General features: G+C 39.7%; 55 protein-coding genes, 2 tRNA genes and 2 rRNA genes (2 of these 59 running past the window's edge). 38 read left to right on the forward strand and 21 right to left on the reverse strand.

The window, feature by feature from the left end; all coding sequences use genetic code 11:
* The 9 genes from IPZ59_RS08530 to IPZ59_RS08570 all read left to right on the forward strand — a co-directional run.
* Positions 1 to 1573, forward strand: a 23S ribosomal RNA gene (locus tag IPZ59_RS08530); it begins 1309 nt to the left of the window's first position.
* 165 nt (positions 1574 to 1738) lie between these two features.
* A 5S ribosomal RNA gene (gene rrf / locus IPZ59_RS08535) occupies positions 1739 to 1850 on the forward strand.
* A gap of 1011 nt (positions 1851 to 2861) precedes the next feature.
* Positions 2862 to 4013, forward strand: a complete 1152-nt coding sequence (locus tag IPZ59_RS08540) for a hypothetical protein (RefSeq protein WP_236139440.1) — start codon at positions 2862 to 2864, stop codon at positions 4011 to 4013.
* Positions 4014 to 4066: 53 nt separating this feature from the next.
* Entirely contained in the window at positions 4067 to 4222 is a 156-nt protein-coding gene (locus tag IPZ59_RS08545) for a hypothetical protein (RefSeq protein WP_236139441.1), read from the forward strand.
* A 139-nt stretch (positions 4223 to 4361) separates the two neighbouring features.
* Positions 4362 to 5597 carry a dihydroorotase gene (locus IPZ59_RS08550; RefSeq protein ID WP_236139442.1) on the forward strand — a complete coding sequence of 412 codons (1236 nt, stop codon included), beginning with the start codon at positions 4362 to 4364 and terminating at the stop codon, positions 5595 to 5597.
* Complete coding sequence (locus IPZ59_RS08555) at positions 5597 to 6109, forward strand: DUF4199 domain-containing protein (protein WP_236139443.1); 513 nt, start codon at positions 5597 to 5599, stop codon at positions 6107 to 6109. The genes IPZ59_RS08550 and IPZ59_RS08555 overlap by 1 nt, the downstream gene beginning before the upstream one ends.
* Before the next feature lie 6 nt (positions 6110 to 6115).
* Complete coding sequence (locus IPZ59_RS08560) at positions 6116 to 6631, forward strand: DUF4199 domain-containing protein (protein WP_236139444.1); 516 nt, start codon at positions 6116 to 6118, stop codon at positions 6629 to 6631.
* 8 nt (positions 6632 to 6639) lie between these two features.
* On the forward strand, positions 6640 to 7605 hold the full coding sequence (locus tag IPZ59_RS08565; RefSeq protein WP_236139445.1) for a glycosyltransferase family 2 protein: 966 nt from the start codon (positions 6640 to 6642) through the stop codon (positions 7603 to 7605).
* Entirely contained in the window at positions 7605 to 8558 is a 954-nt protein-coding gene (locus IPZ59_RS08570) for a glycosyltransferase (protein WP_236139446.1), read from the forward strand. The genes IPZ59_RS08565 and IPZ59_RS08570 overlap by 1 nt, the downstream gene beginning before the upstream one ends.
* On the opposite strand, the gene IPZ59_RS08575 is transcribed toward IPZ59_RS08570, so the two are convergent.
* On the reverse strand, positions 8553 to 9317 hold the full coding sequence (locus IPZ59_RS08575) for a class I SAM-dependent methyltransferase (protein ID WP_236139447.1): 765 nt from the start codon (positions 9315 to 9317) through the stop codon (positions 8553 to 8555). The two genes, IPZ59_RS08570 and IPZ59_RS08575, sit on opposite strands and share 6 nt — an antisense overlap.
* Positions 9318 to 9446: 129 nt before the next feature.
* Here IPZ59_RS08575 and IPZ59_RS08580 point away from each other — a divergent pair, with 129 nt between their 5' ends.
* A complete protein-coding gene (locus IPZ59_RS08580; RefSeq protein ID WP_236139448.1) occupies positions 9447 to 10916 on the forward strand; it encodes a TolC family protein in 1470 nt (489 codons plus the stop codon).
* A 259-nt stretch (positions 10917 to 11175) separates the two neighbouring features.
* On the opposite strand, the gene IPZ59_RS08585 is transcribed toward IPZ59_RS08580, so the two are convergent.
* Positions 11176 to 12534, reverse strand: coding sequence for a DEAD/DEAH box helicase (locus IPZ59_RS08585; RefSeq protein ID WP_236139449.1), 1359 nt, complete (start codon positions 12532 to 12534; stop codon positions 11176 to 11178).
* 94 nt (positions 12535 to 12628) lie between these two features.
* On the opposite strand from IPZ59_RS08585, the gene IPZ59_RS08590 reads away from it, so the two are divergent.
* From IPZ59_RS08590 to IPZ59_RS08615, 6 genes are all read left to right on the forward strand, one after another.
* Entirely contained in the window at positions 12629 to 13972 is a 1344-nt protein-coding gene (locus IPZ59_RS08590) for a dihydroorotase (RefSeq protein ID WP_236139790.1), read from the forward strand.
* A 77-nt stretch (positions 13973 to 14049) separates the two neighbouring features.
* A tRNA-His gene (locus tag IPZ59_RS08595) sits at positions 14050 to 14125 on the forward strand.
* A gap of 355 nt (positions 14126 to 14480) precedes the next feature.
* Positions 14481 to 16397 carry an amylo-alpha-1,6-glucosidase gene (locus IPZ59_RS08600; protein WP_236139450.1) on the forward strand — a complete coding sequence of 639 codons (1917 nt, stop codon included), beginning with the start codon at positions 14481 to 14483 and terminating at the stop codon, positions 16395 to 16397.
* A 12-nt stretch (positions 16398 to 16409) separates the two neighbouring features.
* The gene (locus IPZ59_RS08605; protein ID WP_236139451.1) at positions 16410 to 17699 is read left to right on the forward strand and encodes a glycosyltransferase family 4 protein; all 1290 of its coding nucleotides are present in this window, start codon (positions 16410 to 16412) and stop codon (positions 17697 to 17699) included.
* Positions 17696 to 18910: a glycoside hydrolase family 57 protein gene (locus IPZ59_RS08610; RefSeq protein WP_236139452.1), complete on the forward strand. Its 1215-nt coding sequence runs from the start codon at positions 17696 to 17698 to the stop codon at positions 18908 to 18910. The genes IPZ59_RS08605 and IPZ59_RS08610 overlap by 4 nt, the downstream gene beginning before the upstream one ends.
* 84 nt (positions 18911 to 18994) lie before the next feature.
* Positions 18995 to 19504, forward strand: a complete 510-nt coding sequence (locus IPZ59_RS08615) for a RidA family protein (RefSeq protein WP_236139453.1) — start codon at positions 18995 to 18997, stop codon at positions 19502 to 19504.
* 601 nt (positions 19505 to 20105) lie between these two features.
* Here IPZ59_RS08615 and IPZ59_RS08620 read toward each other — a convergent pair.
* Positions 20106 to 20444 carry a HepT-like ribonuclease domain-containing protein gene (locus tag IPZ59_RS08620; protein WP_236139454.1) on the reverse strand — a complete coding sequence of 113 codons (339 nt, stop codon included), beginning with the start codon at positions 20442 to 20444 and terminating at the stop codon, positions 20106 to 20108.
* Entirely contained in the window at positions 20434 to 20730 is a 297-nt protein-coding gene (locus IPZ59_RS08625) for a nucleotidyltransferase family protein (RefSeq protein WP_236139455.1), read from the reverse strand. The genes IPZ59_RS08620 and IPZ59_RS08625 overlap by 11 nt, the downstream gene beginning before the upstream one ends.
* A gap of 332 nt (positions 20731 to 21062) precedes the next feature.
* On the opposite strand from IPZ59_RS08625, the gene IPZ59_RS08630 reads away from it, so the two are divergent.
* Positions 21063 to 21446 (forward strand): hypothetical protein, encoded by a 384-nt coding sequence (locus tag IPZ59_RS08630; RefSeq protein ID WP_236139456.1) that lies wholly within the window; start codon positions 21063 to 21065, stop codon positions 21444 to 21446.
* A 115-nt stretch (positions 21447 to 21561) separates the two neighbouring features.
* Here IPZ59_RS08630 and IPZ59_RS08635 read toward each other — a convergent pair whose 3' ends face one another.
* Positions 21562 to 22242: a DUF2461 domain-containing protein gene (locus tag IPZ59_RS08635; RefSeq protein ID WP_236139457.1), complete on the reverse strand. Its 681-nt coding sequence runs from the start codon at positions 22240 to 22242 to the stop codon at positions 21562 to 21564.
* A gap of 43 nt (positions 22243 to 22285) precedes the next feature.
* Positions 22286 to 23587, reverse strand: coding sequence for a UDP-N-acetylmuramoyl-tripeptide--D-alanyl-D-alanine ligase (locus IPZ59_RS08640; protein WP_236139458.1), 1302 nt, complete (start codon positions 23585 to 23587; stop codon positions 22286 to 22288).
* A gap of 90 nt (positions 23588 to 23677) precedes the next feature.
* On the opposite strand from IPZ59_RS08640, the gene IPZ59_RS08645 reads away from it, so the two are divergent.
* The 6 genes from IPZ59_RS08645 (at position 23678) to IPZ59_RS08670 (ending at position 31620) form a co-directional block, all read left to right on the forward strand.
* Positions 23678 to 25789 (forward strand): T9SS type A sorting domain-containing protein, encoded by a 2112-nt coding sequence (locus tag IPZ59_RS08645; protein ID WP_236139459.1) that lies wholly within the window; start codon positions 23678 to 23680, stop codon positions 25787 to 25789.
* Positions 25790 to 26504: 715 nt separating this feature from the next.
* Entirely contained in the window at positions 26505 to 26768 is a 264-nt protein-coding gene (locus IPZ59_RS08650; protein WP_236139460.1) for a hypothetical protein, read from the forward strand.
* Between the two features lie 74 nt (positions 26769 to 26842).
* Positions 26843 to 28006 (forward strand): 6-bladed beta-propeller, encoded by a 1164-nt coding sequence (locus IPZ59_RS08655; protein ID WP_236139461.1) that lies wholly within the window; start codon positions 26843 to 26845, stop codon positions 28004 to 28006.
* Positions 28003 to 28623, forward strand: a complete 621-nt coding sequence (locus tag IPZ59_RS08660) for a hypothetical protein (protein ID WP_236139462.1) — start codon at positions 28003 to 28005, stop codon at positions 28621 to 28623. The genes IPZ59_RS08655 and IPZ59_RS08660 overlap by 4 nt, the downstream gene beginning before the upstream one ends.
* Before the next feature lie 250 nt (positions 28624 to 28873).
* A complete protein-coding gene (locus IPZ59_RS08665) occupies positions 28874 to 29920 on the forward strand; it encodes a peroxiredoxin family protein (protein ID WP_236139463.1) in 1047 nt (348 codons plus the stop codon).
* 671 nt (positions 29921 to 30591) lie between these two features.
* On the forward strand, positions 30592 to 31620 hold the full coding sequence (locus tag IPZ59_RS08670; protein WP_236139464.1) for a hypothetical protein: 1029 nt from the start codon (positions 30592 to 30594) through the stop codon (positions 31618 to 31620).
* A gap of 193 nt (positions 31621 to 31813) precedes the next feature.
* Here IPZ59_RS08670 and IPZ59_RS08675 read toward each other — a convergent pair whose 3' ends face one another.
* Both IPZ59_RS08675 and IPZ59_RS08680 read right to left on the reverse strand, forming a co-directional pair.
* On the reverse strand, positions 31814 to 32485 hold the full coding sequence (locus IPZ59_RS08675) for a response regulator (protein ID WP_236139465.1): 672 nt from the start codon (positions 32483 to 32485) through the stop codon (positions 31814 to 31816).
* A 52-nt stretch (positions 32486 to 32537) separates the two neighbouring features.
* A complete protein-coding gene (locus IPZ59_RS08680) occupies positions 32538 to 34490 on the reverse strand; it encodes a tetratricopeptide repeat-containing sensor histidine kinase (RefSeq protein ID WP_236139466.1) in 1953 nt (650 codons plus the stop codon).
* A gap of 425 nt (positions 34491 to 34915) precedes the next feature.
* On the opposite strand from IPZ59_RS08680, the gene IPZ59_RS08685 reads away from it, so the two are divergent.
* The 5 genes from IPZ59_RS08685 to IPZ59_RS08705 all read left to right on the forward strand — a co-directional run bounded on the left by IPZ59_RS08685 (position 34916) and on the right by IPZ59_RS08705 (position 38967).
* Positions 34916 to 35206: a hypothetical protein gene (locus IPZ59_RS08685; protein ID WP_236139467.1), complete on the forward strand. Its 291-nt coding sequence runs from the start codon at positions 34916 to 34918 to the stop codon at positions 35204 to 35206.
* Between the two features lie 76 nt (positions 35207 to 35282).
* Positions 35283 to 36485, forward strand: coding sequence for a 6-bladed beta-propeller (locus tag IPZ59_RS08690; protein WP_236139468.1), 1203 nt, complete (start codon positions 35283 to 35285; stop codon positions 36483 to 36485).
* On the forward strand, positions 36482 to 36943 hold the full coding sequence (locus IPZ59_RS08695) for a hypothetical protein (protein ID WP_236139469.1): 462 nt from the start codon (positions 36482 to 36484) through the stop codon (positions 36941 to 36943). The genes IPZ59_RS08690 and IPZ59_RS08695 overlap by 4 nt, the downstream gene beginning before the upstream one ends.
* A gap of 6 nt (positions 36944 to 36949) precedes the next feature.
* On the forward strand, positions 36950 to 38395 hold the full coding sequence (locus IPZ59_RS08700; protein ID WP_236139470.1) for a carboxypeptidase-like regulatory domain-containing protein: 1446 nt from the start codon (positions 36950 to 36952) through the stop codon (positions 38393 to 38395).
* Positions 38396 to 38502: 107 nt separating this feature from the next.
* Positions 38503 to 38967, forward strand: a complete 465-nt coding sequence (locus IPZ59_RS08705) for a hypothetical protein (RefSeq protein ID WP_236139471.1) — start codon at positions 38503 to 38505, stop codon at positions 38965 to 38967.
* A gap of 19 nt (positions 38968 to 38986) precedes the next feature.
* On the opposite strand, the gene panB is transcribed toward IPZ59_RS08705, so the two are convergent.
* From panB to IPZ59_RS08730, 5 genes are all read right to left on the reverse strand, one after another.
* A complete protein-coding gene (panB, locus tag IPZ59_RS08710; RefSeq protein ID WP_236139472.1) occupies positions 38987 to 39808 on the reverse strand; it encodes a 3-methyl-2-oxobutanoate hydroxymethyltransferase in 822 nt (273 codons plus the stop codon).
* 6 nt (positions 39809 to 39814) lie between these two features.
* Positions 39815 to 40318, reverse strand: a complete 504-nt coding sequence (locus IPZ59_RS08715) for a phosphoribosyltransferase family protein (protein WP_236139473.1) — start codon at positions 40316 to 40318, stop codon at positions 39815 to 39817.
* A gap of 72 nt (positions 40319 to 40390) precedes the next feature.
* Positions 40391 to 41314, reverse strand: a complete 924-nt coding sequence (rsgA, locus tag IPZ59_RS08720; protein WP_236139474.1) for a ribosome small subunit-dependent GTPase A — start codon at positions 41312 to 41314, stop codon at positions 40391 to 40393.
* A gap of 6 nt (positions 41315 to 41320) precedes the next feature.
* Complete coding sequence (locus IPZ59_RS08725; protein WP_236139475.1) at positions 41321 to 42325, reverse strand: Stealth CR1 domain-containing protein; 1005 nt, start codon at positions 42323 to 42325, stop codon at positions 41321 to 41323.
* Positions 42325 to 43185 (reverse strand): glycosyltransferase family 2 protein, encoded by an 861-nt coding sequence (locus IPZ59_RS08730; protein WP_236139476.1) that lies wholly within the window; start codon positions 43183 to 43185, stop codon positions 42325 to 42327. The genes IPZ59_RS08725 and IPZ59_RS08730 overlap by 1 nt, the downstream gene beginning before the upstream one ends.
* A gap of 160 nt (positions 43186 to 43345) precedes the next feature.
* On the opposite strand from IPZ59_RS08730, the gene IPZ59_RS08735 reads away from it, so the two are divergent.
* On the forward strand, positions 43346 to 44143 hold the full coding sequence (locus tag IPZ59_RS08735) for an FkbM family methyltransferase (protein ID WP_236139477.1): 798 nt from the start codon (positions 43346 to 43348) through the stop codon (positions 44141 to 44143).
* Positions 44144 to 44192: 49 nt separating this feature from the next.
* On the opposite strand, the gene IPZ59_RS08740 is transcribed toward IPZ59_RS08735, so the two are convergent.
* Positions 44193 to 44822, reverse strand: a complete 630-nt coding sequence (locus IPZ59_RS08740; protein ID WP_236139478.1) for a peroxiredoxin — start codon at positions 44820 to 44822, stop codon at positions 44193 to 44195.
* Positions 44823 to 45309: 487 nt separating this feature from the next.
* Between IPZ59_RS08740 and IPZ59_RS08745 the strand changes: the two genes are divergently transcribed.
* Both IPZ59_RS08745 and IPZ59_RS08750 read left to right on the forward strand, forming a co-directional pair.
* A complete protein-coding gene (locus IPZ59_RS08745) occupies positions 45310 to 45819 on the forward strand; it encodes a low molecular weight protein-tyrosine-phosphatase (RefSeq protein WP_317208047.1) in 510 nt (169 codons plus the stop codon).
* Positions 45806 to 46690: a fructosamine kinase family protein gene (locus tag IPZ59_RS08750; protein WP_236139479.1), complete on the forward strand. Its 885-nt coding sequence runs from the start codon at positions 45806 to 45808 to the stop codon at positions 46688 to 46690. The genes IPZ59_RS08745 and IPZ59_RS08750 overlap by 14 nt, the downstream gene beginning before the upstream one ends.
* On the opposite strand, the gene IPZ59_RS08755 is transcribed toward IPZ59_RS08750, so the two are convergent.
* Entirely contained in the window at positions 46682 to 47959 is a 1278-nt protein-coding gene (locus IPZ59_RS08755; protein WP_236139480.1) for an aspartate kinase, read from the reverse strand. The genes IPZ59_RS08750 and IPZ59_RS08755 overlap by 9 nt on opposite strands.
* 58 nt (positions 47960 to 48017) lie before the next feature.
* Here IPZ59_RS08755 and fbp point away from each other — a divergent pair, with 58 nt between their 5' ends.
* Positions 48018 to 49058, forward strand: a complete 1041-nt coding sequence (fbp, locus tag IPZ59_RS08760; protein WP_236139481.1) for a class 1 fructose-bisphosphatase — start codon at positions 48018 to 48020, stop codon at positions 49056 to 49058.
* 63 nt (positions 49059 to 49121) lie between these two features.
* Here fbp and IPZ59_RS08765 read toward each other — a convergent pair whose 3' ends face one another.
* From IPZ59_RS08765 to yihA, 3 genes are all read right to left on the reverse strand, one after another.
* The gene (locus tag IPZ59_RS08765) at positions 49122 to 49421 is read right to left on the reverse strand and encodes a hypothetical protein (protein WP_236139482.1); all 300 of its coding nucleotides are present in this window, start codon (positions 49419 to 49421) and stop codon (positions 49122 to 49124) included.
* A gap of 32 nt (positions 49422 to 49453) precedes the next feature.
* Positions 49454 to 49888, reverse strand: a complete 435-nt coding sequence (locus IPZ59_RS08770; protein ID WP_236139483.1) for a DUF5606 family protein — start codon at positions 49886 to 49888, stop codon at positions 49454 to 49456.
* A gap of 76 nt (positions 49889 to 49964) precedes the next feature.
* Entirely contained in the window at positions 49965 to 50570 is a 606-nt protein-coding gene (yihA, locus tag IPZ59_RS08775; RefSeq protein WP_236139484.1) for a ribosome biogenesis GTP-binding protein YihA/YsxC, read from the reverse strand.
* A gap of 143 nt (positions 50571 to 50713) precedes the next feature.
* Here yihA and ubiE point away from each other — a divergent pair, with 143 nt between their 5' ends.
* Together ubiE and porT are read left to right on the forward strand one after the other, a co-directional pair.
* Positions 50714 to 51436, forward strand: coding sequence for a bifunctional demethylmenaquinone methyltransferase/2-methoxy-6-polyprenyl-1,4-benzoquinol methylase UbiE (ubiE, locus tag IPZ59_RS08780; RefSeq protein ID WP_236139485.1), 723 nt, complete (start codon positions 50714 to 50716; stop codon positions 51434 to 51436).
* Entirely contained in the window at positions 51385 to 52185 is an 801-nt protein-coding gene (porT, locus tag IPZ59_RS08785) for a type IX secretion/gliding motility protein PorT/SprT (protein ID WP_236139486.1), read from the forward strand. Before ubiE ends, porT begins: the two co-directional genes overlap by 52 nt.
* Positions 52186 to 52750: 565 nt before the next feature.
* Here porT and IPZ59_RS08790 read toward each other — a convergent pair.
* From IPZ59_RS08790 to IPZ59_RS08800, 3 genes are all read right to left on the reverse strand, one after another.
* Positions 52751 to 52834 (reverse strand) — tRNA-Leu (locus IPZ59_RS08790).
* Positions 52835 to 52991: 157 nt separating this feature from the next.
* Positions 52992 to 53288, reverse strand: a complete 297-nt coding sequence (locus IPZ59_RS08795) for a putative quinol monooxygenase (protein WP_236139487.1) — start codon at positions 53286 to 53288, stop codon at positions 52992 to 52994.
* 1 nt (position 53289) lies between these two features.
* Entirely contained in the window at positions 53290 to 54063 is a 774-nt protein-coding gene (locus IPZ59_RS08800) for an SAM hydrolase/SAM-dependent halogenase family protein (protein ID WP_236139488.1), read from the reverse strand.
* A 104-nt stretch (positions 54064 to 54167) separates the two neighbouring features.
* Between IPZ59_RS08800 and IPZ59_RS08805 the strand changes: the two genes are divergently transcribed.
* The 4 genes from IPZ59_RS08805 to IPZ59_RS08820 all read left to right on the forward strand — a co-directional run.
* On the forward strand, positions 54168 to 55169 hold the full coding sequence (locus tag IPZ59_RS08805; protein ID WP_236139489.1) for a PhoH family protein: 1002 nt from the start codon (positions 54168 to 54170) through the stop codon (positions 55167 to 55169).
* Positions 55126 to 55563, forward strand: coding sequence for a GNAT family N-acetyltransferase (locus IPZ59_RS08810; RefSeq protein ID WP_236139490.1), 438 nt, complete (start codon positions 55126 to 55128; stop codon positions 55561 to 55563). Before IPZ59_RS08805 ends, IPZ59_RS08810 begins: the two co-directional genes overlap by 44 nt.
* A gap of 25 nt (positions 55564 to 55588) precedes the next feature.
* Positions 55589 to 56110 carry a DUF3575 domain-containing protein gene (locus tag IPZ59_RS08815; protein WP_236139491.1) on the forward strand — a complete coding sequence of 174 codons (522 nt, stop codon included), beginning with the start codon at positions 55589 to 55591 and terminating at the stop codon, positions 56108 to 56110.
* 84 nt (positions 56111 to 56194) lie between these two features.
* Positions 56195 to 57671: the 5' portion of a ComEC/Rec2 family competence protein gene (locus tag IPZ59_RS08820; RefSeq protein WP_236139492.1), read on the forward strand. Its footprint extends 479 nt past the window's final position; the window shows 1477 of its 1956 coding nt (coding positions 1–1477); the start codon lies at positions 56195 to 56197; the stop codon falls past the right edge of the window.

Consider the following 57671-nt stretch of genomic DNA (forward strand, 5'->3'; position numbering starts at 1 on the left):
AGAAACCCGCACACCGATAGACCAAGGTTTCCTGATCAACGTTAATCGGATCAGGGTTAGTCGGGTCCTAAGGATAACCCGAGTGGGGATTCCGATGGCAAATGGGTTGATATTCCCATACTGTATATACAGGTGATGGAGTGACGGAGTGATGAAAGATCCGCGCGGTGACGGAATACCGCGTTAAAGCGAGTAGGTATTGGTTTTGTGTAAATGCGCAAGATTAGCCGAACGTGATAGTACCGGGAGTCTACGGACGACTGGATAGTGATCCTAAGTGCTTCCAAGAAAACTTCTAGCGTTAAGCGTATATGCACCCGTACCGCAAACCGACACAGGTGGTCAAGGAGAGAATCCTGAGGTGCTCGAGTGAGTCATGGCTAAGGAACTCGGCAAAATGGCCCTGTAACTTCGGGAGAAGGGGCGCCTACCCAAGCGATTGGGAGGCCGCAGTGAAAAGGCCCAGGCGACTGTTTAGCAAAAACACATGGCTTTGCGAACTCGAAAGAGTATGTATAAGGCCTGACACCTGCCCGGTGCCGGAAGGTTAGAGGGGATGTTATCGCAAGAGAAGCATTGAATTGAAGCCCCGGTAAACGGCGGCCGTAACTATAACGGTCCTAAGGTAGCGAAATTCCTTGTCGGGTAAGTTCCGACCTGCACGAATGGTGTAACGATCTGGGCGCTGTCTCAGCCATGAGCTCGGTGAAATTGTAGTCACGGTGAAGATGCCGTGTACCCGCAACGGGACGGAAAGACCCCATGAACCTTTACTGCAGCTTAGCATTGGTATCGGGTAAACGATGTGTAGGATAGGCGGGAGACTGTGAATTGGCGTCGCCAGGCGTTGAGGAGTCGCTGTTGAAATACCGCCCTTTGTTTGCCTGGTATCTAATCCCGAGTTTTCGGGAGACATTGCTTGGTGGGTAGTTTGACTGGGGTGGTCGCCTCCAAAAGGATAACGGAGGCTTCCAAAGGTTCCCTCAGCACGCTTGGTAACCGTGCGTGGAGTGCAATAGCATAAGGGAGCTTGACTGTGAGGCCTACAAGCCGAGCAGGGTGGAAACACGGGTATAGTGATCCGGCGGTACTGTATGGAAAGGCCGTCGCTCAAAGGATAAAAGGTACTCTGGGGATAACAGGCTGATCTCCCCCAAGAGCTCATATCGACGGGGAGGTTTGGCACCTCGATGTCGGCTCGTCACATCCTGGGGCTGGAGAAGGTCCCAAGGGTTGGGCTGTTCGCCCATTAAAGTGGCACGCGAGCTGGGTTCAGAACGTCGTGAGACAGTTCGGTCCCTATCTGTTGCGGGCGTGGGAAGTTTGAGGAGCTCTGACCTTAGTACGAGAGGACCGGGTTGGACTGACCGCTGGTGTACCGGTTGTGGTGCCAACTGCACTGCCGGGTAGCTACGTCGGGAAGGGATAAGCGCTGAAAGCATCTAAGTGCGAAACCCCCTCCAAGATGAGACTTCCAAACAGGGCCGTCAGAGACGATGACGTTGATAGGCTGCAGGTGTAAAGTCAGAGATGACATAGCCGAGCAGTACTAATTGCCCGAAAACTTACTTTCTCGAATGCTGTTGCATTCTCTGCGAAACATGATCAGGAGAGCCAAGAGTCAAGAACCAAGAATCAAGACCGGGTTACTCCAGAGAACAAAGATATTACAGATTGAAGGCAGAAATACAGGATGGGTTAATCTCATGTCTAGTGTCTTATGTCTCACATCTAAAGATTAGGCGGCCTAGCGCAGGGGTCCCACCTCTTCCCATCCCGAACAGAGAAGTTAAGCCCTGCAGCGCCGATGGTACTGGGGTTACACCCGGGAGAGTAGGTCGCCGCCACATTATTGAACCCTCAGGAGAAATCTTGGGGGTTTTGTGTTTGTAGGCTGTTAGGACAGATTTTTAGGGATAGCAACTGATATATGCTTGCGCGATATAAATGGATATATGCCTCCTACCTTTGGTAGGCAGGACCGGCGATATAAAGGGGCAGGAAGTAGAGGAGATTGTTTTTTTTGTATTACTTTACATCGTAGCGTGGCGTTCTTTGCGCTTTATCGTTGCGTCCGTTGCGTGAACCATTGCTGGGACCTTTTAACCGCAGAGAACCCAGAGTCTTTCGCAGGGGTCGCGGAGGGAGAAACGAGAGATTTTTAGGGATAGCAACTGATATATGCTGACGCGATATAAATGGATATATGCCTCCTACCTTTGGTAGACAGGATCGGCGATATAAAGGGGCAGGAAGTAGAGGAGATAGTTTTTTGTGTATTACTTTACATCGTAGCGTGGTGTTCGTTGCGCTTTATCGTTGCGTCCGTTGCGAGAACCATTGCTGGGATCTTTTAACCGCAGAGGATCCAGAGTCTTTCGCAGGGGTTGCAGAGGGAGAAACGAGAGATTTTTAGGGATAGCAACTGATATATGCTAACGCGATATAAATGGATATATGCCTGCGGAGATATAAAGGGGCAGGAAGTAGAGGAGATAGTTTTTTGTGTATTACTTTACATGGTAGCGTGGCGTTCGTTGCGCTTTATCGTTGCGCCCGTTGCGTGAACCAACAACTACGACGATTAGGGCATAAACTTGATTTATGGTTTTTTCAAACAGGATTTTTCTACCCGCTTTTGCCTTACACTATCTCTTAGCAGTGATAGATATGATCCCGCTAGGATCGGATTTGTTATTCACTATTTCAATTGATTTTTTCGCAGGCCAAGGGCTCATGCAAAGAAGGTTCAAAAGACCTTGGGTATTTGAATACGAACTCATCAATCACTTCGTGAACTAATCTAAAACCTCCTTGTGTTTGGTTTTATTAACCTAATTCCTTAAGTTTAAAAAAAAACTATGAGACAATTGCTATTTTTGCTTACAGTAAGTTTTGGTATCCTGGCCTGTAAGGGTAATGAATCCGAATCCTCTGGAAACGTTTCTTTTGAACTATCCATCATCGATTCTATTCGAATAGATTATCTGGGAATGGCCAACTTGATGGATGTTCATCCTGAATCCAAAAGGATCTTATTGATGAGTAGCCAAACACGTGAGTTTCTTTTAGCAGATTTTAATGGAAATATTCTTCAATCTTTCTCGAAGTCAGGTGATATGCCAGACAGCTATGGAGTTTTTCCTTTAGGAGCAGGTAAATTTGATCCCGATGGTACTTCCTTCACAGTCATCTCTAATCAAGGAGTATATACCTATTCTTTGGATGGTAAGCTTTTGATAGGGGGAAAACATCAGGAAAATGAAATGCCTAGCTTTGCTGGTAGGGCTTCAGCAGATCAAGAGTTTTATTGGTTGAAAAATAAAATTTTAACAGTTGGTGCTGGTCGAGGAGTATATCCAAGAAATACACCCGAATTTTACAATGCTTACACTTCTCTTGCTTGGTTTGATACCCTTGAACGCAAAGTAGTCTCTTTTTTGCCCTTGGATGAAAATAGTTTATTTAAAAATGGTAAAGGCCATGATATCGCACATATGATTCCTCGGATGACTGTTTCGAATGATCAAATTTACGTAATCCAGGGTATTGAACCTGCCATGAAAATATATGCATCAGAGCCACCGTACACACTGATCCGGAAAATTAATTTTGATGTGCCTGATTATTTTGTCAATGAAGGCGAAGAAATGAAGTCCGTGGATCCACGAATGATTAATCCAGATGTATATTCTGGGATTTTTGAAAATCTTAAAGCAACCGATGACTATGTTTTGACCAGCTTTTTCCCCGGAATTCCGGAAACACAAAGAGCCCCTTATGAAGGACTGCCATGGATGGAGATGATGTCTGCTATGAGGAAAGATTTTCCTCCAAGGATGTTGGTGCTCTCAAAAGATGGTGAGGTTGTAGATGAATTTGTTTTACCTGCCAATCTTCGGGACAAACAATGGCTAATCAGAGATGGGCAATTGTGGTTTTTCAAGCCAACTAACTTAGATAAAGAGGAAGACTTTCTGACCATCTACCAGGTGAAACTTTCTAAAAATTAATTTTTACTGATCGAGATAAGCGTAATAGTGTAATTTTATTCATTTGTGCATTAATGGTATTTTCCTGTAAGCAAGATCCTTCAACTGCTGATGACTCAAAGGAGGTTGAGGTTGTAGTGGTAGATTCTTTGGTGACGGATTTATTGGAAACTGAAAATGACTATCAATCTTACCCCATCTATGAGCTTCGAGAGAAGTTTCAAAAGTAATGTAGGTTCCTGGTTTCGTGTAAATAGTTACTTCCAGTTAGTCTTAAGAATGTCTCAAGAAGTATTTATCCTAGGGTATATTCACAATATATTTTTCATTTTATGAATTATATTGCAGATTTGCACAAAGGAAAAAAGCATGACTCTAGCACTTACCTCGCTTCGGCTACTAACCCCGAAAGGAATTCTCTCTCCAAAGGATTATATCATTCAAGATGGTATGTTTGTAGAATTGAGAGAAGAAACTCCGGAAGGTATTGAAACTATTGATTGTTCCAATTTCTTAGGGTCTAAGGGTTGGATAGATTTACGATGCATGTCTGGGGAACCAGGAGAAGAATACAAAGAGTCATTGGATACATTGGGCAGGGTTTTAGAGGTGAGTGGCTTTGCAAAAGCGGTGGTTCTTCCCAACAATCATCCTGTCACCCAAACAAAAAATGAAGTTGAATTTCTGAAATCTAAGGCCAAACATTGGTTGACGGAGTTGATACTACATGCCAGCGTGACCAAAGATGCCAAAGGGGAGGATTTTACTGACATACTTGATTTGCATGCCCAAGGGGTACTGATTTTTGGAGATGGCATCAAGCCCCTTTCCAATCCTGATCGCTTGATGAAAACCTTACAGTATCTGCAAAAATTTGATGGGATTCTCTTCGACCATAGCTATGACCCCTTGATTGCCCTATTTGGTCAGATGCATGAGGGAGCTATTTCTACACAATTAGGCTTTAAAGGATTACCAAATCTAGCCGAAGATATCTCGATACAAAGAAATTTAGAGATTCTACGATACACGGGTGGTAGACTTCATTTTCAAACAATCAACACTGCCAAGGCCGTCGAATTGATTAGGCAAGCGAAAAAAGAAGGCTTACAGGTGACTGCAGATATATCGATTTATCAATTGATATTTTCTGATACTGATTTGATGAGTTTTGACTCCAACTTCAAAGTGGTTCCTCCACTGAGAGGGAAAGAGGATCGGGAAGCTTTGATCGAAGGGTTGAAAGACGGGACCATTGATGCACTTGTATCTAACCATCAGCCTCAGGATTTGGATTCCAAGCAAGTAGAGTTTGACTATGCGCATCCAGGAATGATAGGTTTACAGACTTTTTTACCTGCATTGGTTCGTTTGTCAGCTGAATTATCTTGGGAGTTGTTGATTGAAAAGATTACTACTGGCCCTGCAAGGGTTTTGGGTCTACCTGATGTCATGGATACATTGACGATATTTGATCCAGCAGAAACATGGGACTTTAATGCCCGGAGTAATGAAAGTTTATCATTCAATCATCCTTGGTGGAACACAACATTACAAGGAAAAGTCAAGTATATGTTGAGTAAAGGGGTTTTTAATAAAATTTAATGAATAGATACCTAGAGTCCACGTACAAGTTTGCCTTGATTGGAGGTGGCTTTTGTTTGATAGCATTTATTCTATTTGGAAGCGTAGGCTACGATGCTGCTAACTTTTCCATGTTATTAGGGTATATAATTACTCCGGTTTTTTTATTCATCGGTATTCGCTTATTTAAAAAAGGATATAACCAGGGATTTTTGAGTTTTGCTCATGGGATGACTGTTGGCTTTTTGATTTACATGGGGATTGCATTGGTGTCAGGTTTGGGTATTTTGGTTTTTTTATTGCTGAATCCGGAGGCTTTTGAGGCCTTGAAGGCCTTGAAATTGCAAGTCTTAGAAGTAAACGAGGAGATGATCAAAAGTCAGGTGGGGGAGGAGTCTTTTGCCATAACCTTGGTAAATGTGCAAAATATGAAGCCTTTGGATATTGCGATCAATGATTTTCTTTGGAAAATTGTTCCAGGGCTGTTTTTTACTATTATAATTTCGATAATTTTAAGAAAAAATAAAATTTAACGTCTTATGGAAGAAAAACTAACAATCGGTGACGTCGTAAAAAAATGGGGACTCATTTACGGCCTTTTAGGATTAATTGTAGCGATCCTTTCAATTATATTCGAACTACATACTTTAGGTACAACGGCTACGGTACTTTCATCGGTCTTAAATATTTCAATTGCTTTTTCAATTTATTTTTTAGCAACAAAAGAGTTTAGAACTGATAATAATGATTTTTTGGAATTTGGTCAAGGCTTTAAAATTGTTGCATTAATTGGATTATTAGGAGGAGTAATTAGAGCAATAGGATACTACGTTTATATAACAATCATTGATACTGGATTCATAGATTGGTATAAAGAACAGCAACTTGATGCACAAGAAAAAGCTGGGGTTGACATTGATAATCTTCCTGGTTTTGTATCATTTTTTATGAGTGCAGAATTCTTAGCATTAGCCACTATCCTAGGGGCAATTTTTGGATTTTTAATTTTGGGCTTAATCGCTGTTTCGGTAAACAAAAAAACTGAGGACTACTAATTATTCACATGCACATCGATATATCTGTCATCATTCCTGTTTTCAATGAAGAGGAATCACTTCCTGAGTTATACAATTGGTTGCAGCGGGTGATGACAGATCATTCTTTTGCATATGAGGTGCTGTTTATTGACGATGGGAGCAATGATGGTTCTTGGGAGGTTATTCAAAAACTAGCCTCACTTGATTCTCAAGTCAAGGCCATTTCTTTTGCAAGAAATTTCGGAAAATCTGCGGCACTCGATATGGGCTTTGCAGTTGCCCAAGGGGATGTTGTAATCACAATGGACGCAGATCTTCAAGATAGCCCGGACGAAATACCAGCGCTCTATGAGATGATTCAAAAAGAAGGCTTTGAAATTGTATCAGGGTGGAAGAAAAAGCGTCTCGATCCGATCAGTAAAACAATTCCATCGCGATTTTTTAATGGAGTGACCCGTGGGATTTCGGGTATTAAACTTCATGATTTTAATTGTGGCTTAAAAGCCTACAATAAAAAAGTAGTGAAAAATATCCATATCTATGGAGAAATGCACCGCTATATTCCATTAATTGCCAAATGGCAAGGTTTTACTAAAATTGGAGAAAAAGTAGTTGAACACCGTCCAAGAAAATATGGGGTGACTAAATTTGGTTGGGAGCGTTTTATCAATGGATTCCTAGATCTTATCTCCGTATCCTTCGTACATCGGTATAAGAAGAAACCCATGCATTTTTTCGGTACCTTAGGTACGGTTTCCTTCCTTTCCGGATTTTTCATTACCCTTTGGTTAATTGGAAAAAAAATCCATGGACTTGCTAATGAATTACCTGTACGAGAAATCACCGCACAACCATTATTCTTTTTGGCTTTGGTAGCTTTGATAGTTGGTGTTCAACTGTTTTTGACGGGCTTCTTAGCGGAATTAATGGCTTCCAATAATAGCAGAAAAGCAGATTATACTATTGAGTCCAAGCTTAATTTCAAAGACTGATGTTTTTCTCCATTGTCATACCGGTGTATAATCGGCCTGATGAAATCCGGGAATTGCTGGAAAGTCTGCGTGCACAGGAGGCGACCAATTTTGAAGTCATTGTCATGGATGACGGTTCGGAAAATACCTGCGAACCCATTGTCAAATCCTTTGAAAAGGACCTTCAAATTACCTATCAATGGATTGAAAATATAGGACAAGGGTTTGCGAGGAATAGAGGAGCAGCCCTTGCTAAGGGTGATTATCTCATCTTTTTCGATTCTGATTGTATCATTCCGCCAGACTATTTGGTAACGGTTGAAGCGGCTATTCAAGGGCGGGCATTGGATGCTTTTGGAGGGCCTGATGCCGCACATAAAAATTTCTCTGTACTTCAAAAAGCTATGGATTATGCTATGACCTCTTTTTGGACTACAGGAGGTATCCGAGGAAAGTTACAGGATCCAAGCAAATACCAAGCAAGGGGATACAATATGGGCTTTTCAAGGGAAGTTTTTGAAAAAACGAAAGGCTTTATTGATCCCAATCAAGGTGAGGATATTGAGCTAAGTATTCGTATCAAAAAAGCAGGATTTAAGCTGGAGTTGATTGCAGATGCTTTTGTATATCATAAGCGAAAAGCTGGTGTAATAGCATTTGTAAGGCAGGGATTCAGCTTTGGGAGAAACCGTGTGAATGTTTCCACCTATCACCCAGAGGCTATAAAGTTGGTTCATTTGCTTCCACTGGCTTTTCTGTTGTTTTGTTTGTCCATGCCAATGATAGCATGGCTGTTTCCTATGTTATTTTATCTACAGCTATTTGTCTTTATAGCTTGGTTAGGTTTGATTTTTTACGGTGCTACTATCCAATATGATACTCCTTTGGTGGGATTACTTGCGCTGCCCTTATCCATTGCCCAGTTATCAGCTTATGCTGTAGGATTAGCTTGGGCATGGCTTCGCAAATCATGAACCTTTCTTACAGTAGAAAATAATTTCTTGGGGAGGAAGGGCATGTCTTTCTACCAGTTTTGGGTCCAATTGCTGGACAAACAAATTTTCTGCTACATTCAATCCAGATTGACTCAACCGTTTGGCATAGTCTTTCCCATATTTTCGGACATGGTCCCGTTGTCCAAATAATCGTTCTCTTTCCGCTGGATCTGAAATAGTTTTGTCTTCGATGGTTGTCGGTAGATCATACACAGGGCTTTGGATAATTCCCCAGCCTTCCGGCTTGAGTACTCGATTAATTTCTTTGCAAGCAAGGATATCGTCATCCACATGCTCCATAACATGGTTACAAAAAATAACATCGAAGGTATTATCCTCAAAAGGAATTTGGTGCACATCCATTTTCACAGTTGCCAAAGGAGACTCAATATCACCTGTGATGTATTCCAAATTGGGCAAGGCTTGCATGCGCTTGATGAAACATAGTTCTGGAGCAATGTGCAAAACTTTTAATGGAGTTGAGAAAAAATTGGTTTCTTGTTGCAAAAACAGCCACATCAGTCGGTGTCTTTCTAACGCTAGACAATTGGGGCAAAGGGCGTTTTCTCTTGCTTTTCTTCCATAAGGAAGAAACTTCCGGAATTGAGAATCACAAACATTACAAGTAACTTTATTTCCTGTATAAAAAATAGCAAGTACTCTTAAGAAAAAGTGAGAGACTAGCTGTAGGTATTTTCTAGGGATGTATCGGATTACAAAACTGATTATTGACTTCATGGGGCTAAATTACTGCTTAAATTTTGCACATTTTTCATGCTTTTAGAATTTTTAAGACTAATTCGTTCGGTAATTAAGAAAAAATGCGATATTGTAACCTTAATCTGCTAATCAACTATTTGAGAAGATATGAAAAAACTCTTTACGTTCAGCATCATTGTTTTTTTGTGGGGTTTTAGTCCCGTTAGTGCGCAAGATAATATCAAGTACAGGTTGGACGAGGTAGTGGCTCGTGCCAAAGCCCTTTCCCCAGAATCTTTACGGATACAGACCCAGCGTGAAAACATGTATTGGAGGTATCGATTTTTCCGTTCTAATTACAATCCCCAATTGCGTTTAAATGGTATTCTGCCAAGTTTTAGACAGGAATTTACTGCCATTACTCAGCCAGATGGTGATATTCAGTTTTTGAATATCCGGCAAAATTTTATGGATCTGGGTCTTGGTCTGCAACAGGTAGTGGCTCCTACTGGAGGTTTATTATCTGTAAATACTTCTACCAATCGCTTTGATAATTTTGAGAGCTTGGGAGGTACCTCCACCCGTTGGCAGGGTGTTCCTGTCAATGTACGCTTGGATCAGCCGATTTTTGCCTACAATCGCTTCAAATGGGATAAGAAAATTGAACCTTTGGTTTTTGAAGAGAGTAAGCGAGAGTATGTGGAAGATATGGAGCGGCTAAGTGCATTCACCACCTCCTTGTTTTTTGATCTTTTAGATGCGCAGGTTAATTATGACATTGCTTTAGCCAACTTAACAAATAATGAGGAAATCCTACGGATTGAGCGTGCACGCTATGAAATGGGAGTGACTTTTGAAGATAAATTATTGCAAACAGAATTGAATTTCCTTACAGCCAAGCAGGAAGCAGCACAGGCACGAGTCAATATGGAAACCAGTGCATTGGCCTTGAAAAGTAATCTAGGGTTCAGTGAAAGCGCTGATCTTTTGCTCGAAATGCCGGAGTCTATCAATGATTTTATGGTAGATGTCAATTTGGCGTTGGAATATGCTTACCAGAATCGAGCACAAGCTTTGGGCTTTGATCGAAGAAGAACGGAAGCAGATGCACAATTAGCGCAAGCTAGAGGGGAACAATTTCAGGTGAATTTATCCGCTAGTTACGGTTATAACAATGCGGCAATGACTTGGAGAGAAATCTATACGAATCCCAATACACAAGCATTGGTGAATTTGGCAGTTTCGGTTCCTATCTTGGACTGGGGGAGAAATAAAGCTCGGATGTCTTTGGCTCAGGCTAACAAAAATTTAGTAGAGTATACAGTGGAGCAGGAGTTGATCAATTTCGAACAGGAAATTTTCACTAAAGTAAAAAACTTTGAAGTCTTGAAGGAGCGATTAAGTATCTCCAAAACCGCTTCTTCTGTTGCTCAGCGTAGGTACGAATCTGCTTTGAAGCGTTATCAAACAGGGAATGTTTCCTTGACAGATCTGGATATTGCCCAGCGGGACAAGGACAGTAATCAACGGGCTTATATCAGAGCACTCAGAGAGTATTGGTTAGCTTATTACGAATTAAGACAGTTGACGCTCTTTGACTTTGAGAGTGGGGTCTTGCTGTATGAACCAGGGGTGTAAGGGGGAGTGAACCGTTGACAGTGGACAGCTGGCTCTGGACCTCCCAATACTGGTGTCGACTTCGCTCAGCCTCCTGCGTCACTTAATTTAAAACTTACTAAAGTTTTCCAAGTATAGGTTCGTGTAATCAAAAAGAGTTATCGTATTTCAACCACAATCGAACCGTTGACAGTGGACAGCTAGCCGTGGACTTTCCACCACTGGCTTCGACTTCGCTCAGTGATCGATGACTTAATCAACTAATTACTACTCACTCAATTCATCCTTTCTTCTTATAGTTCCCTTGAGTTTTCAGTTGATTTCTGTTTCTTTTGGCCTTTGAGTTTTTATTGCCTCTAGGGGCTTTCGCTTGAGGGTTGGGTTTTGGACGAGCTTTTTTATCATGGAAAGCACCTTTGTAGTCTGGATTGTCTCTCTTTTTCTGTCCGTCGATTTCCCGAGCATAGGCTTGTTTTTCTTCAAATGGAGTTTCAGGAACTTTGACTTCACCTGGGATTTGGACGATAGGAACTTCCATTCGGATGATTTCCTCGATTTTTTGAAAGTGAAATTCTTCTGCTGGGTTGACAAAAGTGATGGCAAAACCATCATTTTCTGCACGGCCTGTTCTTCCGATTCTATGGACATAATCCTCGTAAATCAGGGGTACATCAAAATTGATCACATGGCTGACCATACTGATATCAAGTCCTCTTGCTGCGACATCTGTGGCCACTAATATTCGAACATCTCCAGCTTTGAAGTCTTCGATGGAATTGATTCGGGTATTTTGACCCTTGTTGGCATGGATGACCCGGATAGTTCCCATATCTTTTCTATCCAAATAACTGAATACAGACTCAGCATTTTTTCTGGACTTGGTAAAAATGATTACTCTACCCAAGGATTCATTTTCCAATAAATGCATGAGTAGGTTGATTTTGGTCTTGATATTGGGAATCATATATTTGACCTGGTGTACGGTATCGGCCGTCATGGCTTGTGGCGAAACCTCTACACGCTCTGGAAATTCTAAAAATTCGTGGGATAGACGCTCCACTTTACCGCCAAAAGTAGCTGAGAACAAGAGATTTTGTCTTTTTACTGGGATGACTTCGAGAATTGCTCGGATTTGTCCCATAAATCCCATATCGAGCATTTTATCGGCTTCATCCAAAATCATGGTTTTGATTTCTTTGGTGAAGATTTCTCCTTTTTTGTAAAGATCAAGGAATCGACCGGGTGTTGAAATGATGATATCTACACCTTCCTGTACTTTTTCGATTTGTGTTTTTGGTCCAATTCCTCCGTATAAGCATACGTATCGGATGTCAGTATATTTTCCAAATGCTTGGACCGCTTCTTCAATCTGCATTACCAATTCTCTGGTAGGAGCCAAAATAAATGCTCTTGGGTGCATTCCTTGAGCATATTTCACCTTCATCAAGAGGGGAAGTACGTAAGCAGCAGTTTTACCTGTCCCAGTTTGGGCTATTCCCAATACATCATGGCCAGCCAGCGCGAGTGGGATTGCCTGTTCCTGAATAGGAGTAGGCTTGCTATATCCAGCATCCTTGATGGCTTCCAACAGTTGTTTATTAAGTTTAAATTGGTCGAAAGAAGGGGTCTCGCTGGACATATGAAGGGGTGTTTAGGAATTATTTTGTCTAAGTTGGCGGACCTTTCGGTTTTAGCCATTAATTTAGTAATCAAAAATTCAGACAACTATGAGCTTGAAGAGGATCTTAATTACAAATGCAAATATAGTAAATGAAGGTAAGATTACCCGAGGAGATATTTTTATTCAGGATGGATTGATAGATGCTATCGGTGAAAATCTTTCCGATATGGAATCAGATCTTCTGATCGATGCGGATGGTAAGTACGTTTTTCCAGGAATTATTGATGATCAAGTTCATTTTAGAGAGCCGGGATTGACGCATAAAGCAGAAATTTACACCGAAAGTAAGGCGGCTGTGGCAGGAGGGATTACCTCCTATATGGAAATGCCCAATACAGTTCCACAGGCTGTTACGTTGGAACTGCTGGAAGATAAATTTGCAATCGCCAAAGAAAAATCCTTAGCCAATTATTCTTTTTTCTTTGGAGCGACAAATGACAATATTGAAGAGATTTTGAAAGTTGATCCACAAAATGTATGTGGAATTAAAGTGTTTCAAGGGTCTTCTACAGGCAATATGCTGGTGGATAATCAAGAAAGTTTGGAGCGCATTTTTAAAGAGTGTAAGTTATTGATAGCCACCCATAGTGAAAATGATACCATCATCAAGGCTAATTTGGAAAAGTACAAAGCCGAATTTGGTGAGGATATTCCTGTGAAGTTCCATCCTAAAATCCGATCTGCAGAGGCATGTTACGATGCCAGTAAACGTGTAGTAGAAATGGCGAAAAAATATGGAAGTAAGCTCCATGTTTTGCATATCAGTACGGCGGATGAGGTTAAGCTATTTGACAATAGTCTTCCTTTGGAAGAAAAGCGTATTACGGCGGAAGCATGTATTCATCACATGTGGTTTAGTGAGGAGGATTATGAAGAGAAAGGAAATTTTATCAAATGGAATCCAGCTGTCAAGACCAAGGAAGATCGGGATGGAGTATTTCAGGGAGTCTTAGATGGTCATATTGATGTCATTGCAACTGATCATGCTCCACATACGATAGAAGAAAAAGGGCAACTTTATGGGAAGGCTCCTTCTGGTGGGCCTCTGGTACAACATAGTTTGGTAGCCATGCTCGATATGTATCATGCAGGCAAGATAAGCTTGGAAATGATTGTGCAGAAGATGTGTCACAATGTGGCTACATTATTTGAAATTGAAAAAAGAGGCTATTTAAGGCCCGGTTTTCATGCAGATATGGTGATTGCAGACCTTAATAGCCCATGGACTGTTTCAAAAGATAATGTTTTATCCAAATGTGGCTGGTCTCCTTTTGAAGGGCATACATTTCAATCAACTATCACACATACAATTGTTTCCGGACATTTGGCGTACGAAAATGGGACGTTTCATGAAGAAGTGAAAGGAAAGCGATTAAAATTTTTAAGAAAAATATGATTTTTCATTTTGATTTAAATCAAGCAATATATTACATTTGCACTCCGATCAGATAGGTGATCTGAATCGTGTCAAATGGTGGTTGTAGCTCAGCTGGTTAGAGCGCTGGTTTGTGGATCCAGAGGTCGCCGGTTCGAACCCGGTCTTCCACCCAAAAATCCCCTCAAATTTTTGAGGGGATTTTTTTTATAAATAGTCTAAGCATTGAACCCAAATGGCATAAAAATTGTATAAATGGTTAAAAATAAACACTAAAAGGCGATGTTTACGTTATTTAAATCTCCTCCGCGATTCCCTAAATTAAAGCCAGTTAATATTAAATTTGTGCAAGAATACTTTTCTAAGTTTGAGGAATCGTTAAAAAATCTTGAAGAAGTTCAAAAAGAGCATTTCGCTTCATGAGTAAGTCACTAAAAGGTTATGGAAACATAACCTTTATTTTTGTCATGAATAGTTTTTCTTTCCCATCTAAAAAGGTATTTTTAAGCCTGTTCTCAAACTTTTCCCTATGAGTTATATACATTTTGACAAAACCCAATTAATAAACCTGAACTATTCACTGGATAGAGAAATCATCCGTACGAATAGAGGTGGATGCTATACTAGCACCACGATTATTGGCTGTAATACACGAAAATATCACGGCTTGCTTGTAGCTCCTCAACCGCAGTTGGATGAGCAATTACATGTCATGTTGTCCACGGTGCATGAGACGGTTATTCAGCGTGGTGCCAGTTTTAATTTGGGGATCAGCAAGTATCCCGGAAATTATTTTCCTAGAGGGCATAAGTACTTAGAGGATTTTGATTCTGAGCCTATTCCTAAATTGACCTATCGTGTAGGAGGGGTGTTGCTTCAAAAAGAATTGATTTTGGACACGAAAAGAGATCGTGTAATGATTCGGTATACACTTTTGGAAGCACATTCTCCAACGAAAATCAGAATTAATCCTTTCTTAGCTTTTAGAGGATACCATAGTCTTTCTAAGGCAAACGATACTATTCAAACGGAATCTCAACCGGTTCCCAATGGGGTCTCTGTACAATTATATCCAGAATATACGCCGCTTTTCATGCAGATTTCTAAGAAAAACGAATTTGTTGCAAAGCCAGACTGGTACTATAATATCGAGTATATCATGGAGCGGGAAAGAGGCTATGATTATCAGGAGGATTTGTTTGTTCCGGGCTATTTTGAATTCGATATAAAAAAAGGTGAATCAGTAATCTTTTCTGCAGGCTTAATAGAAGCAGACCCATCGACGAGACAAAAAGCTTTTGAAAAAGAGTTATCGCGTAGAGTACCTCGAAATAATTTTGAAAATTGTTTAAAAAACTCCGCTGGACAATTTGTTCAACGCAGAGAAGGCAAAACCCACATCATTGCGGGCTACCCTTGGTTTGGTTGGTGGGGAAGAGACACCTTTGTAGCTACTCCAGGTTTGCTTCTTACGCAAGGCGATAAAGCTACATTTTTAGAAGTAATGGACACCATGGTGGAGGATTTACACGGACCTTTGTTTCCCAATGTGGGTAGTGGAGTGATGCGTAATATGGCTTCTATGGATGCCCCTTTGTGGTTTTTCTGGTCTTTGCAACAGTACATTGCCTTTACAGGGGATGAAAAGACGATTAAAAACCGTTACCTAGGTAAAATGAAAGGGATCATTGATGGATTTCGTGCGGGTACAGATTTTGGTATTCACATGATGGGAAATGGCTTGATATGGGGAGGAGAAGATGGGATAGCGCTTACTTGGATGGATGCAGTAAATTCTGATGGACCAGTTACCCCAAGGATAGGAATGCCTGTAGAGATTAATGCCCTTTGGTACAATGCTTTATGTTTTTACGGAAATCTTACGAAAGACAATGAAATCCTTGCTTTATCGGAACAGGTAAAAGCTTCTTTCGTAGAAGTATTTTGGAGTGATAAGAAAAAGTATTTGGCAGATTATGTGGAAGGGACTTATAAAGATTGGTCAATCAGGCCTAATATGATTTTTGCGACCTCCTTGCCCTATTCACCCTTAGAGGAAGAACAGATGGAGTCTATCTTGGAGATTGTAAAATCAAAACTACTCACTAACCGAGGGGTCCGATCATTGGCGCCTGACGATCCTGCCTATAAAGGTTACTACCATGGGAATCAGTTTACCCGAGATATAGCCTATCACAACGGTACCGTTTGGCCATGGTTGTTGGGACATTTTGTAGAAGGATATTTGAAACTACATGGGAAGTCAGGGAAGCATTTTGTGGAAAAAATTATCAAGGGATTTGATGGAGTAATGACCCAATATGGAGTAGGTACGGTAGCTGAAATTTATGATGGAGACCCTCCACATAGACCGAAAGGTTCTATCTCCCAAGCTTGGAGCGTAGGTGAATTACTTCGAATGATGCATCTTGTCAGTAACTTATAAATAGGTTTTTTTATGAAAGTATTAATGTTTGGTTGGGAGTTTCCCCCTCATATTTCAGGTGGTTTAGGTACTGCTTGTTACGGTCTCGTCAAAGGACTCGTACACCATAAGCAGGATATTATTTTTGTAGTCCCTAAGTTATGGGGCGATGAGGAACCCGTAGCCGACTTTGTCAATGCCAGTGAGGTGGAAATCGATTATCGGGAGAAAACCTTTATTGATACTTGGCAAAATATGACCTATTTAGAAATCAATAGTTATTTGGTTCCTTACTTGGGTCCACAAGAGTTTGAAAAATATACGGATTACAGCATGCACCATCGGACGGATGTAGAGGAATCTGTATTTTCGAATAAATATACTTTTTCTGGCAAGTATGGAAAGAATTTGATGGAGGAAGTTTCTAGGTATGCCCTAGTTGCAACACAAATAGCTAAGTCCAAAGACCATGATTTGATTCATGCACATGATTGGCTAGCGTTTCCAGCTGGTATTGCAGCAAAACAGATGAGTGGAAAGCCTCTTATCTGCCATATCCATGCTACTCAATATGACCGGGCAGGAGAAGGGGGAGCGCAAGGACCTGTGTATGAAATGGAAAAAGCAGGCCTGCTAGCAGCAGACCACGTGGTCGCCGTTAGTCACCTGACAAGAAACCTAGTGATTGAAAAATACGGTGTAGATCCGGATAGAGTAAGTGTCCTTCACAATGCTGTTCTAGATGCCAGTATCATCGAGTCCAAGGTAAAGAAAAAAGTACCAGAAAAAATTGTCACTTTCCTCGGAAGGATTACTTTTCAAAAAGGGCCAGAGTATTTTGTCGAGGCTGCGAAGAAAGTTATTGAGAGGGATCCAAATGTCCGCTTCGTAATGGCTGGTAATGGTGACTTGTTGAATCGCATGATTGAGCGGGTAGCTGAACTGGGCATGGGTACCAAATTTCACTTTACAGGATTTTTGAAAGGACAGGATGTGGATGATATGTATGCCATGTCCGATGTATATGTAATGCCTTCGGTTTCCGAACCCTTTGGGATTGCTCCTTTGGAAGCAGTGCGTCACAATACACCAGTGATTATATCCAAACAATCGGGGGTCTCAGAAGTCTTGAGAAATGCAATTAAGATTGATTTTTGGGATGTGGATGCGATGGCGGATGCCATTTTTGCTCTGCTGCATTATCAGAGCATTGCTAAGATGTTTAAGGAACTCGGAAGTGAAGAGTTGAAAAATTTGAAATGGGAGCACGTTGCTGCCAAATTAGTTACTGTTTACGAAAAATTACACCAAGAACAACCATGAGAACCATCTGTTTTTACTTTCAAGTACATCAACCATTTCGGGTAAAACCCTATCGTTTTTTTGATATCGGTGAAGATCATTACTACTGGGATGATTACCTCAATAAGTCTGTCATCCGAAAAGTAGCCCAAAAATGCTACTTGCCGATGAATGCCTTATTGCTAGAAATGATTCAACAATTCCCTGGCAAGTTTAAAGTTGCCTTTTCTATCTCGGGGGTTTGTTTGGATCAATTTGAAGCCTATGCACCGGATGTACTGGATAGTTTCCGACGCTTGGTAGCCACTGGACAAGTGGAATTGTTGGCAGAAACAGATGCTCACGCCCTTTGTTCCTTGAAAAGTAAAGCGGAATTCAAGAGAATGGTCGAAAACCATACAGAGAAAATCAAGCGCTTGTTCAACGGATACGAAACAAAGGTCTTCCGAAATACTGAATTGGTGTATTCAGACAAAATCGGTGCTATGGTAGCGGATATGGGCTTCAAGGGAATGTTGACCGAAGGGGCCAAGCACGTATTAGGCTGGAAGTCTCCTAACTTTGTATATCACAATTCTACGAATCCTGACTTGAAAATTTTATTAAAAAACTTCTTGTTAAGTGATGATATAGCCTTTAGATTCAGTGATAAATCTTGGTCCGAACACCCATTGACCATTGAGAAGTTTGTCAACTGGATGAATGCTGTACCGCAAGAACATCAAGTAGTCAATTTATTTATGGACTATGAGACCTTTGGTGAGCATCAGTGGGCAGAGACCGGAATTTTTGAATTTATGCGTTTACTGCCAGGAGCGATCTTAGCACATACCAATTTCACATTTTCTACCCCATCAGAGGTATTGGCTGGGGCGAAAGCTATAGCACCTATTCAAGTTCCGATTCCGATTTCCTGGGCAGATGAAGAGCGGGATTTGACCGCTTGGTTGGGGAATGATCTACAAAATGAAGCATTTACCAAGTTGTATGAAGTAGAAAAGCGGATGGCTGAAATCGAAGATGAAGAATTGCAGCGGGATTGGAATTACCTGCAAACATCGGATCATTTCTATTATATGAGTACGAAGTTTTTCTCTGATGGTGCAGTGCACGCTTACTTTAGCCCTTATGACACTCCTTACGATGCATTCATCAATTACATGAATGTGCTAAGTGATTTTATCTTGCGGGTGAAACGCTATGAGGATGCCAAAGTAGCTACAGAAGCATAACTATATCCATTAAATTAATTAATCGCCAAGGGTTCTTTCAGTAGTTTTCCTTGGCGTTTTTGTTGAATACTTACCGATGCTATCATGAAAAAACTATTCTTGAGTACCTTGATTGTTGCCATTATTGCCGGTTGCCAACCTTCTCACGACCATCATCACCATCAGGAAGAAGAGGAATCGTTCATTGTCCGTTACGACAGACCGGATGCTTCAATCTTGAGAGGTGTGTTTATTCCGGAGGGAAAATCTTACTTCTATACCTCGGGATTGGTAGCTCCCGTGAAGAATCCTGATGCTATAGCAGGTACTTATGAGCGCTATGGCAATACCTACGAGCAAAGTATTGGCATCTTGGAGCGGATCAAAGAAACCATAGGAGAGGCGGGTTTCGGAATGGAAGATGTTTTTTTTCTACGGGTGTATTTGGTGCCTGACAAAGATGGAGTGGTTCACTGGGACGATTGGTTCCGCGCCTACGGAGAGTACTTCAATAATGAAGAAAATCCCAACAAAGTAGCCCGCTCCACGATAGCCGTACATGCGTTAGCAAATCCCGATTTATTGATTGAGATAGAGGCGGTGGCGGCTAAGTGAGTCTCTCACTGATAAAACAGATTGGGCAGATTTATTTGAGATTTCACGCCACGCCCGCAACGGATAGGCGCTACGCTCGCAAAGCTTTGATGATACTGTTTATGGGAGCATATTTTGTACCGATAGTCTCTCGCAGATATAGGAGATTGGGCAGATTAACCACAGATTTTTTTAAATAAATACCTTTCTTCATTAGTGGCTAGTTTTGGCGGCTTTGCGCCTTTGCGAGCCTATTATTTCTTTTGTGCCTTCGTGACTTTGTGGCGATAGTTTCTCGCAGATAAAGGAGATTGGGCAGATTAACCACAGTCTTTTAAAAAAAAATATCTTTCTTCATTTGCGTCTTGTTTTGGCGTCTTTGCGCCTTTGCGAGCCCATTGTTTCTTTTGTGCCTTCGTGACTTTGTGGCGATGGTCTCTCGCAGATATAGGAGATTGGGCAGATTTGGCACAGATGAATTTTAGAATAGCCTTGCTAATTAGCGGCTTACTTTTGCGGCTTTGCGCCTTGGCGAGCCTATTATTTCTTTTGTGCCTTCGTGTCTTTGTGGCGATGGTCTCTCGCAGATACAGGGGATTAGGCAGATTTGGTACAGAATGTTTTATGAAGGAATAGATTTCAATTTCTCTCTTAACTCAGGGATATCCACAGTAATTATTTGCCAGATTATTTTCTCATCAACACCAAAATATTCATGGACTAAAAAATTTCTAAGACCAATAATTTCCGGCCATTTAATATGGGATGTTTTGGTTCGAAAATCATTGGAAAGATGGTTGGCAGCTTCACCTATAATTTCAAGTTGTTTTATGGAAGCATATTTTATTATTGATTTTTTAATAAAGATGTTGAAATCAACATCCTGAGTATAACTTTCAATTTCTTCAATTGCTTCCAAGATGTGGGCAATTCTTTGGGAGTCACCGATCTTACCTTTCATAGATTAATTTCTTGTCTTGCTCAATAAAAGGTTGAAGATGTTTAGAGATGGCATTACTTGTAAGCAAGTCAACAGGTTTTTTAAGGATTTCTTCTAGATCATTTTTAAGGGTAATGATACCTAAACCGATGTGTTGTTCATAGTTTAACTCCAATAAAATATCAACATCACTGACCATATCAGCATCACCTCTCGCATATGAACCAAAAATGTACGCTCTATCCACAGGTGAGTAGCTGTCAAATAGCTTTTTGATTCGGGTTATCTTTTCTTTTGAAATATCCATACAGGAAAGGTTATCAGTCAAATATAGCGCAATTCCTAACATGAATCAATAAATGTAAATAGTTTCGAGGATGGGGTAAAATGGTATAACGCCACGCTCACAACGGCTTGGCGCTACGCTCGCAAAGCTTTGATGATGCTGATTATAGGAGCATATTTTGTACCGATGGTCTCTCGCAGATAGAGGAGATTGGGCAGATTAACCACAGATTTTTTAAACAAATACCTTGCTTCATTAGCGGCTTGTTTTGGCGGCTTTGCGCCTTTGCGAGCCCATTGTTTCTTTTGTGCCTTCGTGTCTTTGTGGCGATGGTCTCTCGCAGATATAGGAGATTGGGCAGATTAACCATAGATTTTTTAAACAAATACCTTGCTTCATTAGCGGCTTGTTTTGGCGGCTTTGCGCCTTTGCGAGCCTATCATTTCTTTTGTGCCTTCGTGTCTTTGTGGCGATGGTCTCTCGCAGATATAGGAGATTGGACAGATTTGGCACAGATGAATTTTAGAATAGCCTTGCTAATTAGCGGCTTACTTTTGCGGCTTTGCGCCTTTGCGAGCCTATTATTTCTTTTGCGCCTTCGTGTCTTTGTGGCGATGTCTCTCGCAGATATAGGAGATTGGGCAGATTTGGCACAGATGAATTTTAGAATAGCCTTGCTAATTAGCGGCTTACTTTTGCGGCTTTGCGAGCCTATCATTTCTTTTGTGCCTTCGTGACTTTGTGGCGATGTCTCTCGCAGATACAGGAGATTAGGCAGATTTGGCACAGATGAATTTAAAAATAGCCTTGTCAATTAGCGTCTTACTTTTGCGGCTTGGCGACTTTGCGAGACTATAATAAACCCTCACCGCTCTCAGCTTCGTCCAAGGCTTGGTGGAGGAAGTTGTGGAAGGGCTGGAGGAGTTGGAAGTGTGTAAGGGCAATGTCTAGAAATTTACCCGATTCTATGTCTTTGTCAGTGATCGAGTGAGAGATAATGAAGCTTTTAAACTTCAATAGCTCAATATAGGGATGCTCAGCATCGAAGCCTTTTGGACTTGTTTTGAGTTGCTCCCCTTCCATGCCGTTGAAATGTTTTTTGATGGAGGTATTTTCTAAAATCTCCACTAATTGAGCTCCATTATAGTCGATTTCTTGTCTGATTTTTTTCAGTATATCTGATGGAGGCATCCAAATTCCTCCGGCCAAGAAACTCGCTCCCGGCTGTATATGCAGGTAATAACCTGGTCCCATGGACTTTTTGCCACCTCTAGCAAAGTAAGTTGCCAAATTGGTTTTGTAAGGGTCTTTGTTAGCAGAAAAGCGGATGTCTCTGTTTTGTCTGAAGACACAATCCTTTGGCTGCAAGGTGGTAAGTTCCGGCTCCCAAGCAGTAATTCCCTTCAATAAATACTCCACGTCTTTCAAAAATGCCTTGCGGATGTTTTGATACCAATCTCTATTGGCATCCATCCAATCTTTATGGTTGTTGTTGGCAAGGGTTTGGAGGAAGGGGAGGTATTCGTTTTTCATCGGAGCAATTTTGTAAATAACAGTTTTCTTATGGGCTTTGTTGTCAAATAAAATCCACCAAGCCCTCCAATTTCATCCCCCGACTACCTTTGATTAGGATATGATGGTCCTCAAGCTTGGAGTCTTGAAGCCAATTGCGGAAAGAAAATGGGTCCGGGAAATACAACGATCGGAAAGGGGCTTTGGCAAGGGCTGCTTGGATATGCTTTCCAGTAAAGCAGATCTTATCGAAGTTGTATTTGCTGACCAACTCACCCAATTTGGCATGTTCTGTTTCGGTAGCTTCGCCCAACTCATACATATCCCCCAAAATGATCATTTTGTAGGGTTTTCCGCTCATCTTTCCAAAGGTATCTATGGCTACTTCCATGCTCGATGGATTGGCATTGTAAGCATCCAAAATGATGAGGTTGCTGCGTTTTTCCACTAATTGTGAACGCATATTGGAAGGAGTGTAGGATACTACTGTCTGTACGGCTTTTTCCATAGGTACCCCAAAGTATTTGCTTATGGTGAGTGCGGCTGCGATATTTCCAAAATTGTATGCACCTATCAGCGAACTTTCAAAAATTTCCTCCGTTCCTTCTACCTGAAATTTCACAAAAGGGTCCGCACTGACAAAACTCACTTCACAAAAATCCCCTTTGGCTGGATACAAAACAGGATGTTCGAAGCGTTTAGCCATATTGGATAGGATGGGATCTTGGGAGTTGATAAATACCGTGCCCTTGTTGACCCGTAGATGTTGAAATAATTCAGTTTTGGTTTTCAGAACTCCCTCTGGTCCGCCCATGCCTTCTAGATGCGCTTTGCCAATATTGGTAATAAAGCCATGCGTTGGTTCTGCGATGTCACATAATTCTTGAATGTCGCCTTGCTTGTTGGCTCCCATTTCGATAATAGCGATTTCAGTGCCTTTTAATGGAATAGCTAGTAAGGACAAAGGAACACCGATATGGTTGTTGAAATTTCCTGTGGTGGCAGCTGTTTTGAGAGATTGTTTCAATACAGCATAAAGCAATTCTTTGGAGGTGGTTTTTCCATTGCTTCCGGTCAGGGCTATCACAGGAAAGTTGAAATGTTTCCGATGGTGGTTTGCCAATAGCTGAAGAGCTTTCAAGGCATCTTCTACCAAGAAATAGCGGGTATCTCCGGCAGGCACTACGCTCGCATCGTCTACCACCACCGCTTTTGCCCCGATCTCCAAAGCCTTGGAAGCAAAGCTATTGGCGTCAAAGTTGGGGCCTTTTAAGGCGAAGAATAAATTCCCTGCTTCTATTTTGCGGGTATCTGTGGAGACTCCTGAGCAGCTCAGGTAGCATTCGTAGATGGCTTGGATATTCATGAGTATGGTATTGAGTTTTCAAAATTAGGGCTTTGAAGCTATCTATTGTGAATTTCTATCGTTTAATTTGTTATGTGTGATTGAATGTTCATGAAACAATTCCCTTGTTACCTTTTTATCCTCTTATCCTTTCAGCTTTCCGGACAGCAGGTGTTTGAGTATGCCAACACTTTTTCGGTCACAGCCCAAGGGAAAACTTTGACCCTTCCATTCGCAGGAGGGATCAATGCTGCCCAATTTCAAACCTTGGACATGGATGGAGACGGGGTGGAGGAGTTGGTGGCATGGGATATCAATGCCCGCAGGATTGTGGTATCCAAAATAACTGAGGAAGGGTTTGCGCCTGCACCTGAATTAGCCTATGCTTTTCCGGAGGATGTCAATGGGTTTTTGGTCTTGGCAGATTTTGATGAGGATGGGCGCAAGGATTTGTTTACCAGTAGTCCTTTTGGAATTCGGGTGTATCGGAATACTACTCCATCTGGCTCGAATCGATCCCAGTGGACCTTGGCTCAGAATTTTCTCCGCTTGGACAATGGCTCCAATTTGCAGGCCAACAACTTAGATATTCCGTTGATCATGGATTTGGATAGAGATGGAGACTTGGATATAGCAACGTTCAATTTTGCCTCGGGAGATTTCTTGGAATTGTATATCAATACTTCTGTGGAGCGGAAAGGGACCCCGGATGTGGATGGATTTGCTTTTCCTCAATTTCGCTGGGGAGGGTTTGAATTTTGCGATTGTGGGGAATTCAGTTTCGGTGTGACCTGCAATGGACTCCCAATTGGCAGTGTGCCCGAGTCAAACAATCAAGCAAGAATCCAACATGCGGGTGGGCATTCCTTGCTCTATGCAGACTTTGACGGAGATGGGGTGGCTGACCTTTTGTTGGGAAGGGATGAATGCAGCAGATTGTATTACTTGCCAAACAAAGGCACTACTCTCAATCCGGTTTTTGATACTTTTTCTACTGAAATGCCCATCTACGGAGAGCTGGCTGAGTTTCCTGTATTTCATACCGCTTTTCTATGGAAGGATGAATTGATTATCAGCAGCAATAGTTCGGAGTTTGCAGGTGCATTTCGTTCGGATTACAGTAAAAATGTATTTGCCATTGCCCCATTTACCAATTCCAAATCGCCGTTTTTACAGGATGAGATGATTGACTTGGGTGAAAATTCACGACCTTTTTTCAAAGGATTTCAAAGTGATGGGGAGTTGATAGTGACAGGTAATCGGGTATTTGATGGGGGAGTTCGGGGCCATGCGCAACGATGGTCTGTGAAGGATGAGAAATGGACTCTGCTGGAGGATGATTACCTGCAATTGAGTAGATTAAAGCTTTCGGACATACAGTATCAGGAGTTTTTGACCAGTGCAGGCAGGCAGACCTATTGGTTGTCGGGATACGATACAGTAGATAGAGTGGTCAGGAGAAGAGTTTGGATGGGAGACAGTCCAGATTTTGAGCAAATGCAGGAAGTAACGTTTCCCGAGACAGGTATCCGACCTTTGGATCACCTAGACGTATTCAGCTGGGAAGGCAAAGATTATGTATTGCTGGCACGGCAGACGGGGGAATTGGTGTTGTTTGAAGCAAATTTGAGTAACAATCCTCAAGTGCGATTAGAAGAGCGTTCATTTTTAGGTTTCAATGACAGTCCTGCCGCACGAAATTTGACCGTGCATGTAGTGCAGGGTTCAAAACTGGATATGTATGCAGTCGATCAGCGGGGGATTATACAGTTTATTCCCGATTTCATGAACCAATCCGAGCGACAAGCTATAGAAATCCGCTTACCAACTGGGCAACAGGTGAGTACTCGACTGGGTAGAAATACCTGGATGAGCAGTATGGGTAAGACTTTTGGAGGAGGGAGTGATCTGGTTTTGGGTACTACTGCTGGTGGATTGGAATGGTTGCGAATGATAGCAGGAGGAGGTAGTGCAGTGGAGGGGTTACAGGTGCGCGTATTTCCCAATCCAAGTGAAGGACTGGTCACGATTGTGAGTTCTGAAGCAGGAGAATTTACCGTATACAACAGTCTTGGACAATTGATCCGTACCAATGCTTCCATTCCCGCCAATTCTCCACTTTTAGTAGATCTTCAGCATCTCGCACCTGGGATTTATTTCGTGCGGGTTCGGGCCAGTTCGGGAAGCTGGGTAACGAAGAAGCTGATAGTCTCTCGCAGATAAAGGGGATTTAACAGATTGAGGACAGATATGATTTTTATCTTGACGATAGTAGAAGCTTATTATATCCACTGCAGTTTTCCCGCCCTGCATCCCGGCCCCTCGCTAAATTAGTCTCCTAGACTAATTTTTTACGCTCGGTCCTCTCACAGATAAAGAGGATTAAACGGATTTAACACAGATAAAAATTATTTCTTTGGCGCACTAAAATCGCGCCTTTGCGCCTTTGCGTGAAACCCTTTTCTTTGTGCCTTAGCACCTTTGTGGCAAAAGTCTCTCGCAGATAAAGCGGATTGAACAGATTTAACACAGATATAATTGATTTCTTTAGCGCCCTTTGAATTGCGCCTTTGCGTGAAACCCTTTTCTTTGTGCCTTAGCGTCTTTGTGGCAAAAGTCTCTCGCAGATACAAGAGATAGATGAGGTTTCACATAGATGTAATTTATGTCAACAACTCCTTTGAAAATAGTGCCATTGTACCTTCCCTAACCTTTTCCAAATCAAGTTAAAGCTTTAATTAGAATTAAACTCTTCTTTAAGTGGTTTTAGTAAGTTTTTGAAATATAAATATTCGATTATAAAACTAATTTTTATTAATAAATAATTAAAATAGAATTTTTTTCAAGTAAATACTTGCATATTTATTTATTTTTTTTTTTTTTTTTGAATCAACTACAGAATGTAGGAGTTTAAGTTATAACCACTAAAATTCAACTTATGAAAATGAAAATGTTTACAGGGTTCTTAGCTGCAATCCTTATCAGTGTTTTGACCTTCCATCTGGAAGCTCATGAAAAATCCTTTTCATCAATGAAGCAAAAGGCAGTTTATGATGAAGTAACTTCTATTGGAATTAGCGCCATGGGCGTTGAAGGGAAATACGAGAAAAAAAGTGGATTTGTAGGAATGAGTTATTCTTGTGGATTTGCTTTGTTTTCAAAATGTGAAACCGATGATCAGCGTTTTGAACCAGCGTCATGAAGATGTTTTATCGAATTAATTTACTTTTAATTCTTGTTTTTAATTTCACAACTTCCTGTAATTCTCAGGAGGTTGTGAAATCTAATCGTTTAGGGAGTAATGATGGGGAAGGATTTATAATAAAAAATATAGGCATTAGCTCAAAAGAAATTCAAGAAGAATTTGAATTTACATCTGAAATGAGTGAAAATTTTTATTATGTCCCCTTGGAAACGACTGAAAGCAGTATTATCGGTAAAATTGATAGAGTTTTAAGACATGAAGATCGAATTTTTGTTTTGGATAGAGAAAGAGCAAGAAGAGTTTTTTGCTTCGATAGTAAAGGTAAGTTTCTTTATCGTGTAGGAAAGTTAGGCAAAGGGCCTGGTGAGTACTCTAATCTCGAAGATATAGTATTAGATCCTTCATCTAATCAAATAGGTCTTTTGGGGGATGATAAAATCGTTTGGTATACTATTTCGGATGGATCTTATGCAGGTATTGACACTAAGTTTGAAAAATTCTTAGTCGACAGAGTAAGTATGTTTGATTCAACTACGTTGATTGGCTATGCTAATAATCAATGCTTTTCAAAAAAATATTGTTCTAATTTTTATCGTTTTAACAAAGAGGGTGATGTGATAGATCAATATTTGCCAATACAAGCTAATGAAAAAAACTTGTACGTTGAATATGAAAATCCATTTTCAGGAGGTGTTTTCAGTTCAAGTTTCACTCATTTATTAAATGATAGTATTTATGTGATCAACGATCGTAATGAAATGGTGCCAAGGTATGTGGTTGATTATTCTGATATGGCACTAAAGGATAGGTCAAGTTTACCTAAAAATTCGCGTAGATATGATGATTGGATAAAAAAATCTATTGCCGAGGGATTTGTTATAGGGTTTGAATTTTTCTACGAGAATGACGAGATAATTCATTTTAAGTTTAGAAAAGGGAAAAGTTTGATTTGGAATCTTTATTCAAAAAAGAGTGGGAAATTAATTTCTGCGGAGTTTTCAAATGGGGATCAAGTTTTGATTTCACACTTGATTGTTGGTGTTTATGACAATCATTTTATCAGTATTACTCCAGAAAGGTTGTTGTTGATTCTACAAGAACATTTAGAAAATTCCGAAGAAGAGGAAGTTTCTAAATTTGAAAAAGTATTTGGAGAAGAACTAATATATCATATAAAATCAATCGATGGTATTTCGAACCCAGTATTGACTTTCTTTAAGTTAACAATAGAATGATAAAAATTAACCGATTAGTTTTTTATCTTTTCTTATTTGCTTTCGCTATAAGCTTATCTTTTTTGTTCTGGTTATCGTCCAGCAAATCAAAACTAAGTAATAATCTTTTTGTCTTAAAAAATGAATTAAGTGAATCGAAAAATGAATTAGATGTGTACAATAAATTATATGAGTCGTTAGCTTCCAGTTATTTAAATGTTTTTGAAATTAATAAAAATTATTTCACTTCATATCTTGATGACGTACTTGATATTAGCTATGAGTTGGATAAAAATTTATTAATTTTCGTAAATAGTGAGGCTGATTGTTCGTTGTGTATAGATAATGAGATGTTTTTTTTAGAAAGTTTAGTTCAAGAATTTGATGGAGAAATTGTAGTTTTTAGAAATTTTTTAAACCCAAAAGACCTTAAGTTTTTTAAAAGTAATTTCCCTGCGGTTCAAAACATAATATCAATAGATAATGATGCTTATGCTTCATTTTTTTTGGGCGAAAAGCCATTTCCTTTTTACGTTTTATTTAAAAGTTCTCAAAAACACCCCTTGTTTTTCTCTCCGAATACACACTTTCCTGATATAACTAAACGTTTTTTAGCAATCAAATTTAATGAAAACTAGATATAAACTAAAAAATAAAATTTCTATTCTTAGCTTTAAGTTGCTAATCTATCCACTTTTTACTTTTGGATTGCCTTTTGCCCTTTTTGGACAGGATTTTGCTAATGTGCCACTTACCCTAAAATCTGGATTTGGACCTTTTCAAAGCAGGTTTTATAAATTAAAACATAGTACTATAAACAAAGATGGAAAGATTCCTAAATCTTACATCTCTGGATTCCCTTCTACCTATGAAGTGATTGCCTGGGGATTGTTTCCAAATGATTTTTCTAATTTTTTAAAGAACCAAAGATCTTCGGTTAAATCGATTCCTGCTGAAAATGATGAGGATCGAGATAATATCGTAACTAATTTAGATTCACTTAGAAAAATGAAGAGGAGTTGCGTGAGGTTTGTTATTGGTTATGATGTTAATGGTTCGTTATTGGTTAGATTTGATATCAATCAAAATGATGACTTTTCGGATGAAAAGGACTACCTTTTCATCAATTCGGAAGGTCCAGAGTTTCTTACCGAGATGATTTATCTCCCGTTGGATGATTTTGGAAAAGAGGAGGGTACGTTAAGTAATATTCCTATTGTATTTAAGTTTAATCAGGAGCTTGGTTTATTTTATTATTCGGTCCCAATTTATGGGGAAGGTTCTTTATTTAATCATCAGTTTAAAGCAAACTTTGGGTTTACTTTAGATCCTGAAAATCAACTTTCAGAAATCATCTTTACCCATGATACTTCAAAAGTATTACAAGATGAACTTCTAAAAATGGATAAAAGAATTTTTCGAAATAGGGGGGTTGATTTGCAAAATCAATCTTTGAATTTGGAAAGAGTTCTTGTTAATTTTAAAATATGGAGTAATCATGAGGATGATTATGCCCCACCTTTTAAGGGCTATGAATTTACATCAGGGGAAGAAATATCTTCAACACTTTTACAAGGGAAATACGTTTTAATGGATTTTTGGGGTAGTTGGTGTGGCCCGTGTATTGCCGAGATCCCGAATTTGAAAAAAGCGATAGCTGCTTTGAGAGAGCAAAATATAATATTTTTAGGAATAGCTAATGATACTAAAAAAGCGTTGAATAGGGCTATCGTACAACACGAAATTGAATGGCCTCAAATCCTCTCTGATCGTAGTAATTTGATTTTGGAAAAATTCAATATAAGTAACTATCCAACTACATTGCTCATAGGGCCCGATGGGAAAATTATTGCAGAGAATATCCATGGAGAATCTCTAGCTAAGTATATCCAAGAGCAAATTGAAATCTATAATTTAGTGCTCAATGGAAAATGACTCTTTCTCCAAACAGTGCTAATTTTTTTATACCAAAGGGGTTTCTCTAAAAGGTATAATTTAAAGTGAAGATGTTAAAATCTTCACAGATAAAGAGGAATGAACTGATTTGGTGAAAAAGTCCCTCGCAGATAAAAGAGATTGAACAGATTTGACACAATGTTTCTCACAGATAAAGCGGATTGAACAGATTTGGCACAGATAAAATTGATTTTTTTAGGGCTTTTAAAACAGCTCCTTAGCCCCCCTGTCTTCCGTCAGGCAGGTCGGCGTGACACACTTTTCTTTGTGCCTTTGCGGCAAAAGTCTCTCGCAGATAAAGCGGATTGAACAGATTTAACACAGATATAATTGATTTCTTTAGCGCCCTTTGAATTGCGCCTTTGCGCCTTTGCGTGAAACCCTTTTCTTTGTGCCTTAGCGCCTTTGTGGCAAAAGTCTCTCGCAGATAAAGCGGATTGAACAGATTTACATAGATAAAAAATATATCTTTAGTGCCCTTAAAACCGCGTCTTTGCGCCCTTGCGTGACACCTTTTTTTTGCGCCTTAGTACCCTATCCGTGCTACCACGTACATCAATATGCCTGATTCAGGGCATGGTTTCAGGTGGGTATTTTACTCAATTTTGAAGAGTTAAATGTATTTCCCCAACGAAAAAGCCAAACAAACAATGAACAAGACGTTACTTACCATGGCAGCGGTACTGCTTACAGCCGGGCCATTACTCGCACAAGATTTATTTAATGGGTTCGGCACCAAGGGTATGGAAAATAAATACCTGAAAAAAGTGGACTCTTACTACATTCCACAGATGCAGATTGGGTTTGAAACCTACGTGGAGACCAAGCAAGTAGCCTTCGAATCCAAACTTAGCAGCTTTGCCAATTCTATGGAAGCCATGAGTAAGGGCGGTCAATATGGAGGAAGACAGGCTACATCTGCACGGGTAACAACTATTTTGGATGCTGGAATGGAATTAGCAGATTTTCAAAAGTTGGCAAATGACTTTCATGGCATATTAGAAGATGAAATTCGAAAAGCTGGCTTCAATGTGCTTGACATGAAGGAGGTTGACAAAATGGAGAGTTTTCAAAAAATTAAAGAAAAGTATTCAGATAAGACCGATAAAAAGCAAGGGAAGGCAAATGATGATGATATCGGTGCTAAAGCTATTAAAGTGTATCCAGATCACACCTTATTTATGTTTGATGAAAAATCCTTAATGAAAGGTGGAGGTCCTGCCTTTTATGGAATGCTTAAAAAAATTCATGCAGAAACGAATGCGGGAATGATTCTTCAAAACTTGATCATCGATTTTTCAACTGTTGAATTGGACGTTAAGATTGATGCAGGGACTAAGGGTAAAACTACCGCTGCGGAAATGAAGATTCTTCCGAAAATGCGTATCACTTACAATACTATAGATTGGATTACTCCTAAAGGAGGACCTAGCTCTGCTCCGTCTAGGTTGAAAGAAGAGTTTATTTCCAACAAGGAGTACACGGCTAATATTTATAGCGATCCGAAAAAGGCGGAGACGTTATTTGAATTTTTCTTTAAAGGAAAGCCTCCTGTTGACTTTGACCCACGGATTATTTCTATATCCAAGGAAGATTATATAGCGGCTGCCAAGGATTTATTTACCCAATATTCTCAGGAATTTGCAAAGACAATGGTCGTTGGGGCCAAGGGAAAGTAAGTGCGACTTACTAACCATAGCCGGGACTTGTGCCCGGCTTTTTTTTTGGCCTCGCAGAAGACGCAGAAATCACGGAAAAGAAGGCTTTTGTAACCTAACCGCTAAGAGAGCAAAGTCTGATTTAGAGGGATTAAAGATTTTGCTTTTAGCAACCAAACCTGCGTCTTTGCGCCGTTGCGTGAAACCATGTCTTTTAAATCAAATTATTCGCATACGCAAACTTGATTAAGCCTACGAGTGAAGAAGTCTTGGTCTTGCGGAAGATGTTTTTGCGATGGGTTTCTACGGTGCGCTCGGAGATAAAAAGTGTTTCCCCGATTTCTTTGTTGGATTTTTCCTGGGCAATGAGTTTGAGTATTTCCCGTTCACGATCAGTCAATAGACGTTCTTCGTCTGGGAATTGCAAACTTTGGATAATGATGCGGTTGATGTCATTGCTAAGGTATATCTTTCCATTTTTTACCGACTCAATCGCTTGAAGCAATTCTTTATGGGAATCATTTTTTAACACATAACCTGCTACTCCTTCTTTGAGGATTTCTTTCACCAAGTGGGTTTCGTCATGTTGAGAAAGCACGATTATTTTGGTATCCGGACTGATTCTTTTGACTACCCGTACTAAGGCCAATCCATCCATACCTGGCAGATTAAAATCTGTGATGAGTAAGTCTACTGCATGTTGTTTGACGAAATCCAGTGCCTTTTCTGCTGAATGCGCCTCACCGATTACTTCAATGGTGTCTTCCTTGGCAAGCATACTTTTGATTCCGTCTAATAAAATGGCATGATCGTCTACCAAAAATACATTCATGGCTTGGGTGTTTTTGACTTGTTTAAAGATAGCAAATAGTGCGGCTATATTCATACAGGCAAGTTAATTGATTGCAACTTGCTTGTAAATCCGTACCAGTGGGTATTTATTTGCTAGCACCTATCGGTGGATAGCTATTTTCTGTTGCTTTTTTGATCTCCACGCTGGGGATGTCAATGATGAATGAAGTTCCCGTTCTATCTGTTTGTGAGTCTACTTCCCATTGTGCTCCTATTCTTTGGAGACGGGACTGTATATTCCTCCAGCCATTACCAGTAGCATTTTTGAGGATGCTAGGATCAAACCCTTTTCCATCATCTTCGATAATCAAGGAAAGCTCATTTTCATGACGGGTCAGCTGTATGGAGATTTTTTGTGGGCTCGCATATTTGATCGCATTGTTGACCCATTCTTGGATAACTCTGTAAAGTGAAATTTCCTGTAACTCCTCTAATCGATCTTCCAAACCAAACACAGTTACCTCAATGCTGATTTTTCCGGATTGATTTATGCGCTGGGCAAATTCCCGGATTCCTTCTTTCAATCCAAATTGAATCAAGGTAGCGGGCATCAAGTTGAATGCGATGTTCCTGATTTCTTTATGCATCTCTTGTAGGATGCTCTCACTTTTGTCAACGACTTCTATCCTTGTTTCCAACTCATCCGAGTTCCCTTGAAGTCGCGATATATTCAACCGCAGTGCAGAAATTAATTGCCCAAATCCATCGTGTAAATCCTGTGCAAATCGTTTTCGTTCGCTTTCTTGAGACTCCAAAGCCGCATGGATATAGGCCTCTTTTACTTCCAGTTCTTTTTGCTGTAGGAGTAGTTTTTGTTCTTTTTTATTTCGGCTACGAACGAGTAATAAAATAGTCAAAACCGCAATCAATACCAACCCTCCTATCACTAGTGCAAAGAAGCTACGTTGCAAATCTTTTTGATTTTCGACAATGGTCAATTGTTGTTCTGAAATTTGCTGGTCTTTGAGAGCTGTCTCGTATTTCGTTTCAATTTCTGCCAGTTGGGCGGATTTGTCCAAGTTGAAAATACTGTCTTTCAAGGCGGTGCCCAATTTAAAATGAAATAGCGCCTGTTGGAAATTCCCTCTCTTTTCAAAAATGTCACTTAAGATCTGATGAGCCGCTGCTGTTCGTTGTTTATCCTCAACTTTTTCTGCCAAGGCTAAAGACTGCTTTCCATAAGTTTCAGCCATCACTGGATTATCCAGTTTTAAGTAAGCTTTTGCCAACGAGTGCAAAAGAAGGCTATGATCAAAGTCGTTGGTAAACTTTTCTTGATAGATGTCTTGTGCCTGCTTGTAGAAGGTGACGGCTTTTCCGTATTCGGAAGCATCCATGGCCAAATTCCCGAGATTGGTGGTGGTGATGGCGATGGTCTTGTAATCGTTGACTTGATTTGCTTGCAGCAATGAACGTTCATAAAAGTGTTTGGCAGAGTCTAATTCTTGGAGGTTGTGATAAGTCGAACCAATATTCAGCAAGAGTTTGTGGAGATTAGTACTGAGTTGATGGGTTTCAAATAATCCGAGTGCTTCTAAAAATGTTTCTAGGGCTTTTTCATTGTCTTTGAGAAAGTAATGAATATTTCCTACAGTGAAAGTCGCAGAAGCAAGCATGGATGGGTTGTCCAGTTTTCTGGCTAATTCCAGTGACTGTGTTGCATAGGCGAGTGCTTCGGGGTATTTACTTTGATTTTGAGCGATCAGAGAAAGGTTATTGTAAACAGCAGAAAGTCCTCGTTCATCCCCTTTTTGCTCGTAAACCTTAATCGCCTGCTCCAAATACATGGTTGCGGTATCGTAAGAAGATGCTACCCAATAGACTACGCCCGCAACGGTATAGCCATAGCCTTTGACCCGCAAATTATCGATTTGGTCCATGACTGCTAACCCATCAAACACCAGTTTTTTAGCTTGGGGAGAGTCCTCATACATCTTTTTCCAGGCTAAGTCCATGATGGCTTCTGCTTTGATGGTGTCTGAGGTGGTGGTTTGAATAACATTTCTAAGACTGTCTACGGGGTCTTGTTGTGCCACCATGATAGGACAGTATAAAAGAAAAGCGCATAAAAGGGATAAAAGATACTTCATACAATAGCCAAGATGTAACCTTCTCTGGGTTAAAATCAAGCGATTCATTGGGTGATTTATGTAGCTATCAATTCATCAGGATCATTCCATTCTTAAAAGGTTGGCTATCTGATTTGCTAACTAGCCTCCCAAAAAGTACAAGAAAATAATGAAATACGCAATTTTATTTGTTGGAATAAATTTTTGTTGTGAATAGACTCTATTGATCGTCTAAAGCGCTTATGCTCAATAGTTCCGAGAAAGATGGGATTTGAAATTAAGTACTTAATGAAACGTTTAATCTGGTAAATCAAATTTTTGAATTCGTATTTTTGGAATGACGTCAAGGATGGTTTCCATGGGAACTTAGTGTTAACTCTATAAACGTAAATCAAATGTCTACAACAAGAAAAATCTCAATAATGCTGATTGCTTTTGGCTTATTGACAGCAACTCCTAGCTCTTATACAGGTAATTTCGCGCTAGCGGGGACTACGTACGGAAAGGAAATGTCTGTATTTCCTGAATATCAAAAATTGTTTAAATCTTCCATAAATGTCATGGGAGTCAAGGTACCAATTGGTATCTCAATCGAGTATAATGGAGATCTTATTGGACATACCCACAAATGTTCATGGGCTTTTGCAACATGTGATAACTCAAAGGTGAGGTTTGTTCCATTATAATGATTTAAAAAATAGTTGTCAGTTAGTGCGGTTAAAATTCAACGGACTAACTGGCAACTAAAAATACAATAATATTATGAAAAAGTTAAGTTTTATTCATGTATTAGCAATATGTATTTCATTTGCAAGCTGTACTGATCATAATACCTTTTCGGGGTATCAAACAGACAAATCGAGATTGAAGACTATTGTTCTTGATAATCTTCACTTCGAAAAGAAAGTCATTCTTGATTCATTATTTGAAGTTTCTCGTCTTGTTTTTTTGGAAAGTAAAGAAGATGTTGTGATTGGTTCGTACGATAAAATCATTATTAATGACAGTCTTCTTTATATTTTGGATAAAACAATAACACACGCTGTTTATTGTTTTGACCTTCAAGGTAAATTTAATTTTAAGATTTCTAGTCTAGGCGAGGGACCGTCTGAGTATATTGAACTAAGAGATATTACTATTGATGGAAGTTTATTAGAAGTTTTAGATTTCGGCGGAGGAAAGATTTTGCATTATGATAAATATAATGGCAATTTAAAAGCCAGTCTTAAATTAGATCGAAAAACTAATTATAGATCATTCGAAAAGCTTAATGGGGTTTATACTGTTGCACATGGGAACAATTGTGGGCTCTTAGGTGATTGCTTTAATCTATCATTTTATGATGAACGATTGAGTAAAAAAGCTTCTTTTTTTCCAATTCATGATATATTAAAAAAAAGTGATTATCGAGGAGAAAATCACTTCTTCCGGAATTTGGATGAAGTCTATTTTAAAGAAGTATTGAATGATACTATTTATGAAATAAATTTTAATTCAGGAAATCCATCAGCAGCTTTTGCGATTGATTTTGGCCAATTTACAATGCCAAATAAGTTTAAATACTCAAGAAATAACTCCGGATTTCTTAGCATTCTTGAATATTCACAGAAAAATAATGTCACATGGGGAGTATATGATTTTTACAAAGCGGGGGAAATAGTATTCTTCAGATTTACTTTAAATAGTTTGAGAAGTGTTTTTGTTGATACAGAACGTATGAAGGGACTTACTTTTGATGGCTATACAACTAACAATCCGTTTCTTATAGGTGATCCTATAGGGGCATACAAAGATGATTTTATAAGTCAGCTCCCTGCCGAAAGAATTATAAGTATTCTCAAAAATAATTTTTATACAGAGGATTCGATTGCTTTAAGAGCTCTACAAAAAGAGTTTTTTGAAACTACTCAAAATTTCCAAGCTAGTGACAATTCTATTTTAATATTTTATCAAGTTAGGTTATGAATAAATTAATAAAATTAAGTTTCTTGATATTTCTGTTTACAGGATGTCAAGTTGATAATCGACATGTCAATGAAGCATATGAAAAGTCTATTTATGCTTGGTATAGTTCCTATTATCGTACCATTCAGGACTTTTATTCTGAATCAAAAGAAGAGGTATGGGTGTTATTTTTTGATTATGAAAAAGTCTGTGATACCTGTAAATTGGAAATATTAACCCAAGTTCGTGAAAGACCAAATGTTCTTGTATTAACTAATTTCCGTAATGAAATCAAATCATCTTTGTTTAAGCGTACCTATAAGCTAGAAAATATTGTATTAGATGGTTTGGTTAATTCTGATGACTATTTTCCTACTCCTTTTATTTTTCTAATGAAAGATAAAAGCATGTATCAATTGACTATCCTAGAAGAAGAGGCTTTAAAAAAAGGCACCCTAAAAAAATTGTTGAAAAATTAGAATAAGATGAGAAAAATTGTTTTTGTTTTCTTATTAATCATTTTGAAAAATGGACATTCATTCGCCCAAACCAAAGTATCAGGTAAAGTGATTCATGCAGATACCGGCGAACCGGTACCCTTTGTCAATATCATGATCCGAGAATTGGCGAAGGGAACTGTCAGCAATAGTCAAGGGGAGTTTAATTTTCTCCTGCCTAAGGATGCCAAGGCTGGACAGGAGTTAATATTTTCGCATATTGGTTTTGAGCAAAGTAGTGTGCTAATCAAAGATCTCTCAGGCAAACCTATCCAAATTGTTTTAAAACCGGATGAATATGAAATGGATCAGGCTTTGGTGTTGAGTTTTAAGTCCAAGGAAATCTTGAAGCGGATGCAAGAGAATCTCACACTAACTCAGTATACCGAACCTCATGAAATCGATATATTTTACCGAGAGCTGATTTGGGGGAATGATACGATTCAAGGTTTGACAAGGGCAAGTGGGTATGTGCATTCGGAGGGTTTTCATCCCAAGCATTCTCAAAAAAGCCAGGTATCAGGGAATGATTTCCACTTCGTAGGATTTGATCATATTCAAAAGACAGATTATGGGATAATTAATAAGCGTGGAGGAACAGTTCGAAAAAATATTGCTGCTCAAAAATTTCCTTTATTGATTTTCAGACTGTGGGATTTTAACCTTTCATGGTTTGATTATGAGTTGTTAGGAGGGAAGAATATTGGGGATAGATCGGTTTTTGTAGTAGCAGTCACTGCAAAAAATGATGGATTGGGCAGAAAAGCCAGTCGTTGGGGGTATGGTTTGTATGAATTGTTACAATCCTCTGTGTTTTATGTTGATCAGGAGGATTATGGAGTTCATTGGATTGAATTAAGAAATGATAAACTCAATGAAATCCAATATTCCAAACATCATGGTCAATATTACATCGAAAAATATACCACAGCTACCATTAAATTTGAGCGATTGAATAATGGGAAGTATGTATTCGCCTATGCAAATTACGATAATTACTACACTGATTTGGGATATGATACTGAACCTAACCCCAAACAATGGGAAGTGCGGGAATATGCAGAAATGTATGCCATGGATTACCAATTTGTTAATTTATCAGACGGGCAACTAATGCGAAAATATATGGCTCCAATTTATGGAGATGTCCCGTTTCGGAGGATAAACTATCATGTTGAGACGTATAATGGTTTGATTTTTATTCCAGGCCGTGCTCGCTACCACCCTGAGTTTTGGGAGGATTTCGAATTCCCGACTTTTCCTCAAGAGAAAGAAATTGAACTACAATTGAGTCTTAACCGACCGATTGAGATGCAATTCGCGGACTTTAAAAATAATCAATTAGTTTTACTTGAAAGGCTTCGCAAGCGTAATCGTAAGAGTCAGCATTATTGGGGGCGAGCCAGTCTACAATACAGTCCTGCGGAGTATTAATCTAATTGTCTAAATTGAATAGGTTTTCAATGAAGTTTTTGTTTTTGGTAATAAACTTTAAACTCGTATTGTTAAGTTAGTGTCTGTTTTAGTTTAAAAAAATTTAAATGATGAGAAGAGCTATAAGTGTGTTTTTTGCAATCTTTATCTTACTTCATTTGGTCAGTTGCGAAGTTGAGATCAAAGGTGTTTATCAATCCTACGAAAAGTCGATTTATAGTTGGTTTAGTTCGTATTATAAAAAGATTAACGAGTCTATTTCCAGCAGTGATGATGGGGTATGTATATTATTTTTTGATGATGAAAAAGTATCTGATACGGATAAAATTCAGATTTTAACTAGTGTAAGAGAAATGCCTGATGTGGTCATATTGACAAACTTTCAGGATGAAGATAAGGTAGCCATTTTTAAGGACCAAAATTCTCTTCATAACAAGATATTGGATGGTTTGGCAGATGCTGATGCTGATTTTTCAACTCCTTTTTTCTTTCAAATGAAAGATAGGAGTATGTATAAGTTAACCATCTTAGATAGTAAAGCGATTAAAAAAGGGAAGTGGTACAGCTATTGAGGTCAAAAAAGGTTCAAAATCAATAGCTCTCCCCTTCCGTAGGGAAGCTTCTTGCCTTCACATCTGCGATATAATTCTCCACAGCTTGTGTCATCGTAGTACGCAAATCGGCATACTGTCGTAAGAACCGTGGTTTGAACTCTTGTGTAATGCCCAACATATCATGTACCACCAAGACCTGACCATCCACATCCGGACCTGCACCGATTCCGATGACAGGTATGGTAACTGTTTCGGCCACTTTTTTTGCTAATGCTGCGGGGATTTTTTCTAATACTATGGCAAAACAACCACACTCCTCGAGGATCTTAGCATCTTCGATCAATTTTTGGGCTTCGGCTTCCTCTTTGGCACGTACAGTATATGTTCCAAATTTATAAATAGACTGTGGTGTCAATCCCAAGTGTCCCATCACAGGAACACCTGCGCTTAAGATACGGATGACAGATTCTTTGATTTCAGAACCTCCTTCTACTTTGATGGCATGTGCACCCGACTCTTTCATGATGCGGATAGCTGATCGCAGGGCTTCCGAACTATTCCCCTGATACGAACCAAAAGGGATATCCACCACCACAAAAGCTCTTTTGACAGCGCGTACTACGGAGGTAGCATGGTATATCATCTGATCCAAGGTAATCGGCAGTGTTGTCTCATGTCCAGCCATCACATTGGATGCTGAATCGCCCACCAAAATAATGTCAATGCCTGCGCTGTCCACAATCCCAGCCATTGAAAAATCGTAAGCAGTCAACATGGAAATTTTCTCTCCACGATTTTTCATTTCCTGTAAAATGTGAGTGGTGATGCGCTTGATGTTGGAAGATTGGTGTATGGACATGTTGGATTAGTGTAAGTGGGCTGTAAAATTATCTTTGCTTAGATCTACGGTAATATGTTCACTCAGCGTAGTGGCCAATTCAAGACCCGTGTAGTCAGGAGTTACCGGATAGCGTGTATGGCTGCGATTGACAAGTACGGCAACCTCTATTTTTTTAGCATGATCCTGCAAAAAGGGGAAAAGGGCATAGACCAAGGTTTTTCCTGTGTTCAATACATCATCTACGACAATGACGACTTTTCCCTCTACAGATATGTGCTCGCTCAACGTAATGGGAGCTTCTGCTACTGATTTTTTGTCTAGTTGTACTTCGATGGCTTTTGTTTTTATTCCAGATATACCACTTAAGGATGTTGCCAATAGATTGGCCAAGATTAATCCCATCCCAGTAATTCCGGCAAAAATGATTTCTTGCTCCTCATTGTTACGCTCGTAAATTTCATAAGCCATGCGGGTGATTTTCCGGTTGATCTCTTTATGATTGAGAACCAAGGTCATTGTGTCGCTCATGTATGGATGTGTTTCAGGTGTGAAAATTAAAGAAATGCATGCGGTATTCAAAGAAAGCCCGTTGCCTTTTTACTAACGGTGACTGTCCTCTTCAGTGAGAATATTGATGTAAGAATCGTAGCGGTAGGGATGGATATAGCCTTCCTCTAATTTCTCAAGCACCACGCAGCCGGGTTCATTGACATGTTGGCAGTTATTGTAATGGCATTGCCCAAGGTATTGGCGCATCTCCACAAAGTAATGGGATAGCTCAAAATCATCGATATCTAAAACCCCAAACTCCTTGATGCCCGGTGTGTCAATCAGATAGCTGTTAGGTCCAACGGCAAACATTTCGGCGAAGGTAGTGGTGTGAACCCCCTTGGCACTGAACTTGGAAATCTCTTTGGTGGTTTGCTTGGCATCAGGAACGAGTTTGTTGAGCAAGGTAGACTTCCCAACACCAGAATGACCGGATAGCAAGGTTGTTTTTCCCTTCAAAAGAGGACTAAATTGAGCAATAAGTGCCTCGTCATTCAGTGCCGAAATCTCATAGACTGGATAGCCCAAGGGTCCATAGATTTCTCGAATATCCTGAAGATGATCTAATTCTTTGTCTTTGAAGGTCAAATCCATTTTATTGACCAAGATGCTAGCGGGGATCCGAAAGCTTTCAGTACTCACCAAAAACCGGTCGATAAACCCTAAAGACGTTCGCGGATTTTTCAGCGTCACGATCAAAAAAGCCTGATCAATGTTAGAGGCAATGATGTGGGAGTGATGCGCTTTACGGGTGGACTTACGGATGATATAGTTTTCTCTCGGAAGGATGTCTTTTATGACTGTGGACTCTAAATCTTCCTCATTTTCCAAGACTACCCAATCTCCTACGGCGATTGGATTGCTCAGTTTTAAATCTTCTTGCTTAAATTTTCCCCGGAGGCGGGCATTTTTCGCTCCTTTTTCAGTCTGTACAACATACCAGCTGCCTGTTGACTTGATGACTCTTCCTTTCATTCCAGTTTATTCGGTAAGCGATAAATTCCCCTTCATCCATTGGATGATCTGTTGTTGTTCATCTGCGGTACAAAGTTCCAAACTTTGGATATTCATGAAAATAGCGTTTGAATTTTCTTCGGCTTTTTTTAATTTTCTATCAATATAACCATTCTTGCGACCAAAAGGATGTAAAAAAACAAAAGAAGGTTTTGCAAACTCCTTGTTGCCATTATTTATGGATAGATGGTAATAAAATGCTGCACAATTGAATTGATCATTGTGGCGGAAAGGATGTTTGATTTGGTTGATGAGTATTTCGGGATTTTCGTTGAAGTAGTTCTCTACAAGTGATTTTTTTACGGTATGTGGGGTATGACTGGAAAAAAAGTATCTTGACTGGAATCCCAATAGATGGGCTGCGTTCCATTGCCCTACATGAAAAGAAGGCTTAGGTTGAAATGACTTATTAGAGACTAGTTGATGATGATAATAAGTTCTCAGTTGATTCCAAATGTTTCGTAGCACAGGCCTCAGCAGCCAAGTGCCTCTCATGACGGGTTGATCAGCCACAAAAAAATCGGTTGGCTTGGTTGGTCGGATCAAAAACATATCATCGCTCAAAAAGAAGAAATGTTCGGAAATATCCTTGATTTTCCACAACATGGCCTCAATAGACCGACTGTTGAAAGTAGGTAAATATTCTAAATGGTCTCTGAATAGTTCTCGGTGATCAATAATCCGGATATCCTTCCATCGTTGGGGGAAGTACTCTTGGACGATTTCGTCAATGGCAGGGGTTTGCTCGTCAGTGACTATAAAAATATAGCGTACAAAAGGTGCAAATGTTAAGATCGAAAGAATACTGTATTGCAGTTCATTGGCATTGCCAAAACGCGTTTTTTCTGCACCGGGAATATGCTTTCTTGCCATTCCCTTCAACGCTTTACTCATCTTGGTCATATGCACAGGGTCTTCCCCATCCACCCAAGTAATCACTGCATCAATTGGTATGTTGCTGCTTTTACTCATCAAACAATTCCTTTAAATCTATCTGGAATCCTCACCACAAGCTTCCATTTGAGCATGGTCGGCTTGTTCCAAGCCCATATGGGGCGTGCAAAAGTTTGCAAGGTTCTAGCCAAGCGCAACCATTTTTCATCTACTTTTGGTTTGGAATTGGTAATTATGTCAATCGTACGTGCTCTTTTTTTGATATGCCCAGCTCTGCCCGTGGCCATGCGGTCTTTGTCCTTGAACCTGTCCAAAATCATATCATAGTCCACTGACCCAAAGTGGAAAAGATACAAATTGGGATCAATTCTGAAATTATGGCCTTTGACCCGATGAAAACCAGAACCCCAATTCACAGGTTTGGAAATCACCGAAGGTTTGGTGTAGCGGGATGAAAGCAAAGCGTAGCTTCGCTGTCCTAAAAACGGAAGACTCCGGTCGAGGATAGGCTCTGAATTTCGATCCTGTCCAACATCTATACCCAAGCCTGAGACACAAGGGTCAATTGGGATTTCACTAAGATAGGCCACAAGACTTTTGCCTATTGAGGGATCTACTACCAAGTATTCATCAGCATCGACTCCTATTACCATATCATAGGTCTCCAAAAGTGATTTAGCTATTGTGGACAAAAAGCCAAGTCTTCTCTTTTCCGCTTTGACGACGTGTTCAGCTACTCTTTTTTCATGAAAAACATTGACCTTTCCACGATTGGCAGGAACAGGCTGATCCTCACCGTCCAGATAAATGTAACAATGTTCTTCTCCCAATTCTTTTCCATAGTATGCTATCCATCGTGTCAAAAAAAAGTCATCGTTGCGAGCCATGGTGATGACAGCGATTTTTTTATTGGATGATGAATTAATAGTTGAACCCATTAGTAAGAAGAATTAACATGCCAAAAGTACTTTTATAAATGCTAAAATGAAAATGTAAGTTCAAATGGGAAAAAGGCTTGGTATTTAAGTAAGTTGATTTATTGAAATAAAATTCAAAAAATATAAAATTTGTATTATTTTAGATGTACTAAAATTTCTTATGGGTAGAATAAAGCATTTCTTCAAAAAACGATATAATCAGTTTAGATTTAATTTGTGTGCAAATGAAAATCTGTTCTACCTTGGCTTTTATAAGTATTTTTATTCTCCACCAAAAAATACACTAGCAGAATTTTTGGATCAGTATTCAAAAAAATACGCACCAATTACCTTTATACAAATTGGTGCAAACGATGGATTCATTTATGATCCTATACAAAAATTCATCAAAAGAGATGGTTGGAGAGGTATTATGTTAGAACCTCAGCCTGATGTATATGCAGGTTGGCTAACAAAAATTCATCATCAAAGACCAGAAATACAAACAATCAACGCTGCCTTAGCTCCAGTTTCAGGAAGTATGGAGCTGTTTACTATTTCATTTAGTTCCGACCGCTGGGCGACGGGTTTGTCAAGTTTTGATAAGTCTGTTCTTCAAAGAAAAATCGAAGACGGAACGATTCAAAAAAAAGCAAAAAAAGCAGGAGTTGTTTTACCTAAGCATAAAGAATCGTGGATTGCACCTCGAGTTATATCCACCATAACAGCAAAGCAACTTCTTAGTATGCTTGGGGAAACCCCATTAAATCTGTTGGTAATTGATACAGAAGGATATGATTTTGAAATCTTAAAAATGATAGATTTATCTCAGGTCAAACCAGAGGTTATCGTCTATGAAGATGAGCATTTTGATGAAGAAACTCGTGCTATCTGTGTTGCTTATCTCGAGAACAATGGCTATGAAAACCATTATGTTGGACGTGATGCATATGCGATAAAAGTAGGGTTTCAATTATAAAAAAAAGCCCCGAGTTGTGACCCGGGGCAAATATATAAAACCAATAATCTTAGTTTTTGCTCAAATAGTCAGCAACACCTTCTTTGGTAGCAGACATTGCTTCTTTTCCTTCTTCCCAGTTTGCAGGACATACCTCACCAAATTTTTCAACATGGTGCAAAGCATCTACTAAACGAATCATCTCATCGATATTTCTTCCTAATGGAAAGTCGTTGATTGTTTCATGTCTTACGACTCCTTGCTTATCGATCAAGAATGTACCTCTGTAAGCTATTGGAGCTCCTTCGAAAGTCAATTGACCATCTTCGTTATAGTTCCACTCACCTGCTAATACACCGTAGTTGTGTGCAATTGTCTTAGCAACGTCAGCTACGATAGGGTAAGTTACACCTTCGATACCACCATTTGCTTTTGGAGTCATCAACCAAGCCAAGTGAGTCTCTTCTGTATCCGTAGATGCACCTACTACAGCAACACCTCTTTTTTCGAATTCAGCCAGTTTCTCTTGGAAAGCCAAAATTTCTGTAGGACATACAAATGTAAAATCCTTTGGATAGAAAAAGAAAACTACTTCTTTCTGTCCAATGTACTGCTGTAAAGAGAAGTTTTCAATGATTTCTTCTCCGTTGATTACTGCGCCTGCTGTAAAAACAGGAGCTTTTTTTCCTACTAATGACATAGTAAAATAATTTAATTGTTTTGTTAAAGTTTAAGACAGTTTGCTCCAACCAACGAGTGGTTGAATACAAATTTGTTGTCATTGTTGGGTTTAGTGTGTTAAACCATTAGCAGTCATTCAGGTTCACTAATGGAAATACAAATTTACAACTCCCACCTTGCTTTCCCAAGCGTTGTAAAATAAAATATGGTTGATAAATTGTATGACTCATTTATAAAATCAATAATTTGGTAAAAATGCTTGATGAGTTCTTTTAATTTTATTTTTTGGAAAATCACTCGTCTAGAAATCTGCTTTTTCTGATGTTGTACAATTGTCTTTTATTTGGGTTTCCTTTACTTTTCTGTCAAGCAAAAAATTACATTGAATTAGGAGTATCTCGTGTCTAAAGGTCTTTTCGATTCAGCAAAGGGCCTCAAGTTTTGATAGCATAGCCAAAATATTTCTATGACCTGCATGGCAAGCCCTTTAAAAATTTGTACTTTAGATGTTTCATTGGAAATTGATTGAAATGGTAAAAGTTCTATTCGTTTGTCTAGGTAATATTTGTAGGTCGCCGCTTGCTGAAGCAATTTTCAATCATAAGGTAAATCAGCATGGATTGAACCATCAGTTTAGAAGTGATAGTTGTGGCACATCGGATTTTCACATCGGAGAACTTCCGGATGACCGCACCATTGCCTGTGCCACGAATCACAACATTCCTATCAATCATCGTGCTCGACAAATTAATCGGATTGATGTTCGGGAGTTTGATTATCTGTTGGTCATGGATTATTCCAACAAAAAAAATGTAGAGGAATTCATCAGTAAGCAAGGGATGTCTCATGAGCGTTTGCACTTGATTCGCGAATTTCAGGAAGATGCAGCATCAATGGAAGTTCCAGACCCATACTACGGAGGGATGGAAGCATTTGAGAATGTTTACGAAATCCTAGATGATGCCATCGATCGGTTTCTGCAAGTGTTGAAGGAAAATAACCATGAACTTGTTTGATTCGACTGGCTTTTTTCAACACGTACTTTTTGAGAGTTTTGGAAGCGAACAGCAGCTTATAAATTCAAGGCTCATTGCTGCCGGTACCCTTAACCAAGGTATTTACCTAGAGACATCCAACCAACGTTTTTTTTTGAAAACCAATTTCTCCACTTATCACGACATTTTTGAAAGAGAGGCTTCGGGGTTGATGAAGATGAGGCTGTATGCTCCGGATTTAAAAGTGCCTGAGATTTTTGCTTATGGAAATGTAGAAGGACAAAACTACTTGCTCATGGAATGGATAGATTCTGAGCGGAGACAGCCAGACTTTTGGAGAGTATTAGGTGAAGGCTTGGCACAACTTCACATGAACACTCGACCTTCCTTTGGCTTGGATGAGGATAATTATATAGCTTCTTTGTCTCAAATTAACGATCCAAAGAAAACTTGGGCAGATTTTTATGTGGAAAATCGGCTTGAACCCTTGGCCGGAAAAGCTTATTACGAGGGCTTTTTATCGTTGGAGTTTTATAAAAATTTTCAGCAGTTATATCCGTTGATTGGGGAGCTGCTTCCTGTGGAAAGGCCAGCATTTCTCCACGGAGATCTTTGGTCTGGTAATGTCATGATCGATAGTACAGGAAAGCCATGCCTCATTGATCCAGCTGTCTATTATGGGCACAGAGAAATGGATATCGCTTTCAGCAAACTGTTTGGTGGTTTTGATCCAGCCTTTTATGAAACCTATTTTGATTTTTTTCCATTGGAACCAGGATTTGATCAGCGGGTAGAGATCCATCAATTATACCCTTTATTGGTGCATGTCTTACTTTTTGGAGAAAGCTACGTTTCGGGAATTGCGAAAACACTCCGTAAATTTTTAACTTGAGGCAGGTTTGTGGAGTACCTGAAAGGTAGTTCGGGTGATCTGTTCCATGATCACTTCTTTACCCTTGATGATTTTTTCTATGGTGATGGGGTTGTGGTGTTTGATGGTTATCAATTGTAAATGCTCATTGAAGCGAATCTGAAAAGCATCCTGCAGGTTGGCAATGAGTTTTTCAATCTTAAAATCTTGTCTATCTACAACGATGGAAATACTAATGGCGGATGTTTGAAGAAGGTTGACCTTGAGTTTTAACTCATTGAGTCCTTGATAAATCTCTTGTATATGACCTTCATTGATAAAGGTAAAGTCAGTCACCTTAAAAGATAGAAGCGATTGGTCATCTTTTACAACAATGCAGGGGATTTTTTCATTGATGTAATCCATGTGATGGATTTTAGTGCCGCTTTCCGTGGGTTGGAGAAAAGATTTGACAAATAGAGGTATTCCAGCATTTGCTAGGGGCTTGATGGTTTTTGGATGAATGACGGAAGCGCCGTAGTAGGTAAGTTCTGCCGCCTCATGATAGTCCAGCTCTTCAAATTTTACTGTATCTGAAAAACGCTTCGGGTCAGCATTGAGCACTCCAGGTACATCTTTCCAAATGGTTACGGATTGTGCATGAAGGCAGCTAGCGAGGATGGCGGCACTAAAGTCAGAACCTTCCCTCCCTAATGTAGTAGAGTCTCCTGTCACAGTACTTCCTATAAAGCCAGGTACAATGACTGGGAATTGTTTCAGTTTTGGAGCTAACTGCTTTTGGCAATTGGCGGTGGTTTGATCCCAGTTTACTTTGGCAAATCGATGATTACTATCTGTCTGAATGATTTCCCGTGCATCTTGCCAGACACAAATATATCCCTTGCTACATAAATACTCTTGAAGAATCTTACTCGAAAGGAGTTCACCATAGCAAACTACCTGATCGTAGAAGTAATCATAGTTTTCTTTCGTTAAGCTACGCTCCAATTGCTTTTCCAGTTGGGTGATAAGATTCGATACAATTGGAAAAATCGAAGAATTCTCTTCAAAGAGCTGTCGACATATTTCAAGGTGAAACTCTTTTAAAATGGTAATATTTGAAGAATAGTCTTCTTGTCTATATTTAATTTGCAAGATTTCTTCTAGGCGATTGGTTGTCTTTCCCATAGCCGAAATCACGATTACGAGCCCATTTCGCAATCGATTGAATAAAATTTCAGAAAGGTTTTTGATGGAACCTGCATCTTTTACGGACGCGCCTCCAAATTTAAAAACAAAAGTTTTTGACATCAGAAATTTCCTCGTAATTTTCCAGTAAATAATTCACTAATTGTATTTTTCTAAGAGAATGAAAATTAAACAATACATCCCCAGCACTTCATCTATAGCCTATTCGGTTGGTGTTACTTTAGACCGTTTTATCAAGATGAAACAAGACGATTTCCCTTATGCTTCCGGTGAACTTTCCCAGTTGCTAAGAGATATCGCATTGGCCTCAAAGATAGTAAATCGTGAGACTAACCGAGCAGGTTTGGCAAATATCGGAGGAGCATTTGGACAAACCAACGTCCAAGGAGAAGAACAACAAAAATTGGATGTGATTGCCAATATCCGGTTTACCCGTGCGCTGACAAAAGGAGGGGAGGTTTGTGCTGTAGTATCGGAAGAAGATGATGAGGTGATTGATTTACAAAACGGCTCTGGAAAGTATGTGGTAGCTATTGATCCTTTGGATGGTTCATCTAATATCGATGTCAATATTTCCATTGGTACCATCTTTTCTATTTATCGGAGGAAAACGCCAGTAGGAAGTCCTATTACGGTAGAAGACATTATGCAGCCTGGTAATCAGCAAGTAGCTGCGGGCTATGTCTTGTACGGTTCTTCGACTATGCTTGTATATACCACTGGTCATGGTGTGAATGGCTTTACGTATGAACAATCTTTGGGTGAATTTTTCCTTTCTCATCCGGACATGCAAGCTCCTGAGGACGGTAAAATATTCAGTATCAATGAGGGTTCCTACTACCAATTTGAAGATGGCTTGAAAAAGTATTTGGATTATTGCAAGGAAAGAAATTTCAGTGCACGATACATTGGGAGTTTAGTAGCAGATTTTCACAGGAATTTGCTTAAAGGGGGGATCTACATTTATCCTGCTACTACAAAAGCGCCGAGTGGTAAACTGAGGTTGTTGTACGAAGCGAATGCCTTGGCATTTATTGCAGAACAGTCGGGTGGGGCAGCAACAAATGGCCATATCAGGATTTTGGATATCAACCCTACCAGCTTGCACGAACGTACACCTTTGTACATTGGTTCACCCAAAATGGTCGCCAAAGCAGAGGAGTTCTTGAAAGCACAACAGGAATCCAAGATTAAGAATTAATTGAAAAAGGTGAATAACGGTAATGGAAAGCCCTATCCAATGTTGGTGGGGCTTTTTTTTATCCTAGGGGCTGTATTTTTTTCGGATTTCCACTTTTTTTAATTGGCGTTTGATAAGAGATGCAGCAATTTCTTCCGCCATGGATTCAGGATCGGTTTTATAAAGAAGTCGATTTAATTCCTGTTCTCCTAAATCAATCCGGTAGCAAATCTGGAGTAATTTCTCGAAATCTCTATTTAGAAGCTGCCTGACTACTTCTGTCAGTTTTATTAACAGGTCTTCATAGTCAGCGAAAGATTTCTCCTCCAACTCAAAGTCCTTGGATATTAATTGAAATGCCTGCTTTAAATCCTGATTTTTCATAAAAAAAGGGAGCCTTGACTCCCTTAAACGGTTTATTCTTCTGTTGGAGTCTCTTCAGTGTTTTCCGAAGTCTCTTCTAACACCTCCGGAGCAAATTCACGGATGATATGATACCAAGAAATCAACTTTTTGATATCGGAAGGATACACCTTGTCTTCATCAAAATCTGGCAATACATGTTTTAAGAATGCTCTTAACTCGTCAGCATCCGCACCGCTATCAATGCCCAAGTCTCCTTGAAATTCTTTTTCAACAGTTTTCAGGATTTCTTCAAGTGGAGACGCGCCCTCTTCAGTCATCGTGTACATGGAAATTTCTCCCAGAATGGAGACACGCTGATTGGAACCTACGACCAATTTAGATTTTTTACTGTCTAAGGATTCCAGGATGACGCCACCTCTGGTAGGTTTCAATACTCTGTACAAACCAGGTTTACCAGCTACGGTAGCTATTTCGTTAAAATTCATAGTCGATTTGTTGATTAAGGCTGCAAATATATACTATAGGTATCAATGACCAAGGGATTCTCTGAAGTGATTCTCTTTACTCACCTGTAAGGTATTCATCTACTTCATTTTGAATGAATGTGGTAAGAGGCGCTTTTCCGGTAGCGTTTTCAGCAGACGTCACAAAATACTGTGGTTCCTCTCCAAACATTTCTACCATTTTATCTAAGAATGCACGGACGTTGGCGTTTGTTTTGGTAGGACCTTGTTTGTCTGCTTTGGTAAAAACAAGTACAAATGGTAAGTCACTTTCCGCACACCACAGGATAAATTCCATATCGATCTTCTGTGGCTCCAATCGGGAATCAATCAAAATACATACAGCCACTAAATTAGGACGGCTTTGCATGTAATCCGCAATCATTTTCTCCCAAGTGGATTTGATGTCTTTGCTCACTTTTGCAAATCCATAACCTGGCAAATCCACCATGTACCATTTGTCATCGATCAAAAAATGATTGATTAGTTGCGTTTTACCTGGTTTTCCGGAGGTTTTTGCTAAATTTTTATTATTCGTGAGCATGTTGATCAGAGAGCTTTTTCCCACATTGGATCTTCCGATGAAGGCAAACTCCGGTTTGTCGGGTGCAGGGCATTTTTCGTGGTCGGTATTGCTGATGACAAATTGCGCTTTCTTGATCATTGCTGTAATTTTTTGACAAAGGTAATCTTTTTCAACTAGAAATAGTTTATCCAAGGTATGAGATAGGATTAGGATTTAATTTCCAACAATTTTCCTATGCTCAGGTTATCTTAGTAATATTGCAGTTTATTAGAAATACGTACATGTCAGTAGTACCATACAAAAACAAGGAAGAAGGCAAAAAAGCGCAGGTTGCGGAGATGTTTAATAACATTAGCCACAAGTATGATTTTTTAAATCACCTGTTGAGCTTAGGGATTGATATCACCTGGAGAAAGAAGGCTGTTAAGCTCTTGAAAAAAGATCAACCTAAGTTGATTTTAGATATTGCGACGGGCACTGGCGATTTTGCTATTGAAGCATTGGCTTTGAATCCAGATAAAATCATTGGTGTTGATATTTCGGAAGGAATGTTGAATGAGGGGAAGAAAAAGATGAAAAAGAAAAAACTGGATCACATTATTGATTTACAAATGGGAGATTCTGAGAAACTCTTGTTCGAAGACAATAAGTTTGATGCAGTGATCGTTTCCTTTGGTGTTAGGAATTTCGAAAATCTGGAAAAGGGTCTGTCTGACATGTTTCGAGTATTGAAGCCTGGAGGAAAAACAGTCATTGTGGAGTTTTCAAAGCCAAAAAAATTTCCGATGAAACAAGGATATAACTTTTATTTCAAATATATTTTGCCTCAGATTGGGAAATTGGTCTCCAAGGATAATTCAGCCTATACTTACTTACCCGAGTCAGTACAGGTTTTTCCAGATGGTCAAGATTTTCTTAACGTTTTGGAAAAAGTAGGTTTTAAAAACACGCAATGCAAGCCATTAACTTTCGGTATAAGTTCGATCTACATTGGGGAAAAGTAATTCTTCCCCTTCTTTTTTTTACGTTAGTTATTTCTCAAGCTTGGGCTCAAGCGAGATTTGGTGAGATTAGTAAAGCAGGGCAAGATGATAAATTGATATCTTACGGTTTTTTTCTTGCAGGGCATACCAATTATTACCAATTAAAGTATTCAGAAGAATTTTTGAATGGAGCAAATACCAATTTGGCTAACATTCGAAGCATTACACCGGTATATACTCCTGGGTTTTCCTTAGGTTTTTTGGGAGTATTTAGGATTCACGATCAGTTCAATGTATTGTTGACGCCCAAAATCGGGTTTTATGAGTTCAGGACCGATATCAACTATTACGAATCTAACCTTGATCCTTCCATCATACAATCACCGGGAGGTATTTCTAACCTTCCATCAGGAACCCAAACTGTCGTGACGGAAGCAACGATGGTCGAGTTACCATTACTGTTTAAGTACAAAGCTCAGCGTTTTAATAACAGTCGCATGTTTTTTATGGGTGGAGGAAGCGCCATGTGGCGGACGAAGGCGCAAGATGAGGCTGATTTGGATGGATTAGTTACTACTGGTAGAGACTTTACGCTTGATCTAGGAATGGGTTTTGATATGTATTTTAAGTATTTCAAGTTTTCACCGGAGATACGGTTTTCTCATGGCTTATTGAATATTTACAGACCAGAAACTACCGACCCAATTTTTAGAGATGCCATTGCAGAGATGCGCAGAAAATCGATAACAATATACCTGCATTTTCAATGATGTAGAAGTGTTAACTTTTTCAATGTTTTGATGGGGAAAAGTTGGGAAGTAGTCAATATGAAAAGTATCGTTCGTACATTTTGATAGAACAAGTTAATGTCGTGTGGCTCGTAGTGTTAAACTCAGCCCTGGCAGTTTAAGTTAGCATTCATATCATACAGATAATTGTAGGCATGCGAAAAACCTTGAGTAATCTGCACGGGGTGGTCCAAAGGCTTGGGATACATAAACGAACAATTGTAATGAATTACCATTACAGAAAATAAGGGCAGCAATGACTGCGATCTGATTTTTGATGAACAAGAACTGTGTCATTTTTGAGCTTCTCTGAAAGATCTTTGGAACACATGTTTCGCTTTCGTGAGAAAGGAAATTTTTTTGCCTGAAGTAAAAGTGAAATTGCTCAACTCTGAGACAAAAAAAGCTCCATCAAATTAAAGAAGGAGCTTTTTACTTGAAGTACCTAAACCCGGAGTTCCCGATTGTCATCCGGATAAATTTCTCCTCCAGCTTATGTCATAAAAAAAGATCCAACTCATCTGAGAAGGACCTTTTTTATTCTAAGTACCCAGGGCCGGAGTCGAACCGGCACGAGTGTAACCTCATTGGTGTTTGAGACCAACGCGTCTACCAATTCCGCCACCTGGGCATAGTGTTGCAAGCGCATTTTTTTAATTGCCAGGTATTATTTCTAGTTTTAAATCTAGTAAGGCGGACAGGTCCGCCACCTGGGCATTTCAATTATCTGCGTTCCTTGCTGAACGGGATGCAAATATGAATACTATTTTTTTTTCCTGCAAGCTTTGTCAAGGCAGTTCTACAATTTTTTTTGAAGAAAATGCAGTAGGCTTCCCAGCAAATAAAGTCTTGGTAAATGCCCATACTCCTTTAAATAATTCAGAATCACGATATTGATTCAGTGCTTCTTCTGATTCCCAATGACTGTACGTCATGAAAATAGTTGAAAAATTTTCATCCTGCCACAGTTCTAAATGATGGCAACCGGGGAAATTCCGGATTTTTTCTTTGTTTGCATGGAAGTTTTCCAAAAATGCATCGATCTTTTCTTCATGAAACTGCATGCGTACGACTCTGATTAGCATCTTATTCTTTATCGAAGTTTATGTATATAGGTGAATCTACTCGTAATCCCAATAAGTCTGCGCCATGGCCTTGGTTGATTCCGATTTCCATTACCCCCAGACTATTGAACAGCACAAAACAATCCCCATAATCCACCTCTTCATACGATTGATGAACTACCGTAGATTCTTCTCTACCAAATCGGATGGTAAATTTCCCTGGATTAAGTAAATCAAATACGTCTTTGGGGATATTGGTCAACATATTTCCGTAATTATCTATTTGTAGAATATGTCCTACGATTTCTTGTTTGGTGGCTTTAAATTGTCTTCCAATCATACGTTTGATGGAACGGAGAGGTCCGCCAAAGTCATGAATAGCTGCACCGCTCGCGACTTTTGCGACTATAGGTGCCAATAAATCCTTGGTAGGGAACGTAGTCCCTTGGATATGTGCATCAGTCAATTGGACTATAATTCCTGGTTCCTGCTCCGAAAGCAGGCTCAATACACCGTTATTTGGGCCGATAAAAATATGTTCTTCATGCTTGATCGCAATGAATCCATCCTTTTTGGCGGCAGTACCATTCATTGCCAATAGATGCACTGTTCCCTTAGGGAAGTCTTTGTAAATAGACTTCACTAAAAAAGCTGCTTGCGCGGTATTGTAAGGATCAATCTGATGACTGATGTCCACAATTATCAATTGAGGGTTGATTGATAACATTTTTGCTTTGACAGCGGAAACGTAAAAATCCCGTTCTCCAAAATCCGAGGTGAATGTTATCAGTGCCATAAGTGCAAGTCTGTTAAATTTTTCTATTTTTGTGATAGGTGTGAACAAAATTAGGAATTTATTCTTTACACCATAGACAGAATTCATTAATCAAATACAACAGGTTGGTAGAGAAAGTAATTACGTTGGAAAACATTCCGCTCCTTGATTTTTTAGGTGCAGGAAATGAAAATATTAAACAAATCTCCGATGCTTTTCCCCAAAGTAAAATTATCTCTAGAGGGAATGAGATACGCATCCAAGGCAGAGCGCCTGAGATCTTAAGAATCAATGATCTTTTGAATATGCTATTTCAGCATTTCAATCGTTTTGGACATTTAACGCCAGAAAATGTCAAGGAGTATCTTGCACTAGAAAATGCCCCATTTCAAAATGATGAGGTCAATGATGTAATTGTCTATGGTAATAAGGGATTGGTAGTGAAACCAAAATCTGCTAATCAGCGGAAATTGGTGGATGCAGCCTTCAAAAATGATTTAGTGTTTGCTTTGGGACCAGCGGGGACGGGCAAAACGTATATAGCAGTAGCCTTGGCCGTTCGAGCCCTTAAAAATAGAGAGGTAAAACGAATCATCATCACTAGACCTGCCGTGGAAGCTGGTGAAAATCTTGGCTTTCTGCCAGGGGACTTACAAGAGAAGCTAGATCCGTACTTGAGACCGATCTACGATGCACTGAGTGATATGGTCCCTGCCGAAAAATTAAAATACTATCAGGAGACTCGAGTGATCGAAATTGCCCCTCTTGCGTACATGCGGGGTAGAACGCTTCATGATGCCTTTGTTTTACTGGATGAGGCGCAAAATACTACTAGTGAACAGATAAAAATGTTTCTAACACGGATGGGGCCAAACTCCAAAGTCATCATCACGGGTGATCAAACCCAAGTGGACTTGCCCAATCGACAACGGTCTGGATTGAAAGAGGCACTCCGAATACTAAAAGATGTAAAAGGGATTGGTATAGTCAACTTGAGTGGAAAAGACGTTATTCGTCATAAACTGGTGAAATCCATTATTGAGGCTTACGATAGAGAAGAAGCTGAGAAATTTGAAAAAAGAGATGTCCATAACAGTAGAAAAGGTCCAGACACAGGAACAGCTTGACATTATATTCAGCATTCGGGAAAAAGTATTTGTGATCGAACAGCAAGTAGACCCCTCTGAAGAGTATGATGCGTTTGAACCAACCTCAACACATTTTCTTGCTAAACTGGACGGAGATCCCTCAGGTACCGCCAGGTGGCGTTATACTGACAAGGGAATGAAATTGGAACGTTTTGCCGTCTTAAAAGAAAAACGCTCACTCGGGGTAGGCCAAGCATTGGTCAAAGCTGTAGTAGATGATATTGCTAGTCAGCCTGATACCAAAGGGAAAAAGCTGTACATGCATGCACAAGTAGATGCTATGCCCTTGTATGCTAAGTTTGGTTTTAAGCAAGTTGGCGAGCAATTTGAAGAATGTAATATCTTACATTACAAAATGGAACTATATTTGTAACATACTAAAGACAAATTTTAAGGGTATGAAAAAATTATTATTAGTTTTGATTGCTGGGTTTTTCATGCAGCAATCTCTTTATGCGCAGGATCATGCGGCATCAGAAGTACGGTTGAATTTTCTTAATTTGATCGCACTTGGAAAAGTTGAATTAGGGTATGAAAAATTTATTGCCAAAGATCAGTCCATCGGGTTGGAGTTACACTTAAATGACCGCTACGCATATAGATCGACTAATGCTGAGCGTAATTTTAATACAACCGCACTACAGCTTTCTTATCAGTTTTATTTTGCAGGAGAAGATGATCATAGATTGTTTATATTTCCCTTCTTCAAATACAGGTTTGGAGATTTTGTCGAACCATCTGGTGTCACAAATATGAACAGTGGATTAATTGGACTAGGGGGAGGATACAAGTGGGCATTCAATGATAAATTCGCTTTTGGGCCTTTTGCTAGCATCGCTAGGGGTTTTAGTGAGGAAGTAAGTGATCGATTTAGTCCAATCGAGTTCAATTTTGGATTTACAGTTGGCTTAAGATTTTAAAATAAACGTTTAATATCGTTTAGAATTGAGGGATTATTTCCCTCTTTTTTGTTTTCTGGGTAAATTTCACCAAGCTAAGAGCCTATGAAATTTGCTGAATATCCCTTTGTGCGATACTTGCCTTTTTTTGTTGGAGGAATCATCCTGTCTCCATCACTTTCTCCTAATACCCAAGGGTGGCTTGGTGAGATATTGCTCATTGCTTTTGGCTGTTTTTGTTTGCTCATATTTATTCACCGCGTAAAAGGCATCTATCACCACAAAGGTTTGACCCCCTTTCTTGCCTATGTGCAGTTAGTGCTTTTGGGCATGTGGATACAGTCCCAGAGGCATCAGCTACAAGAAAGACAGGTTTCTCTTCCAGTAGACGGGATTGTGGGATATACGGCCGTGGTCATCGACCATCAACAAACGAAACCTAACTCCAAACTTAACCGAGTTCGTGCCAAAGAAATTTATTATTTGGATACGATGATTCGCACGGATGTGGAAGTTTTACTATATCATCGAGTAGATACTTTATTGGTCCCAGGGAGTTTGGTTTGGATTTCTCAAGGTTTTGATCGGATAGAGGCACCACTCAATCCCCAAGAATTCGATTATCAACGCTTCATGTCGAGACAAGGAGTGCACTTTAGACAGTTTCTTTCTGATGAGCTTTTCATCATCGGTCATGTATCCGAACAACCGATCGAACGTTTTTTCCAAAACCTCAGATTTCGAATTCAACAAGCTTTTGAGGCCCACTTTGATAATCATCAAGCAAAGCAAATTGCCAACGCCTTGCTTTTGGGACAAAAGAAGGACTTGGATAAAGAAGTGTCTGATGCTTATGCCACTGCGGGGGCAATGCACATTTTGGCTGTCTCAGGTTTGCATGTAGGTATCATTTATGGTTTTTTCTTCCTATTGGTCAAACCTTACCGGTTAACTATAAGAAAGCGGGTATTCTACCTCTCTTTTATTATCTTGATCATTTGGTGCTACGCATTAGTGACCGGGATGTCCCCATCCGTGATGCGGTCAGCTACTATGTTTACCATTATCGGCTTAGCACAGATGAAATCCAGGAGTCCCTCTATTTTCAATGCAATAGCTTTGTCTGCCTTTCTACTGCTCTTATTTGATCCAAATTTATTGTATTCGGTTGGTTTCCAATTATCCTACAGTGCATTGGTGGGAATTTTATTGATTCAACCATTGCTTGTCACGCTATGGCTTCCATCTTCGAAAATAGTAGACTATTGTTGGCAAATTACCACTGTGGGGGTGGCTGCTCAGGTGGCTACTTTTCCACTTTCAGCTCTCTACTTTGGGATTTTCCCTACCTATTTTATGCTATCTAATTTGATAGCCATTCCTGGGGCTTTTTTGATTATGTCCGTGGGTGTACCCTATATGCTCTTTTCTGGAATTCCTGGCGTTGCTGATGGGTTGGCTTGGATTACGGAGCAACTAATACGGGTGTTGAATACCTTAATCTCACTTATACAGCTATTGCCTGCAGCAAAGCTCACGGTGACTTGGCAATTATCAACTACTTGGATTTACTTGATTGCTC

The organism is Mongoliitalea daihaiensis (assembly GCF_021596945.1).
In the GTDB taxonomy this organism is placed as follows: domain Bacteria; phylum Bacteroidota; class Bacteroidia; order Cytophagales; family Cyclobacteriaceae; genus Mongoliitalea; species Mongoliitalea daihaiensis.

Bases quoted from the DNA above. Each gene is read 5' to 3' on its own strand.
- IPZ59_RS08660 (WP_236139462.1), top strand. From the start codon at position 28,003: ATGATAAAAATTAACCGATTAGTTTTTTATCTTTTCTTATTTGCTTTC.
- panB (WP_236139472.1), bottom strand. From the start codon at position 39,808: ATGTCCATACACCAATCTTCCAACATCAAGCGCATCACCACTCACATT.
- IPZ59_RS08740 (WP_236139478.1), bottom strand. From the start codon at position 44,822: ATGTCATTAGTAGGAAAAAAAGCTCCTGTTTTTACAGCAGGCGCAGTA.
- IPZ59_RS08600 (WP_236139450.1), top strand. From the start codon at position 14,481: ATGAGTTATATACATTTTGACAAAACCCAATTAATAAACCTGAACTAT.
- IPZ59_RS08585 (WP_236139449.1), bottom strand. From the start codon at position 12,534: ATGTCCAGCGAGACCCCTTCTTTCGACCAATTTAAACTTAATAAACAA.
- yihA (WP_236139484.1), bottom strand. From the start codon at position 50,570: ATGATCAAGAAAGCGCAATTTGTCATCAGCAATACCGACCACGAAAAA.
- IPZ59_RS08765 (WP_236139482.1), bottom strand. From the start codon at position 49,421: ATGAAAAATCAGGATTTAAAGCAGGCATTTCAATTAATATCCAAGGAC.
- ubiE (WP_236139485.1), top strand. From the start codon at position 50,714: ATGTCAGTAGTACCATACAAAAACAAGGAAGAAGGCAAAAAAGCGCAG.
- IPZ59_RS08795 (WP_236139487.1), bottom strand. From the start codon at position 53,288: ATGCTAATCAGAGTCGTACGCATGCAGTTTCATGAAGAAAAGATCGAT.
- IPZ59_RS08705 (WP_236139471.1), top strand. From the start codon at position 38,503: ATGATGAGAAGAGCTATAAGTGTGTTTTTTGCAATCTTTATCTTACTT.
- IPZ59_RS08750 (WP_236139479.1), top strand. From the start codon at position 45,806: ATGAACTTGTTTGATTCGACTGGCTTTTTTCAACACGTACTTTTTGAG.
- IPZ59_RS08545 (WP_236139441.1), top strand. From the start codon at position 4,067: ATGGTATTTTCCTGTAAGCAAGATCCTTCAACTGCTGATGACTCAAAG.
- fbp (WP_236139481.1), top strand. From the start codon at position 48,018: ATGAAAATTAAACAATACATCCCCAGCACTTCATCTATAGCCTATTCG.
- IPZ59_RS08575 (WP_236139447.1), bottom strand. From the start codon at position 9,317: ATGAAGTCAATAATCAGTTTTGTAATCCGATACATCCCTAGAAAATAC.
- IPZ59_RS08800 (WP_236139488.1), bottom strand. From the start codon at position 54,063: ATGGCACTGATAACATTCACCTCGGATTTTGGAGAACGGGATTTTTAC.
- IPZ59_RS08615 (WP_236139453.1), top strand. From the start codon at position 18,995: ATGAAAAAACTATTCTTGAGTACCTTGATTGTTGCCATTATTGCCGGT.
- rsgA (WP_236139474.1), bottom strand. From the start codon at position 41,314: ATGAAAGGAAGAGTCATCAAGTCAACAGGCAGCTGGTATGTTGTACAG.
- IPZ59_RS08755 (WP_236139480.1), bottom strand. From the start codon at position 47,959: ATGTCAAAAACTTTTGTTTTTAAATTTGGAGGCGCGTCCGTAAAAGAT.
- IPZ59_RS08730 (WP_236139476.1), bottom strand. From the start codon at position 43,185: ATGGGTTCAACTATTAATTCATCATCCAATAAAAAAATCGCTGTCATC.
- IPZ59_RS08555 (WP_236139443.1), top strand. From the start codon at position 5,597: ATGAATAGATACCTAGAGTCCACGTACAAGTTTGCCTTGATTGGAGGT.
- IPZ59_RS08640 (WP_236139458.1), bottom strand. From the start codon at position 23,587: ATGAATATCCAAGCCATCTACGAATGCTACCTGAGCTGCTCAGGAGTC.
- IPZ59_RS08625 (WP_236139455.1), bottom strand. From the start codon at position 20,730: ATGGATATTTCAAAAGAAAAGATAACCCGAATCAAAAAGCTATTTGAC.
- IPZ59_RS08680 (WP_236139466.1), bottom strand. From the start codon at position 34,490: ATGGTGGCACAACAAGACCCCGTAGACAGTCTTAGAAATGTTATTCAA.
- IPZ59_RS08560 (WP_236139444.1), top strand. From the start codon at position 6,116: ATGGAAGAAAAACTAACAATCGGTGACGTCGTAAAAAAATGGGGACTC.
- IPZ59_RS08675 (WP_236139465.1), bottom strand. From the start codon at position 32,485: ATGAATATAGCCGCACTATTTGCTATCTTTAAACAAGTCAAAAACACC.
- IPZ59_RS08770 (WP_236139483.1), bottom strand. From the start codon at position 49,888: ATGAATTTTAACGAAATAGCTACCGTAGCTGGTAAACCTGGTTTGTAC.
- IPZ59_RS08540 (WP_236139440.1), top strand. From the start codon at position 2,862: ATGAGACAATTGCTATTTTTGCTTACAGTAAGTTTTGGTATCCTGGCC.
- IPZ59_RS08550 (WP_236139442.1), top strand. From the start codon at position 4,362: ATGACTCTAGCACTTACCTCGCTTCGGCTACTAACCCCGAAAGGAATT.
- IPZ59_RS08605 (WP_236139451.1), top strand. From the start codon at position 16,410: ATGAAAGTATTAATGTTTGGTTGGGAGTTTCCCCCTCATATTTCAGGT.
- IPZ59_RS08810 (WP_236139490.1), top strand. From the start codon at position 55,126: ATGTCCATAACAGTAGAAAAGGTCCAGACACAGGAACAGCTTGACATT.
- IPZ59_RS08570 (WP_236139446.1), top strand. From the start codon at position 7,605: ATGTTTTTCTCCATTGTCATACCGGTGTATAATCGGCCTGATGAAATC.
- IPZ59_RS08715 (WP_236139473.1), bottom strand. From the start codon at position 40,318: ATGAGCGACACAATGACCTTGGTTCTCAATCATAAAGAGATCAACCGG.
- IPZ59_RS08670 (WP_236139464.1), top strand. From the start codon at position 30,592: ATGAACAAGACGTTACTTACCATGGCAGCGGTACTGCTTACAGCCGGG.
- IPZ59_RS08610 (WP_236139452.1), top strand. From the start codon at position 17,696: ATGAGAACCATCTGTTTTTACTTTCAAGTACATCAACCATTTCGGGTA.
- IPZ59_RS08645 (WP_236139459.1), top strand. From the start codon at position 23,678: ATGAAACAATTCCCTTGTTACCTTTTTATCCTCTTATCCTTTCAGCTT.
- IPZ59_RS08635 (WP_236139457.1), bottom strand. From the start codon at position 22,242: ATGAAAAACGAATACCTCCCCTTCCTCCAAACCCTTGCCAACAACAAC.
- IPZ59_RS08815 (WP_236139491.1), top strand. From the start codon at position 55,589: ATGAAAAAATTATTATTAGTTTTGATTGCTGGGTTTTTCATGCAGCAA.
- IPZ59_RS08745 (WP_317208047.1), top strand. From the start codon at position 45,310: ATGTTTCATTGGAAATTGATTGAAATGGTAAAAGTTCTATTCGTTTGT.
- IPZ59_RS08650 (WP_236139460.1), top strand. From the start codon at position 26,505: ATGAAAATGAAAATGTTTACAGGGTTCTTAGCTGCAATCCTTATCAGT.
- IPZ59_RS08690 (WP_236139468.1), top strand. From the start codon at position 35,283: ATGAAAAAGTTAAGTTTTATTCATGTATTAGCAATATGTATTTCATTT.
- IPZ59_RS08685 (WP_236139467.1), top strand. From the start codon at position 34,916: ATGTCTACAACAAGAAAAATCTCAATAATGCTGATTGCTTTTGGCTTA.
- IPZ59_RS08580 (WP_236139448.1), top strand. From the start codon at position 9,447: ATGAAAAAACTCTTTACGTTCAGCATCATTGTTTTTTTGTGGGGTTTT.
- porT (WP_236139486.1), top strand. From the start codon at position 51,385: ATGCAAGCCATTAACTTTCGGTATAAGTTCGATCTACATTGGGGAAAA.
- IPZ59_RS08620 (WP_236139454.1), bottom strand. From the start codon at position 20,444: ATGAAAGGTAAGATCGGTGACTCCCAAAGAATTGCCCACATCTTGGAA.
- IPZ59_RS08700 (WP_236139470.1), top strand. From the start codon at position 36,950: ATGAGAAAAATTGTTTTTGTTTTCTTATTAATCATTTTGAAAAATGGA.
- IPZ59_RS08725 (WP_236139475.1), bottom strand. From the start codon at position 42,325: ATGAGTAAAAGCAGCAACATACCAATTGATGCAGTGATTACTTGGGTG.
- IPZ59_RS08735 (WP_236139477.1), top strand. From the start codon at position 43,346: ATGGGTAGAATAAAGCATTTCTTCAAAAAACGATATAATCAGTTTAGA.
- IPZ59_RS08565 (WP_236139445.1), top strand. From the start codon at position 6,640: ATGCACATCGATATATCTGTCATCATTCCTGTTTTCAATGAAGAGGAA.
- IPZ59_RS08695 (WP_236139469.1), top strand. From the start codon at position 36,482: ATGAATAAATTAATAAAATTAAGTTTCTTGATATTTCTGTTTACAGGA.